Genomic DNA, 56,083 nt, shown 5'->3' with positions numbered 1-56,083 from the left:
GGCGACGGCCAAGTGGCGGCGCGCTGGCTCGGGCGACACGGCGTACCGGTGCACACCGGCCACGACGCGCCCGAGCGCCCCGCCCTCGTCATCGACGCACTACTGGGCCTGGGCCTGAACCGCGAGCCGGCCGCCGCCATTCGGGCCACCATGGCGGCCATACAGGCCTGCGGCGCACCCATCCTCGCCGTCGACCTGCCCAGCGGCCTGCTCGCCGACACCGGCCAGCCCGCCGGCGGGCTGGCCCTGCGCGCCGACCACACGCTGACGCTGCTGACACTCAAGCCCGGCCTCTTCACCGGCGAGGGACGCGCGCATGCCGGGCGGATCTGGTTCGACGACCTGGGCGTCGCAGCCGACGAGCCGCCAAGCGCCTACTTGCTGGGGCGCACCGACGCGCCCGCGCGCAGCCCGACCAGCCACAAGGGCAGCCATGGCCAGGTGCTGGTCGTCGGCGGCGCGCCGGGCATGCAGGGCGCCGCCCGACTGGCGGCGCGCGCGGCCCTGGCCAGCGGGGCCGGCCGCGTCTACGTGGACCTGCTGGGCCAGCCGGCCGGCGAGCCCGCAGACCCCGGCCGACCCGAGCTGATGCGTGGCGCGCTGGCCGAACTGCCGCAGGCCGTGGGCGTCATCGGCTGCGGTGCCGGACCCGGCATTGCGGGCGCGCTGCCCGCAATGCTGCAGCAGATGCCGCACATCGTCATCGACGCAGACGCGCTGAACGCCCTTGCCGCGGACACGGCCCTGCAGGCGCTGCTGCGCGCCCGGCCGCCGGGCACGACGCTGCTGACGCCGCACCCCCTCGAGGCCGCGCGGCTGCTGGGTCGCGACACCACCAGCCTGCAGCAGGACCGCCTGGCCGCGGCGCAGCAGCTGGCCGCGCGCTTCGCCTGCAGCGTCGTGCTCAAGGGCTCGGGCAGCGTCGTCGCCTCGCCCGGCGAACGGCCGGCCATCTGCGCCAGCGGCGGCCCGGCGCTGGCCACGGCCGGTAGCGGCGACGTGCTGGCCGGCTGGCTAGGCGGGCTGTGGGCCCGGCAGCCGGCCTCCAGCGCCCATGCCATCGCCTGCGCCGGCGTGGACGCGCACGGCCGCGCAGGCGAGGCGGATCACGTGCTGCGAGCGGGTGACCTCATAGCTCGCCTGGCCGCGCCACGCTGAGGCCGCGACTCAGCGGCGCTTGCGCGGCGCCGCCTTGGCGGCCGTCTTCTTGGACGCCTTGCCTGCCGCCCGCTTGGCGGCCTGCTGGGCCGCCTTGACGGGGTGCTGCGCCGCGACGACGGCCTTGCGGCTCTTCTTCACGTCGCGGTCGGTCTGGCGCACCTCCTCCAGGGCCTCGACGGCCGTCTGCGGCGCGCGCTTCTTGGCCGGCGCCTTGGCGGCCACCTTGCCAGCGGTGCGGCCGGACGGGCCGCGCGGCTGGCGGGCCTCCCCGTCGTCGCGCACGAGGCGGAAGTCGATGCGGCGGCCGTCCAGGTCCACACGGCTGACCTGCACCTGCACCCGCGCGCCAGTGGCATAGCGGATGCCGGTGCGCTCGCCGCGCAACTCCTGGCGCACCTCGTCGAAGCGGAAGTACTCGCCGCCCAGCTCGGTGATGTGCACCAGCCCCTCGACGTAGAGCTCGTCGAGCTGCACGAAGAGGCCGAAGCTGGTGACGGCCGACACCGTACCCGCGAACACCTCGCCCAGGCGGTCACGCATGTAGCGGCACTTCAGCCAGGCCTCGACGTCGCGGCTGGCCTCGTCGGCGCGGCGCTCGTTGGCGCTGCAGTGCGCGCCGACGACCTCCCAGCGCTCGGCCTCGTTGCGGGCCTCGGCGGGGTCGGGTGGCGCTGCACGACCAGGACGCTTGGGCGCCTGCGGCACCATCATCTTGGCCGCATCCAGCGTGTAGCGCTTGCCGGCAAGCAGCGCCTTGATGACGCGGTGCACCAACAGATCGGGATAGCGCCGGATGGGGCTGGTGAAATGCGTGTACGCCGGATAGGCCAGGCCGAAGTGGCCCGAGTTGGTGCCGGTATAGATGGCCTGCTGCATGGATCGCAGCAACATGGTGTGGATCTGCTGGGCGTCGGGGCGGTCCTTGGTGGCCTCGGCGAGCTGCTGGAACTCGCGCGGCGTCGGGTCGTCGGAGATGCCCACGCCGATACCCAACGAGCGCAGATAGGCCTGCAGAGTCTGCCGCTTCTCGGGTGTCGGCCCTTCATGCACCCGATAGAGCGAGGGGTGCTTGGCGCCCTGGATGAAGTCCGCCGAACAGGTGTTGGCGGCCAGCATGGCCTCCTCGATCAGCCGGTGCGCCTCATTGCGGGTTCGCGGGACGATCTTCTCGATGCGACCGTTGTCGTCGCAGACGATCTGCGTCTCCGTCGTCTCGAAGTCGATGGCGCCGCGGCGATGACGCTCGGCCAGAAGCGCACGGTAGACCTCGTGAAGGTGCAGCAGATGCGGCACCTGCTCGCTGCGCTTGGCGGCCTCGGGGCCATGGGTGTTGGCGAGGATGGCCGCCACCTCGGTGTAGGTGAAGCGCGCATGCGAGCAGATCACCGCCGGGTAGAACTGGTAGGCCATGACCGTGCCGTCGGTGGACACGAGCATGTCGCACACCATGCTGAGCCGATCCTCGTACGGATTCAGCGAGCACAGGCCGTTGGACAGCTTCTCCGGCAGCATCGGGATGACGCGGCGCGGGAAATAGACAGAGGTGGCACGCTCGTAGGCATCTGCGTCAAGCGGCTCGCCAGGCTTCACATAGTGCGACACGTCGGCAATGGCCACCAGCAGCCGCCAGCCCTCGAAGGCCTTCTTGCCGCGGCCCTGCTTGAAGGGCTCGCAGTAGACGGCGTCGTCGAAGTCGCGCGCGTCCTCGCCGTCGATGGTGACCAGCGGCACGTCGCGCAGGTCGATGCGCTGCTTCAGGTCGGCGGCGCGCAGCTTCTCGGGCAGCTTGGCCGACTGCGCCAGCGTTTCCGGACTGAAGCGATGCGGGACGTCGTACTTGCGCACGGCGATCTCGATCTCCATGCCGGGGTCGTCGATCTCGCCCAGCACCTCGACGACGCGCCCCACCGGCTGCGAGTACAGCGACGGCGGCTCGGTCAGCTCGACGGCCACCACCTGACCTGCAGTCGCGTTGGCGATGCCGTTCTTGGGGATGAGGATGTCCTGGCCCATGCGCCGGTCCTCGGGTGCGACGAGCCAGACGCCGGACTCAAGCAGCAATCGGCCGATCAGGGGCCGCTTTTTGCGCTCGAGGATTTCCAGCACCCGGCCTTCGGGGCGTCCGCGCTTGTCGAAGCGGACGACGCGCACGCGCAGGCGGTCGCCATGCATGACGGCGTGCATCTCCTGCGACGACAGGTAGACGTCGGCCGAGCCGTCGTCAGGAATCAGGAAGCCATGGCCGTCCCGATGGCCTTGCAGCGTGCCCTCGACCTCGCCGAGCAGGCCTGCGCCGTCGCTGGCTGGGGAAATGTTTGCGTTCTTCAATTTTTTGATGATATAGTCTTTGTTTTCCTGAAGCGGCTCAGGACTTCGCGAGAAGTTTTGAGCACCTTGCCCAGGTGGCGGAATTGGTAGACGCACTAGTTTCAGGTACTAGCGGGTAACTCCGTGGAGGTTCGAGTCCTCTCCTGGGCACCAAAACAAAAGAAAAAGGCCGGCGCATCGCGCTGGCCTTTTTTGTTTTGGCACTCAAGAAGCAATGTCCGGTGGACATCGCGGGAGGACGGGAAAGGCTTGGAGCCAAGCCCCAAGCCGGGGTCGCGGGACGCGACCGAGTCCCCGCCGACGCACCTCGATGGGCACTTCGGCGAGTCGTGGCACAAACCGAGCTCTCGATCCGCGCCACAAGCCCACCCTTCAAACGACGAACTTCTTCGCCAACGCCTCCGGCCCCATGCCGTCGTACTCCTCGAACGGCTGATGGATCCACGGCGAGGTTTCCAGCATCTCGCAGTAGTAGTCCGGCGTGTAGGCCGACACCTTCTTGGTCCAGATGACGGCCGAGCGCAGCTCGGTGATGGCCGGCATGCCGCGCAGGCGCTCCACGACAGCCCTCAGCGTCACGCCGGAGTCGGCCAGATCGTCCACCAGCAGCACGCGGCCGGCCAGTTCGCCCTTGGGCATGGTGATGTACTTGGCCATGTCCAGGCGGCCCTGGATGGTGCCGGCCTCGGCGCGGTAGGAGCTGGTGGACATGATGCCCAGCGGCTTGTCGAACACACGAGACAGCACGTCGCCCGGGCGCATGCCACCACGGGCCAGGCAGAGGATCTGGTCGAACTGCCAGCCCGAGGCGTGCACCTTGAGCGCCAGGCGCTCGGTCAGCAGGTGGTACTCGTCCCAGGACACGTAGAGGTGTTTGCCGTCGTCGGTCAGCATATTGGGGTGTCTCCGTGATGAGAGGTTGGTTTAGGCGGAATAGGGATGGCGCAGCACGATGGTGTGCTCGCGGTCGGGACCGGTGGAGACCATGTCGATGGGGGCGCCGATGACTTCCTCAACGCGCTTCAGGTAGCTGCGCGCGTTGGACGGCAGCGCGTCCCAGGACGTGGCACCGAAGGTGGTCTCGGTCCAACCCGGGAAGGTCTCGTAGACGGGCGTGCAGGCCTCGATCTCGTCGGCGTCCAGCGGCAGGATGTCCAGCGTCCTGCCGTTCAGCTCGTAGCCCACGCACATCTTGATCTCGGCCAGGCCATCCAGCACGTCCAGCTTGGTCAGGCACAGGCCCGTGATGCCGTTGATGATGATGGAGCGCTTCAGCGCTGCGGCATCCAGCCAGCCGCAGCGGCGCGCGCGGCCGGTCACGGTACCGCGCTCCTGACCCACGGTGGACAGGTGATATCCGACGGTGTCGGGCTTCTCCCAGTCCAGCTCGGTCGGGAACGGACCCGAGCCAACGCGGGTGGTGTAGGCCTTGGTGATGCCGAGCATGTAGTGCAGCAGCTGCGGGCCCACGCCGGCGCCGGCGGCGGCATTGCCGGCGACGCAGTTGCTGGAGGTCACGAAGGGATAGGTGCCGTGGTCGATGTCCAGCAGCGTGCCCTGGGCGCCCTCGAACAGGATGTTCTGGCCGGCCAGGTGGGCCTTGTGGATCATGTAGCCGACATCGGCCAGCATGGGCTTGATCTGGTCGGCCATCTTCATGGCCTGCTCGAAGATGGGCTCGAAGGCCAGCTCCTCACCCTTCAGATACCCCTTGAGCACGAAGTTGTGCAGCTCCAGCAGCTCGCGCAGCTTCTTGGCGAAGCGCTCGGGATGCTTCAGGTCCTGGGCACGCAGCGCGCGGCGGGCCACCTTGTCTTCATACGCCGGGCCTATGCCCTTGCCGGTGGTGCCGATCTTGCCGCTGCCACTGCTCTCACGCAGGGCCTCGCGCGCCTTGTCCACAGCGACATGGAAGGGCAGGATCAGCGGGCAGGACTCGCTGATGAACAGGCGCGAACGCACCTCGACGCCGGCGGCCTCCAGACGCTCGATCTCGGACAGCAGATGGGTCGGGTCCAGCACGACGCCGTTGCCGATGAAGCAGGGCACGCCGTCGCGCATGATGCCGCTGGGAATGAGCTGCAGCGCCGTCTTCACGCCCTTGATGACCAGCGTGTGGCCGGCATTGTGGCCACCCTGGAAACGTGCCACGCCATGGGCATGGTCCGTCATCCAGTCCACGACCTTGCCCTTGCCCTCGTCACCCCACTGAGTGCCGACGACGACCACATTGCGTCCACGCGCGGTTTGGCTTTGCATTTGGTTTGCCTGCTTTTGGAGAAGAGTTTGCGGGAGCCGCTCAGAGCGAGCGGACTTCCCAGCCCGCGTGACCGCGAACCAGTTCGCGGTCACAGTCGAATTCATCGGCCTCGGCCTCGTGGCCCGGCAGCACGCATACCACCGTCTCGCCCTGCTCGCGCAGTTCGCGCACCGCCTGGCGCAGCGAGGCATCTTCGCCCCAGGGCGCGCGGATGGCGGCGCGCAACGGCGTCGGCGCCACCAGGCCCACCAGCGTCTTCAGGTCCAGGCTGAAGCCCACGGCCGGGCGGCGACGGCCGAAAACCGCCCCCACCTCGTCGTAGCGGCCACCACGCAGCACCGCGTCGGAGCAGCCCTCGGCATAGGCCGCGAAGCGGATGCCGGTGTAGTAGGCGTAGCCCTGCAGGTCGGCCAGGTCGAAGCCCAGGCCAACCTCGGGATGGACCGCGGCGAGTTGCCCGGCCAGCCAGGCCAGGTCGGCCAACGCGGCCTTCACGAGCGGGTGACCGGGGAGGCGGCGCGCCGCCTCGTCCAGCACCTCGCGGCCGCCAAACAGGCTGGGCAGCGCCAGCAGCGCGTCGCGCGTGGCAGCGGGCATGCCTGACGTCAGCTCGGCCAGCACCGCCATGTCCTTGGCGGCCAGCGCCGCCGTCAGCGCGGCCAGCGCCTCGGGCGCCAGCGGAGCGCCGTCCAGCACCCCCTGCAGCAGCCGTGCGTCGCCCAGGTCCAGCATGACCTTCTGCAGACCGGCGCGGCGCAGCGCGTCCAGCGCCAGGTCCTGCGCCTCGAGGTCAGCCTCCAGGCCTGCATGGCCGTAGATCTCGACGCCGAACTGCAGTGGCTCGCGGCTGGTGTTCAGGCCGTCGGGCCGCGTGTGCGCGACGGGGCCGCAGTAGCACAGACGGGTGACGCCCTGGCGGTTCAGCAGGTGGGCGTCGATGCGCGCAACCTGCGGCGTCGTGTCGGCGCGCAAGCCCAAGCTACGACCGGAGAGCTGGTCGACGAGCTTGAAGAGCTTGATCTCGGAACCCGAACCGGTGCCGGACAGCAGCGAGTCGAGGTGCTCCAGCAGAGGCGGGATGACCAGCTCGCAGCCATAGCCGCGGGCCATGTCGAGCAGCTCTCTACGCAGCTCTTCGATGCGGCGCGCCTGCGAGGGCAGGACATCGGCGATGTGCTCGGGCAGCAGCCAAGCAGAGGACATGGGCGCAGGCTAGGCGGTTAAAAACGGCATTGTACCGGTGCCCTCCCCGGCTCGCGACCCGCCAGCGTTCAGATCAGCGCAACCAGAGCAGTCCGAGCAGGCCCATCAGGATGCTGGCCAGCCCGATGAAGCGGATCTGGCCATCGCTCATCGCGAGGATGCGGCTGAAGACCTCGCGCCAGCGCGCCGGGCTGATCAGGGGCATCAACCCCTCGATGACCATCACCAGCGCCAGCGCAGTCAGCAGCTCGTTCACTTGTGCGCGGGCGCGGCGGACGCGGAACCGGAGCCCCGCATGGCCTTGAAGAAGTCGCTGCTGGGGTCGACGACCATCACGTCGCTCTTCTTGGCGAAGCTGGCGCGGTAGGCCTCCAGCGAGCGGTAGAACTGGGCGAACTGCGCGTCGCGACCGAAGGCCTCGGCATAGAGCGCCGACGCCTTGGCATCGCCCTCGCCCTTGATCTTCTGCGCGTCGCGATAGGCCTCGGCGACGATGATCTCGCGCTGGCGGTCGGCATCAGCCTTGATCTTCTCGCCCTCGGCAATGCCGGTGGAGCGCGCCTCGGCGGCCACGCGCTTGCGCTCGGAGTCCATGCGGCGGTAGACGGACTCGGTGATGCTGGAGGCGAAGTCCACGCGCTTGATCCGCACGTCCACGACCTCGATGCCGAACTGCTTGGCCTCGTCGGCCAGGCGCTTGCGCACGTCCTGCATGACCTTCTCGCGCTCGGTCGCCAGCACGGCGATGACGGTGCGCTTGGTCACCTCCTCGTTGAATGCGGCCTGCACGACCGGCGCGAGGCGGTTCTCGACATTGCGCATGTCGATGCCGCTGTTGCGGATGAACTGGCGCGGCTCGGTGATGCGCCACTTGATGAGCCAGTCGATGACCAGGCTCTTCTTCTCGGCCGTGAAGATGGGGCGGGACTCGGGGCTGTCCAGCGTCTGCACGCGGCGGTCCAGCATGACCACGTTCTGCAGCGGCGGCGGCAGCTTGAACTTCAGGCCCGGCTCGGTGATGACTTCCTTGATCTCGCCCAGCGCGTAGACGGCGGCGAACTGGCGCTGGTCGACGATGAAGAGCGTCGACGACAGCAGCATCAGGGCGACGAGGGCGCCGGCGAGGATGGCGGCAATACGGTTCATTCGGTGGTCCTCGATCAGCGGCCGTCGCGGCTGCGCAGGTTGTCGCGGCTGCGCAGGTCGTTGTTGGAGTTCGGCAGCGTCTGCGGGTCGGGCAAGGCGCTGGAGGGCTGCGGCTGCGACACCGACACCGTGCCCGAGTTGCCCTGCTGCAGCAGCTTGTCCAGCGGCAGGTAGAGCAGGTTGGAGCCGGACTTGCTGTCCACCATGACCTTGCTGACGTTACTGTAGACCTGCTGCATCGTGTCGATGTAGATGCGGTCGCGCGTGACCTGCGGCGCCTTCTGGTACTCGGTCAGCACGCTCTTGAAGCGCTGCGCGTCGCCCTCGGCCGTCGCGATGACGCGGGCCTTGTAGCCCTCGGCCTGCTCTCGCAGCTTGGCCGCATCGCCCTGGGCGCGCGGGATCACGTCGTTGGCGTAGGCCTGGGCCTCGTTCTTGGTCTGCTCGCGGTTCTGCCCTGCCTTGAAGGCATCCTCGAACGCCGCCTGCACCTGCTCGGGCGGCTGCACGCTCTGCACGTTGACGTTCTTGATCTGGATGCCGGCCTTGAGGCGGTCCAGCTGGGCCTGGATGGACTTGACCAGGTCGGCCGCGATCGCGTCGCGCTGCTCGTAAAGCACCGAGTCCATGGCGCTCTTGCCGACGATCTCGCGCACGGCCGACTCGGCAGCCAGCAGCACGGCCTGCTCGGGGTCGCGGTTCTCGAACAGGAAGTCCTTCAGGTCGCGAATGGTGAACTGCACCGTGAAGCGGATGTCGACGATGTTCTCGTCCTGCGTCAGCATGGACGAGTCGCGCAGGCCAGTGGCCGCGACGACCGAGCTGCGACCCACCTCAACCTGGCGCAGCTGCGAGACCGGCTGCACCTCATGCGCCTGGAACGGATAGGGCAGGCGCCACTGGAAGCCCGCCTCCACCGTCTTGCTGTACTTGCCGAAGGACGTGATGACGCCCTGCTGGCCTTCCTGCACGATGAAGAAGCCGCTGGCCAGCCAGCCCAGCAGCACCACGCCCGCAATCAGACCGATGCCGACGCCGGCGCCCTTCATGTCGGGCGTGCCGCCCGATCCGTTGGGGCTGGCGGGGCCGCCGGGCTTGCCGCCGAACATGCCCGAGAGCTTGCGGTTGAAGTCGCGCCAAAGCTCGTCGAGGTCGGGCGGACCGTCGTTGCGGCCGTTGTTCAGCAACCGGCCTGCGGCTCGCGCGACCGGGGTCAGCAGACGCCGGGCCCAGGGGCTGGGGGGCGGGGTGTGGGAAGTGCTGCTCATGCCTGGGGGAGTCTTAGGAGGAAGGCTCGGGATCCGACGGGTCAGCGTCGAAACGTGGGTCCCGCTCGTCGGGAATCAAGGGCTGGGCCTGCATTGCCGTCGCGATCAGCCGGCGCAGCTCGCCCAGGCCGCCGCCGTCCAGGGCGCTGACGAAGACGCGCGGTGTGGGCTCGGTACTGCCGTTGGCGCGCAGCATGGCGTCGACGGTCTCGCGCGGGCGCTGGTCGTCAGGCAGAAGGTCCTGCTTGTTGTAGACCAGGATCTGCGGCACGTCCGCCGCGCCGATCTCGGCCAGCACGCGCTCGACCTCGGCCATCTGCTCGTCCAGCACCGGACTGGCGGCGTCCACGACATGCAGCAGCAGGTCGGCGTCGGCCGCCTCCTGCAGCGTCGCGCGGAAGGCCTCGACCAGCTTGTGCGGCAGGTCGCGGATGAAGCCCACGGTGTCGGACAGCGACACGCTGGCCGCCGCCTGCTCCAGGTAGAGCGAGCGCGTCGTCGTGTCCAGCGTCGCGAACAGCTGGTTGGCGGCATAGGCGCGCGCCTTGGTCAGCGCGTTGAAAAGCGTGCTCTTGCCGGCGTTTGTGTAGCCGACCAGGGAGACCTTGAAGACGCCGTTGCGCGAGCGCGCCTTGCGCTGCGTGCCGCGCTGGCGCTGCACGCGCTTCAGGCGTTCCTTGGTCTGCTTGATGCGCTCGTCGATCATGCGGCGGTCCAGCTCGATCTGGGCCTCACCAGGGCCGCCGCGCATGCCAATGCCGCCGCTCTGGCGCTCCAGGTGGCTCCAGCGCCGCACCAGGCGCGTGGCCAGGTATTGCAGGCGCGCCAGTTCCACCTGCAGCTTGCCCTCATGGCTCTGCGCGCGGGCCGCGAAGATCTCGAGGATCAGCGCCGTGCGGTCGGCCACCGGCACGCCCAGCACGCGCTCCAGGTTGCGCTGCTGGGCCGGCGAGATGGCCTGGTCGAACAGCACGGTATGGGCCTGATGGGCCTGCACCAGCAGCTTGATCTCGTCGGCCTTGCCGGAACCGACGAACAGGGCCGCGTCGGGCGCGGGGCGGCGCGCGATGACCTTGGCGACAGGCATGTCGCCGGCGGATTCGGCCAGCAGGGCCAGTTCGTCAAGGCTTTCGTCGAAGCCCTGGGCTACGCGGTGGCGGCCGAAATCGACCCCCACAAGAATGGCACGCGCCGCCTCGGAGGGCGGCGTCGCGTCGTTGGTGGCGGTCGAGGACAAGGGCTGGGGATCAGGCGTCCGCGGGTGCGTCGCCAGCGTGGAAGTTGACCGCACGACCCGGCACGACGGTGGAGATCGCGTGCTTGTAGACCATCTGCGTCACGGTGTTGCGCAGCAGGACGACGTACTGGTCGAAGGATTCGATATGGCCCTGAAGCTTGATGCCGTTGACGAGGTAGATCGAGACCGGCACATGCTCTTTGCGGAGCAGGTTCAAAAAGGGGTCCTGCAAAAGTTGGCCTTTGTTGCTCATCGGTATGCTCCGAGTTATCGGGAGAAGGGACTACGGGTTGGACCTTAACACAGGGTTTTGCCTCACCCGGCGGTCACCCTAGGTCTTTTCGGTAAATGGATTCTTGGACGAGCGCAACTCGATCTTCAGCGGCGTCCCGACCAGCTTGTAATGGGCGCGGATGCGGCCTTCCAGATAGCGCTTGTAGACCTCGGTGACGCCCTCCAGCGCATTGCCGTGGATGACGACGATGGGCGGGTTCTGGCCACCCTGGTGGGCGTAGCGCATCTTGGGGCGGGACACGCCCGAGCGCTTGGGCTGCTGATGCTCCACGGCCTCCTGGATGAGGCGGGTCAGCACCGGCGTCGTCATCTTGCGGTAGGCCGAGGCATAGGCATCGGCCATCGCGTTCCACAGCGCCGCGAGGCCCTGGCGCTTTAGCGCCGAGATGTTGTGCATGGGCGCGAACTTCAGGAAGGCCAGGCGCTGCTCGATCTGGCGCTTCAGCGTCTCGCGCTGGTAGCTGTCGACGGCATCCCACTTGTTGCAGGCCAGCACGACGGCACGGCCGCTGTCCAGGATGTAGCCGGCGATGTGGGCGTCCTGGTCCGTCACGCCCTGGGTGGCATCCAGCAGCAACAGCACGACATGGGCGTCGGCAATCGCCTGCAGCGTCTTCACGACCGAGAACTTCTCGATGGCCTCGAACACCTTGCCCTTGCGGCGCAAGCCGGCGGTGTCGATGAGCTTGAACTTCTGGCCGTTGCGCTCGAAGTCCACCGCGATGGCGTCGCGCGTGGTGCCCGGCATGTCGAAGGCGACGAGCCGCTCCTCGCCCAGCCAGGTGTTGATCAGCGTGCTCTTGCCAACGTTGGGGCGGCCGGCGACGGCCAGACGGATCACGCCGTCCTGCTGCGGGCCGGCGCCGAATTCCTCGCTGGTGTCCTCGAAGGGCTCCAGCACGGCGTCCAGCAGGCTGCGTATGCCCTGGCCATGGGCCGACGAGATCGGGTGCGGCTCGCCCATGCCCAGCTCGTGGAACTCGGCCAGCAGCGGCGAGTCGCTCATGCCCTCGGCCTTGTTGACGGCCAGGTGCACGCGCTTGTTGACGCTGCGCAGATAGCGGGCGATGTCGCTGTCGTGTGCCGAAAGACCCAGGCGGATGTCGACGACGAAGATGACCGCGTCGGCCTCCGCGACGGCCTGCTTGGTCTGCTTGGCCATCTCCTTGACGATGCCGGTGCTGCTGTCGGGCTCGAAGCCGCCGGTATCGATGCAGATGAACTCACGGTCGCCCAGACGCCCGTCGCCGTAGTGGCGGTCGCGCGTCAGGCCGGCGAAGTCGGCCACGATGGCGTCGCGCGACTTGGTCAGGCGGTTGAACAGCGTCGACTTGCCCACGTTGGGGCGGCCGACGAGGGCAATGACGGGTTTCATTCGGCCTTGATCGCGAACAGACCGCCGCTCTTGGTGGCGACCAGCGCCGTGTCGCCCAGCAGCGCGATCGAGACGACAGCCGAGCCGTCGGTGGCCAGGCGCGAACGGGTCTTGCCGGTATCTCGATCCAGCAGGTGGACCTGCCCCTCAAAGTCACCGACCAGCACCTGCTTGGCCGACAGCACGGGCACCGAGAGCTTGCGCAGCTGGAACTGATCGGCCGACCAAGCCAGGTCGCCATTGGCCAGCTTCCAGGCCGACAGGCGGTCCGACGCATCGCCGGCGACGACGACCTGATCGTCCGCGCCAATGCCGTTGGCACCGCCGACGACACGGTTCCACAGCGCGCTGCCGCGCTCTGCATTGACACAGCCGACCGAGGACTGGAAGGCGCGGGCGCAGACCAGCTCGCCCTGGCGCACTGCGGGGCCCACGACGTCAGCCAGGCGCTCGACCTCGTTGGTGCCGCGCGGCGTGGCCACGCCGGCCTCCCAACGCAGGCTGCCCTTGAGCGGATCGACGCCCGCCAGACGCGGGCCCTGACCGACGACCAGCGTGTCCTTGTAGGCCAGCAGCACGCCAGCCTTGGCCAGCGTCAGCGGCTCGCCAGGGCGCTTGAGTTCCCAGATCTTGCGGCCGTCCAGCGCGTCGAAGGCCAGCACCTGACGGTCCAGCGTCAGCGCAAAGACGCGCTCGCCGGCCACGAGCGGCGCGGCGACGACGGGCGTCGGCAGAGCCTTCTTCCAGACGACGCGGCCGGCATCCAGCACGACCAGCTCGTTGTCGCGGTTGACGACGGCTGCGAAGCGGCCGTCGCTGCCGATGCCGGCCAGCAGCTTGCCGCCCGCGTCGCCGCGCCACAGCTCGCGGCCGTCGGCGGCCGACAGCGCGCGCACGCTGCCGTCGCTGCTGGCGACGACGAAGCGGTCACCCGGCGTCGCGATGCTGAGCGGGAAGTTGATGTTGTCGCCCTTGGCGCTCCAGACGATGCGGCCGGACTCCGGACCCGACAGGACCTCCAGCGCAGCCGGCTTGCTCTTCTCGTTGCCGAACCAGGAGTTCCACGTCGAGCTGATCGTGGAGCAGCCTGCCAGCGAAGTCGCCAGCAGCGAAATCAGGGCGGCGCGCTTCATTGCGGGGCTCCGGTGGTGTCGACGACGGTCGGCACGCCCAGCGTCGCCAGCTTGGCCTCGACGATGCGGCGATAGTCCTGGGTCTTGTCCAGCGCGGCCAGGGCCTTCTGGTACTCGGCCTTGGCGACATCGCGCTTGTCCTGCAGCAGAGCCAGGTCACCTCGGCGGTCGGCGGCGAGACCGGCAAATTCGGCAGACTTGATTGCGTCCAGAGTCTTGGCAGCCTCATCGAAGGCCTTGGCATCGAGCTGCAGACCGGCCAGGCGCAGGCGGGCGACATCGCGGTAGGGGCCGCCATCGGCGCCATGCTCGGCCACCCAGGTCAGGCTCTGCTTGGCGTCGTCGGTCTTGTCCTTCTCCAGCTGCAGCTTGGCGACCTGCAGACTGGCCTGCGTGGCGTAGGCGGTACTGCCGAAGCGAGCCTTCAGGTCACCCGCCACGCCGACGGCCTTGTCCAGGTCCTGAGCGGCGAACGCGTGGTCGAAGGCGTCGTACATCGCGGCGGCCTGGGCGGCCTGGTCGCGCTGGTACCAGTTCCAGCCCTGCCAGGCGGCGAAAGCAGCCAGAGCCGCCGTGACCAGCCAGGTGATGAGGTTGCCCCAGCGCTTCCAGAACGCCTTGAGCTGTTCGAGTTGTTCTTGTTCTTCGAGGTCGAGATGCGATGCCATGAGAGGAATACAGCGAGTGCGGGCAGGGCCCGGGATTATGCGGTGCGCAATTCGGCCGCCCAGGCAGCCACGTCGGCGAGTGCGCGGGTCACTTGTTCGGCGCCGTCGCGCAGGGGCTTCACGGCCACCTCGCCGCGCGCCAGCTCGTCGGCGCCGAACACCAGCGCGAAGCGCGCGCCGGAGCCGTCGGCCTTCTTGAACTGCGACTTGAATGAGCCGCCGCCCGCATGCATCTGCACGCCGACGCCGGCTGCGCGCAGTGCCTCCAGCGTGGGCAGGATGCGCGGCAGCTCGGCCGGCTCGGGCACGACGGCGTAGACGTCCGGCGCCGCGGCGGGCGACTGCAGGTTCAACGTCTCCAGCAGCAGCAGCAGCCGTTCCAGGCCCATGCCGAAGCCCACAGCCGGCGTGGCCTTGCCGCCCAGCTGCTCGACGAGGCCGTCATACCGGCCGCCGGCGCAGACGGTGCCTTGCGCGCCGAGCTTGTCGGTGACCCACTCGAAGACGGTGAGGTTGTAGTAGTCCAGCCCGCGCACCAGGCGCGGGTTGATGCGGTAGGTCAGGCCCACCGCATCCAGTAGCGCACGCACGCCGTTGAAGTGGGCCAACGACGCCTCGCCGAGGAAGTCCAGCAGCTTGGGCGCCCCCTCGGCCATGGCCTGCATGGCGGGGTTCTTGGTGTCCAGCACGCGCAGCGGGTTGGCGTACATGCGGCGCTGGGCTTCCTCGTCCAGCACGTCGCGGTGCTGCTCGAGATAGGCGATCAGCGCCTCGCGGTGGGCGCGGCGCTCGTCAGGCTGGCCCAGGCAGTTGATCTCCAGCGTGACGTCCTCGCCCTCCTTCAGGCCCAGCTCGCGCCACAGCGTGCGGGCCAGCAGGATGACCTCCGCGTCCACGTCCGGGCCGGCGAAGCCCAGCGCCTCGATGCCCATCTGGTGGAACTGGCGGTAGCGCCCCTTCTGCGGCTTCTCGCGACGGAACATCGGCCCGACGTAGTAGAGCCGGCGCGGACTGTCGCGCAGGTAGCTGTGCTCGATCATGGCGCGCACGACACCGGCCGTACCTTCGGGGCGCAGCGCCAGGTGCTCCGCCTGGCCATGCTTGTCGGCGCGGTCCTCGAAGGCATACATCTCCTTCTCGACGATGTCGGTCACCTCGCCGATGCCGCGCACGAACAGCGCCGTGGGCTCGACGATGGGCACGCGCACATTGCAGTAGCCGTAGCGCTGCAGCACGCTGCGCATCGTGGCTTCGAGCGACTCCCAGCGCGCCGACTCGGGCGGCAGGATGTCGTTCATGCCCTTCACCGCCTGCAGCGGCTGGACTTTCTTGGTCTCGCTCATGGATGCAATCAGGCCGCGGCCTTGGCGCCGAAGCGCTTCTCGATGTAGTTCTCGACCAGCGCGTGGAACTCGCTGGCAATGTTGTCGCCGCGAAGCGTCAGCGCCTTCTCGCCGTCGATGAAGACGGGCGCCGCCGGCGCCTCGCCGGTACCGGGCAGGCTGATGCCGATGTCGGCATGCTTGCTCTCCCCGGGGCCGTTGACGATGCAACCCATGACGGCCACCTTCATCTCCTCGACGCCGGGGTACTTGTTGCGCCACACCGGCATCTGCAGGCGCAGGAAGTCGTCGATCTGCTTGGCCAGCTCCTGGAAGGTCGTGCTGGTCGTGCGGCCGCAGCCCGGGCAGGCGGTCACGCTGGGGTTGAAGTGGCGCAGTCCCAGCGCCTGCAGGATCTCCAGCGCGACCACCACCTCCTGCGTGCGCGACTCGCCAGGCTGGGGCGTGAGGCTGACGCGTATGGTGTCGCCGATGCCCTCCTGCGCCAGGATGCCAAGAGCGACGCTGGACGCCACCGTACCCTTGGTGCCCATGCCGGCCTCGGTCAGGCCCAGGTGCAGCGCGTAGTCGCAGCGACGAGCCAGCTCGCGGTAGACCGAAATCAGGTCCTGCACGCCGCTGACCTTGCAACTGATGATGATGTTGTCGGGGTTGAGCCCCAGCTCGCGGGCATAGGTGGCCGAGGTCAGCGCCGACTCGACCAGTGCCTGGTACATGACCGGCTTGGCGTCCCATGGCTGCGCACGCTTCGCGTTCTCGTCCATGAACTGGGCCAGCAGCTCCTGGTCAAGGCTGCCCCAGTTGACGCCGATGCGCACGACCTTGTCGTACTTCATCGCGGCTTCGATCATCTGGGCAAACTGCCTGTCCTTCTTCTCGCCCTTGCCGACGTTGCCGGGGTTGATGCGGTACTTGGACAGGGCCTGGGCCATGGCCGGATAGTCGGTCAGCAGGCGGTGGCCGTTGTAGTGGAAGTCGCCCACCAGCGGGACGTCGACGCCCATGCGGTCCAGCTGCTCGCGGATGTAGGGCACCTGCTCGGCGGCCTCGGGCGTGTTGACGGTGATACGCACCAGCTCCGAGCCGGCGATGGCCAGCTCCTTGATCTGGATGGCCGTGCCGATGGCGTCCACCGTGTCGGTGTTGGTCATGGACTGCACGCGCACCGGCGCGTCACCGCCGATGGTGACGACGCGGCCGCCCCAGACCACGCGGGCCTGACGGCTCCTGCGCGCCGCGGGGACGGCCTCGGGAATGATGTGTTCGCTCATCAATTCAACTCCAGACGGGCGACGTTGTCCTTGCCGCGCGCGCCCAGGTCGACGGCGGCTCCGCGCCACTCGATACGGGTGCCGCTCACATTGCCGACGCGCACCTTGTAGGGTGCAGCGCCGCTGTATTCCTGCTGCTCGCCCTCGCGCAACACGCGCGACAGCAGCGTCTGGCCCTGAGCGTCGACCACCTCGACCCAGGTCACGGCAGTGGCGGTGACGCGCAGCGCGCCGCCCGGCGCCACGGCGACGGCCGTCTTCTCGGGCGCGGGTGCAGTCGCCGACGCAGCCGCGGGCGGCGGTGCAACCTCGCGCACCTGCAGCGGCGCCGAAGCCACCGGCATGGGCGCCGGAGCAGGCGCCGAGGCCTGCGAGAAGGCCGGCGTGCTGGACGCCGCCAGGAACTCCACCGGGGCGCTGGCTACCGCCACGACGCCGGACGCGGGGAAGGCCGGCATGCTGGCGACGGACTCACGCTCGCCCACCCAGCCGGCCGGCACCCAGTACACAGCGGCCGCGGCCACCAGGATCAGCAGCGCGCCCCAGACGACGGGCCGGCCAAGCAGGGCCCGTACGCCACCGTCGATGGGGCTGCCGGCGCCACGTTCGCGGAAAGGCTGATTGAGACCCGGCCGCACGTCGAAACCCTGCTCGTTGGTGCGCGGCAGCAGGGCCAGCACGGGCGCCGGGTCGACCTTGAGCGCGCGGCACATGGCCGTGGCCAGCGCGCGGGCGAAGGTGGCGTCTGGCAGCAGGTCGTGGCGGTCAGCCTCCAGTGCCTCGAGCTTGGCCTGCGGTACCTTGAGCATGACGGCCAGTGCCGCGATGTGCAGGCCGCGCTGCTGGCGCGCATTCCTCAGCCAGGCACCGGCGGTGGCTGCGGAGCTGGCGCGTCCCTCGGAATTGGGTTCCATCGTCTTGTCGTTCTTGTCGTGTGCCGCGAACGGCTTATTCGTCGTAGCGGCCGGCGTCCAGGAACTGGGTTTCGGGCGCTTGCGGGTATTTGCGGCGCAGCTGCAGCGCGAGGTCGTCGACCATGGCGACGTCGCCCAGCTTGCGCTCGATGCGCAGCTGCAGCCACAGGCTCTGCGCGTTCAGCTGCTCCGGCTGGGCGTTGACGCGCTTCACGTAGAAGCGCGCGCGCTCCAGCTCGCGGTTGCGGAACAGCACCTCGGACAGATTGACCGCGATGGCCGGGCTGCCCGGATCGAGCTCGAAGGCGCGCGACAACGTCTTCTCGGCCACCAGCATGCGGCCGGCGCGGGCCTCGCACACTCCCTTGGCCAGCAGCGTGCGTGCCGGGGCGCGATAGGTGGACTGGGCCAGCGCCTGATCGAACAGGGAGTCGGCCGTGGGCCAGCGCTGCTGCTGGCACATGAACCAGCCATAGTTGTGCAGCGTGTCGGGGTCGTTGGGATAGGTGACCAGTGCGCGGCGGAAGGCTTCCTCGGCCAGCGCCGGTTCTCCCATGGCGGCGTAGACCAGACCGCGCAGGTTCACCGCCTCGCGCATGTCGGGCTTGGCCTGCAGCGCGAGCTTGAGTTCGTCCAACGCCGTCGTGAACTGGCCGCGCGAGAAATAGCCCTGGGCCAGCTCCAGCCGGATGCCGGCGCGGCGGTCGGCGTCGGTCTGGTCGGAGTCTGTCTTGATCTCGCGGTCGGCGGCTGGCCCGGTGCCAGCGCAGGCGGCGAGCAAGGCGGCGGTCAGAATGATCAGCAGTCGCATCATCGAATCCTCGGCGTTGGAACGTCAGCTGGATTTGGCCACCGTCACCGGTGCTCTGACCATGCGGATATGCGCGCGGGTGCGGTCCTGCACCTCGCCGGCGAGCTGGCCGCAGGCGGCGTCGATGTCATCGCCACGCGTCTTGCGCACGGTCGTCACGATGCCGGCCTGGATCAACACTTCGGCAAAAGCCTGCACGCGCGCATTCGTGCTGCGCACCAGGCCCGAGGCCGGGAAGGGATTGAAGGGGATCAGGTTGATCTTGCAACTGACCCGGTTCTTCAGCAGGCGCACCAGCTCCTGCGCCTGCTCGGGCGAGTCGTTCACCTCCTGCAGCATGCAGTACTCGAAGGTGATGAAGTCGCGCGGGGCCTTCTCGAGGTAGCGGTTGCAGGCGTCCAGCAGCTCGGCGATGGGGTATTTCTTGTTCAGCGGCACGAGCTGGTCGCGCAGCGGATCGACGGGCGCATGCAGGCTGACGGCCAGTGCGACCGGGCAGTCATCGCGCAGGCGGTCGATCATGGGCACGACGCCCGAGGTCGACACCGTGACGCGGCGGCGGCTCAGGCCGTAGCCATGGTCGTCCAGCATGGTCTTGAGCGCCGGCACAAGCTGGTCGTAGTTCTGCAGCGGCTCGCCCATGCCCATCATCACCACGTTGGAGATGACGCGCTCGTTCGTGTTCTGGCGCTGGCGCAGGCTGTGCTCGGCAAACCAGAGCTGGGCCGTGATCTCGGCCGTCGTCAGGTTGCGGCTGAAGCCCTGGTGGCCCGTGGAGCAGAAACGGCAGCCCACGGCGCAGCCAGCCTGGCTGGAGATGCACAGCGTGCCGCGGTCGTCCTCGGGGATGAAGACGGCTTCCACGGCATTGCCGGCACCGACGTCGAACAGCCACTTGATGGTGCCGTCCGTCGAGACATGCTCGGAGATGATGTCCAGGCCGCGGATGATGGCCCGGCCGCTGAGCTTCTCGCGCAGCGACTTGGCGAGGTCGGACATCTGTTCGAAGTCCGACGCACCCTTTTGGTGGATCCAGCGGAACAGCTGGGTCGCACGAAATTTCTTTTCGCCCAGTTGCTCGCAGTAGGCGGCCAGGCCTGGCAGATCGAAACCGAGCAGGTTGACCGCGTCCATACGAACTTCCTGGGCCGGGGTCACCGACCCCGTTGGGGGGATTTACCGGCCGGCGTAGACGTTCATGCCGGGGAAGAAGAACGCCACTTCGACGGCGGCCGTTTCGGCGGCGTCGGAGCCGTGCACGGCGTTGGCGTCGATGCTGTCGGCGAAGTCGGCGCGGATGGTGCCCTTCTCAGCCTTCTTCGGATCGGTCGCGCCCATGAGGTCACGGTTCTTCAGGATGGCGCCTTCGCCCTGCAGGGCCTGGATCATCACCGGGCCGGAGATCATGAAGTTGACCAGGTCGTTGAAGAACGGGCGGGCCTTGTGGACGGCGTAGAACGCTTCAGCTTCGACGCGCGACAGGTGCACCATCTTGGCGGCCACGACCTTCAGGCCGGCGGCTTCGAAGCGGGCGTAGATCTGGCCGATGACGTTCTTCGCCACGGCATCGGGCTTGATGATGGACAGGGTGGTTTCGATCGCCATGGGATTCTCCTGAGGGGGCGTATTGGACAAAGCCTGTCATTGTAGCGGGCAGGGATGACCCTAGCGGGTACGCCTGCCCGGACCGTGTTAGCGGTGGCGGCCGCCGAAACCGCCACCCGAACGGCCACCGCCGCCGCCCTTGCCGCCTCGCCCACCGCCGCCACCGCCGCGGCGCAGGAAGGCGTCACCGCCGATATAGCCGACCGAGGTCTGCATCGGATCGGGCTCGCGCTGGCCGCCGCCACCCTTGTTGCCGCCCTTGCCCGGCCGGTTGCCACCTTGCTGGCCACTGCCGCCGGCGCCGAAGCCCTGCGGGATTCCGCGCTTGCCGCCCGTCGCGTGGCGACGGTCGAAGGTCTGCTCCAGCGGGTTGATGTGATGCGGGATGAAGTCGTCGTCCTCATCGTCGTCGTCACGACGCTGGGCGCGCTCCTCGCGCGGGGGACGCTGCTGCTGCGCCTCGGGCGGACGGCTCGGGCGCGGGCCGACGCCGCTGTGGCGGTCGTCGGAACGGCGCTTGTTGCGGTCCTTCTTGTTGCCCTGCCCCTGTTGCTGAGGCTGTCCCTGCTGCTGCCCCTGCTGCTGGCTCTGCCCCTGGCCGCTGCCGGTGTGGCCGGCCAGGCGGCGGATGACGCGCACGTCGTCGTCACCCAGCTCCACCCAGACGCCGCGCTTGAGGCCGCGCGGCAGAACGACGGTGCCGTAGCGGATGCGGATCAGCCGGCTGACGACCATGCCAACCGCCTCGAAGAGCTTGCGCACCTCGCGGTTGCGGCCTTCGGTGATGACGACGCGATACCAGCGGTTGGCACCCTCGCCGCCGCCGTCCTCGATGCTCTTGAACGAGGCCGTCTGGCCGTCGACGCCGACGCCTTCGAGCAGCTTGGCGCGCTGTTCGTCGCTCAGCGAGCCCAGCACGCGCGCGGCGTACTCGCGCTCCACGCCGAAGCGCGGGTGCATCAGCTGGTTGGCCAGTTCGCCGGAGTTGGTGAACAGCAGCAGGCCCTCGGTGTTGATGTCCAGGCGGCCGACGGACTGCCACTTCTGGCCCTGCACGCGCGGCAGCGTGCGGAACACGGTCGGGCGGCCCTCGGGATCGTTGAAGGTCGAGACCTCGCCGGTGGGCTTGTGGTAAGCCAGGATGCGCGGGTTGGGCGGCGAGATGCGCACGCGCACCGGCTTGCCGTTGACGCGCACCTGGTCGCCAAAGGAGATGCGCTGGCCCACATGGGCCACCTCGCCATTGACCTCGATCTTGCCGTCGGCGATCCACTCCTCGATGTCGCGGCGTGAGCCTATGCCGGCCTGGGCCAGGACCTTCTGCAGCTTGGGTGCATCGGCATCCGGCGCCAGCACGCGCTTGGCCTCGCCCTCGCCCTCCCCGGCAGCCTCCTCGGCCTCAGGGGCCGCGTCCGGTGCGGCGGCGAGCACGGGCGGCTCGGCATCCGGCGCCTCGGACTCGGCATCCAGACTGCCCGACAACACGTCGGCGAAGCGCGCCCCCGCGGCCTCGACCAGCTCAGGCGCCAGCCCCTGGCCCGGCAGTTCGCTGCCACCGGCCGCCTGCACGGCGGACTGGCGCTCGGCGCGCTCCTTGCGGTTGCGCCGGCGATTGCGGCTGCGGCCGCCGCGCTCGCCATCGTCACCCTCCTCGTCCTCGGCCTCGCCACCACCTTGCTCAGCCGCCGGTGCCTCGTCACCCAGCGTGAACAGGGGCTCCGGCTCGCCCACGGGCGCCGGTGCCGCGACGGCTTCCACCACGGCCTCCTCGGCCGGCGCGACCACCGAGACCGCCGCGGCCGTCTTGCGCGGCGCGCGCTTGCGGGCCGGCGTGGGAGCCTCCTCCGCAGCTGCGGCCTCGGGCACGGTGCCTGCCTCTTCGGCCACCGCCTCGGCCTTGCGGCGCGTGCGCTTCACCGGCACGGCGGCTTCGGCCGCTGCCGCCTCGGGCGCGGCATCGCCCGTGGCCTTGGCCGTCGTGCGGCGGCGCTTGGGCGCGGCGGGCGCCTCGGCGTCAGCGGCGGGAGGCAGGGGATTGTCTTGATCAGCGTCGTTCATGCGGATTCGGGCTGGGGTTGCGGGGGCAGATCTTGGGGGTCGGGATTGGGGAGTGCGGGCGTGCCGTCGTCGCCAAACAGGCTCGGCGACGGCGCGGGCGCCTCGGCCGGCGGCTCCGCTTCGGCGGGCACTGCTGCGGGCGTGGCCTCTTCGGCGGCCTCCAGCAGTTGGCCCTGCAAGGCCTCGAAGGCCGGCGGCGCACCGCCGACCTCCAGGGCCGGCAGTTGCTCCAGGCTGGCCAGGCCCAGGTCGTCAAGGAAGGCCTTGGTCGTCGCGTACAGCGCCGGACGGCCGGGCGTCTCGCGATGGCCTATGGCCTCGATCCAGCCGCGATCCTCCAACTGCTTGACGATCTGGCTGGCGACGACGACACCGCGGATGTCCTCGATGTCGCCTCGCGTAACCGGTTGGCGGTAGGCAATGATGGCCAGCGTCTCAAGCACCGCGCGCGAATAGCGCGGCGGTTTCTCGGGGTGCAGCCGATCGAGGTAGTCGCGCAACTCGGGGCGGCTCTGGAAGCGCCAGCCCGAGGCCAGCGCCACCAGCTCCACGCCCTTGCCTTCCCAGTCGCGGGACAGCTCGTCGAGCAGACCGCGCAGCGTATCAGCGCCAAGCTCGTCGGCGAACAGGCTGCGCAACTCGCGCAGCGTCAGCGGCTGCGAGGCACAGATCAGCGCGGTCTCGAGGACGCGCTTGGCATCCTGACTATTCATGAACTCAACTTCGCACCCTCAATGGGCAGAGCTCTGGCGTTGTGACCCCGGTCTGGGCGCTCATCAGGCGCTCGCCAGAGGGCTGGGGCGGGTCCGGCACCGGCCTTCATGGACCAGGTGCGCAGCGATGGGTTGGCGTCTTCCGGGTGGACTGCGATCCCGCGACGGGCAGCCGTTCCCGCATCATCTGCTGACACCGGGCACGGCGCTCAGACGCGCCAACTGAACCGCATTGTAGCCCCGTCAGCCCGGCAGCTCGCCAGCGCCTATCCGGCCCCAGGCGGCGGCCATGTCGGCGGGCAGTGGCGCGGTCAGCGACAAGGCCTCGCCCGTGACCGGATGCGCGAAGCCCAGGCGCGCCGCATGCAGGGCCTGACGCGCCATGCCCAGGGCCGGTGCACCGCCGTACAGGACGTCCGCCAGCAAGGGGTGGCCACTGTGCATCAGATGCACGCGGATCTGGTGCGTGCGGCCCGTGTGCAGCACGCAGTGCACGGCGCTGACCGCCCGCCCCTGCACGTCACCGACGCCCAGCGGAAAGACGTCGGTGCGCGCCGGCTTGCCCAGGTTGGCGGGTGCGACGGCCATCTTCACGCGCGACACCGGGTCGCGCCGCAGGGCCACCGCCACGCTGAAGCCCTCCTCGACGCGCCCCCAGGCCAGTCCCAGGTACTCGCGGTGCACCTCGCGCGCGGCGATCTGGCGTGTCAGCGCAGTGACGGCCTCCAGCGTCTTGCCGACCACCATCAACCCGCTGGTGTCCTTGTCCAGCCGGTGCACGATGCCGGCGCGCGGCAGGCTGGCGCACGCCGGGTGGTGGGCCAGCAGGCCGTTCATCAGCGTGCCTGACCAGTTGCCCGCCGCCGGGTGCACGACCAGGCCGGCCGGCTTGTTGACGACAGCCAGGTGCTCATCCTCGTAGACGAAGTCCAGCTCCATCGCCTCGGCGCGGAAGGCGCGGCTCTCGTCGGTGGGCTGCAACTCGACCTCGATGCGCTGGCCGGCGCGCAGCTTGAGGGCCGCCTTCTGAAGCGGCCGGCCGTCCAGCGTCACGCAGCCGCGCTCGATGAGCGACTGCAGGTGGTTGCGCGAGAACTCAGGCGCCAGCCGCGTCAGCCAGCGGTCCAGCCGCTCGCCATGGCCGGCGGCATCGACGTCCGCACCGCGCCGCTCGACCTCGTCGCCACCATCGGCCTCCTGCTCGAAGTCCTCCTGACCCCCCACCCTATACTCCGCGTCCATTGTTCCCCGTGACCAGCCGGCAGCACCGCCGTCGACTCCAGACATGTTTGTTGAGAAATTCAAGGCCGGCCGCATCGTCGCCGGCGCCGTCCTGATGGCGTTCGCGCTTGGCATGAGCGGCTGCGGCTCCACGGCCAAGGAGGATCCAAACTCCCAGGCAGCGCTGGACAAATTGTATGCAGACGCCAAGGACGACCTGAACGCCGGCAGCTACGACCGCGCCATCAAGTCGCTGGAGAAGATCGAGGGCCGTGCCGCCGGCACGCCCATGGGTCAGCAGGCGACGCTGGACGTGGCCTGGGCCTACTACAAGACCAACGAGCGCGCCCAGGCGATCGCGACGCTGGATCGCTTCATCAAGCTCAACCCGTCCAGTCCGGCGATGGACTACGCCCTCTACATGAAGGGCATCGTCAACTTCAACGAGGACCTGGGCCTGTTCGGCCGCCTGGCCAACCAGGACGTGGCCGAGCGCGACCAGCAAGCCTCGCGCGAGGCCCTGCTGGCCTTCCGCCAGCTCGTCGAGCAGTTCCCCGAGTCCAAGTACTCGGCCGAGGCGACGACGCGCATCAACTTCATCACGAACACGCTGGCGGCCTACGAGATCCACGTGGCGCGCTACTACTTCAATCGCAAGGCCTATGTCGCCGCGGCCAACCGCGCACAGAGCGCCGTGGCCGAGTTCCAGCATGCACCGGGCATCGAGGAAGGCCTGTTCATCATGAGCGAGAGCTACGACAAGCTGGGCCTGACCCAGCTGCGCGACGATGCCCGCCGCGTGCTGGACAAGAATTTCCCCAGCAGCGTCTACGCCACGGGCAACTCATCCAAGCGCAAGCCCTGGTGGCAACTCTGGTGAAGCAGGGCGCCTCTCGCCCAGCCTCGCATCGCTGAACGCGATTGAGTCGGGTCACTCCCCCGAGGAGCGGCGAAGCTTGGCGGGTTGACCGCCATCAATACGGGCCTGTCAGGCCCGTTCTTCATTGAGGCGCTGCAACCACGCCAGCGCCTCGGCCTCGTTGGCCACCGCCGTCATCGGCGGCAAGGCTGCGCGCAGGCGGCGGCCGTAGTTCATGCCCGCCATGCGCGGGTCGCACACCACCAGCAGGCCACGATCGGTTTCGGTGCGGATCAGACGCCCGGCGCCCTGCTTCAGCGCGATGGCCGCTTCGGCAACGAAGTACTCCGCGAAAGCATTGCGCCCCTGGGCCTCCAGGCGCTGCACGCGCGCCTCAACGAGGGGGTCGTTGGGCGGCGGGAAGGGCAGCTTGTCGATGAGCACACATTGCAGCGCGTCGCCCGGCACGTCTATGCCCTCCCAGAAGCTGGCCGAGCCGACCAGCACCGCCTGCGGGTTGTCCACGAAGCGCTGCAGCAACACGCGCTTCGGCGCCGCGCCCTGCTGCAGCACGGCGATGGCATCGCCGCCCTCCTCGAAGCGCTCGCGCAGCGCATCGGCCACGGTCTGCAGGTTACGCAGCGTCGTCGTCAGCACGAAGGTCCGCCCGCCCAGCGCCCGCGCCAGGCGCGAGGCCAGCAGCGCGACGCTGGCCGGATGGGTGGGCTCAGCGGGCTTGGGAAAGCCGCGCGGCACATACAGGCGCGCATGGGCCGGATAGTCGAAGGGGCTTCCCACGCGAAGCACCTCGGCGTCGGTGAGGCCCGCGGGCTCGGTGAACCAGGTCAGGCCCTCGTCATCGCCTAGCGTTGCCGATGTGAACACCCAGGCCTTGGGCGGCCCTTCCAACTGCTGCTGCATCGCGTCGCGAATGTCCAGCGGTGACTCGACCAGACGCGCCCCATGGGGGCTGATGTCTATCCATCGCACGTCGCCGGGGTCGGGCGGGGCGGCAAAGGCCTTGGCCAGGTCCCGCAACTGCTGAGCGCGCTCGCACAGGCGGGCGAAATCGGGAGCGGCCTCGCGCACGGCGGTCAGCGCTTCGAGCGCCGCAGCACTCGCCGTTTCGACGCCCGCGAGTGCAAGCGCGAAACCTGGCTGATTCGCCCTCTCCTTCCAGCCCAGCTTGAGCGTTCCGCGCAGCTCGCGGCCGGCGGTGGCCAGCGGCCCGGCCGCAGCCAGGCGCAGCTCGCGCGCGGCCTTCTCAACACCGGCATGCAGGCCCTGCCAGTCGTGCACGCCGCGCGCATGGGCCAGGCCCTGGGCGAGCAGGTCGCGGGCGAAATCGATCAGCGACGCCGTGCCCAGCAGCGTGCCAAGGAACTGCACGCCGGCCTCGGCGAGCTGATGAGCCTCGTCGAAGATGGCAATCTCGACGCTGGGCAGCAGCTCGGCGACACCACTGTCGCGCAACGTCATGTCGGCGAAGAAGAGGTGGTGGTTGACTACCACGACGTCGGCCTCCATCGCCTCGCGCCGCGCCTTGACGACGTAGCAGGCCTTCCAGTCGGGGCAGTCCTGGCCCAGGCAGTTCTCGCGGCTGGAGCTGACGATGGGAATGATGGGCGAGCGTTCGTCCAGCCCGTCGATCTCGGCGAAGTCACCGGTCGCAGTCCCCAGCGCCCAGCGCTCGATGCGCGCGAGGGACAGCGCCGTGCGTCGGTCCGGGAACTCGCCGGACACGCGCGCCTCCTTCATGCGGTGCAGACACAGGTAGCTGCTGCGCCCCTTGAGCAGCGCCAGGCGCACCGGCATCTGCAACGCCTTCGTCAGGCGCGGCAGGTCGCGCAGGAAGAGCTGGTCCTGCAGGCTCTTGGTGGCGGTGCTGATCAGGGCCCGGCTGCCGGCCAGCAGCGTCGGCACGAGGTAGGCGAAGGTCTTGCCGACACCCGTGCCAGCCTCGACGACAAGTGCCTGGCGTCGCGACAGCGCACGGGCCACTGCGCGGCTCATCTGCAGCTGCGGCTCGCGCGGCCTGTAGCCCGGGTCCAGCCGCGCCAGCGGGCCGTCCACGTCGAAGGCGGCAACGACAGCCTGTTCGAGTTCGTCGGCGGCGGGTGGGGCGGGCGGGGTGGCCTGATCGAGGGCGTCGAGCCAGTCGTCGAGATCAGGCGGGTTCATCGGGCTCGCTGGCGGCCTCCAGCCGGGCCATCATGTCGCGCAAGGCCAGGCGGCGCTTCTTCAGGCGCTGCAGCGCCAGTTCGTCCAGCGGCGTCTGCTCGACGAGGCGATCGATCATCGCGTCGAGATCGGCATGCTCCATGCGCAGCTCGATGAGGCGCCGCGACACAGAGTGAAGTTGTTCATCCATCCGAGGGGTTTCTGGGGCGGGTTGCAGCGGGCCGAAAGCTCGCCGCCAAGTATAGTTTTCAGCATGCCCCCTCCCATCGCCGCCGGATTCCGACTCAACGCCGCCACCGGCACCCATCGCGGGGACCGGACCTACCAGCAGGACCAGGTGGCCGTCATCGCCCACCCGCGCGTCGCAGGCTGCATGATGGGCATCGTGGCCGACGGCATGGGCGGCAAGAGCGGCGGGCGCAAGGCGGCCGACCAGGTCGTGCTGACGGCGCGCCAGCTGTTCGAGCGCTATTCGCCCGAGGACGAATCGCCGGCTGAGCTGCTGGGCCAGATCGCGTCGGAGGCACACCTGATGATCAAGCTGACGGCCATCTCCGCCGAGGAGGAGCCGCACAGCACCATCGCCGGCTTCGTCGTCTCCAGTGACCGCTGCGCGCACTGGATCCATTCTGGCGATTCGCGCATCTACTGGTTCCGCGGCGCCCGCCTCGTGAAGCGCTCGATGGACCACTCCTATGTGCAGCGCCTCGTCGATGAGGGCCAGCTGAGTGAGGCCGAGGCCAGCTCGCATGCGCAGAGCAACCTGCTGACGGCCTGCCTGGGTACCGTGCAGGAGCCGACCTCGACCGCAGAGCGCTTCGAGGGCCTGGAGGTCGGCGACACGCTGATGTGCTGCAGCGACGGCCTGTGGCATTACTTCACCGCCCAGGAGCTGGGCAGCGTGCTCCACAGCCTGCCACCGCGCGAGGCCGCCGAGCTGCTGGTGAGCAAGGCGCGACAGCGCGCACGCGGCGGCGGCGACAACCTCTCCATCGCCATCGTCAAGCTCGAGAACCTCGACTGAATCGTCGCCTGCGGCCCGCAGGCATGACGCGCATCAGTTCGGCTGCGAAGCCGACGCCCCCGACAGCGGCAGCGGCGCCGCCAGCGGCTTGCTGCGGCTCTTCTCTCTCGCTGCGTGGGCGTCCAGGCGCTGCTGCTGACGCAGCTCGCGCTCCCGGGCCTGCTCGCGGCGCCGTGCCGCCTCCGCGTCGGCCTTCTGCTCGGCCTGCTGGCGGGCCTGCGCGGCCTGCTCGGGGCTGAGCGCGCGCAGCGGCCGCGAGGCCGGCAGCAGCGGCGCCGACGCCGCGACGATGCGCTCGTGGTGCTGCCCACCTTCCTGGGCCGCGGCCAGTTCGCGCTCGCGCACCCGCTCGACCTGGGCCTCGGCGCGCTCGCGACGCTCCTGCGCGGCCAGCTCATGTTCGCGCCGCACCAGCGGCACCAGCGCATCGTGACGGCGCTGGCGCAGGTCGTCCAGACAGGCCGCGACGCTGAAGCGCTTCTCGCACTCGGCCTGCTCGCGCGCAAACCGCTGCTCGATGGCGGCGCGCTGCGCGGCGACCTCGGCACGCGTCGCGGGCTGGACCGAGGCGGCCGTCGCGACGAGCAGCAGGACGAGTGCGGGCGGGTTCATGTCAGCGAAGTATCGACCTCGCGGCGCGCCAGGGCCAAGTACTCGGCCGAGCGCATCTCCTGCAGCCGCGACACCGTGCGCGGAAACTCGTGGGCCAGAGGCCCTTCCGTATAGAGCTGCTCAGCCGGCACCGCGGCCGAGATGATGAGCTTGACCCGGCGGTCGTAGAGCACGTCCACCAGCCAGGTGAAGCGGCGCGCCTCGCTGGCCAGGCGCACCGGCATCTCGGGAACGTCGGACAGGATGACCGTGTGGAACTGGCTGGCCAGCTCCAGATAGTCGTTCTGCGAGCGCGGGCCGCCGCACAACGTCGCGAAGTCAAACCAGACGACGCCGCCGGCTCGCCTGCGCGCATAGATCGCGCGGTGCTCGATCATGAGCTTGCGGTCCTCGTCCTGGGCCTCGGCCAGGGACTCGAAGGCCTGCGTCAGCGTCGCCTCGGTCGTGCCGTTCAGCGGCGTCAGGTAGAGGTTCATGTCCTCCAGCGTGCGGCGCCGGTAGTCCGTGCCGTTGTCGACGCTGAGCACTTCCAGGTGGGCCTTCAGCAGCTCAATGGCCGGCAGGATGCGGTCGCGGTGCAGGCCGTTGGGATAGAGCTCGTCCGGATGGAAATTGGACGTGGTGACGATGGAGACGCGGTTGCGGAACAGCGCGTCCAGCAGCCGGTGCAGGATCATCGCGTCGGTCACGTCCGCGACGTGGAACTCGTCGAAGCAGATGAGCCGGAAACGCCGCGCGATGCGCTTGCCCAGCTCCTCCAGCGGATCGGCGATGCCCTTGAGCTCCTGCAGCTCACGGTGCACCTCGCGCATGAACTCGTGGAAGTGCAGCCGCGTCTTGCGCGTCAGCGGCACGGCCTGGAAGAAGCAGTCCATCAGGAAGCTCTTGCCCCGGCCCACGCCGCCGTACATGTAGACGCCGCGCGGGATGGGCGGGCGCACCAGCAGCTTGGTCACCGCATTGCTGCGGCGGGCCTTGTAGGCGGCCCACTCGTCCTGGCAGCGCTGCAGGGCCGACACGGCGCGCAGTTGCGCCGGGTCGGCCGTGTAGCCGCGCTCGGCCAGCGTCTGCTGGTAGAGCTCGGTGACTTCGGTCACGTCAGAAGTTCAGCGTGCGCTTGTCGACGGCGAGTGCCGCTTCCTTCGTCGACTCGGACAGCGACGGGTGGGCATGGCAGATGCGCGCGATGTCCTCGGCCGAGGCCTTGAACACCATCGCCATCGTCGCCTCGGCGATCAGCTCGGAGGCCATCGGGCCGATGATGTGCACGCCCAGGATCTCGTCGGTCGTGGCGTCGGCCAGGATCTTGACGAAGCCCGAGGTGTCGCCCAGCGCGCGCGCGCGGCCGTTGGCCAGGAAGGGGAACTGGCCGGCCTTGTAGGTCTTGCCTTCGCTCTTCAGCTGTTGCTCGGTCTTGCCGACCTGGGCGATCTCGGGGCTGGTGTAGATGACCGACGGGATGATGTCAAAGTCCACATGGCCATGCTGGCCGGCGATCCGCTCGGCCACCGCGACGCCCTCTTCCTCGGCCTTGTGCGCCAGCATGGGGCCGCGCACGACGTCACCCACTGCCCAGACGTTGGGCAGGTTGGTCTTGCAGTCGGCATCGACCTCGATGGCGCCGCGGCCATCGAGCTTCAGGCCCACGGCCTCGGCGTTCAGGCCGATGGTGTTGGGCACACGGCCGATGGAGACGATGAGCCTCTCGCATTCCAGCTGCTGCTCGCCGCCCTTGGCGTCGGTGTAGTGGACGACGACGCCCTTCTTGCCCGTCTTGACCTCGCCGATCTTGACGCCCAGCTCGACGGCCAGGCCCTGCTTCTTGAACAGCTTGGCGGCCTCCTTGGCGACCGACTCGTCGACCGTCGGCAGGAAGGTCGGCATGGCTTCCAGCACGACGACCTCGGCGCCCAGGCGGCGCCACACCGAGCCCAGCTCCAGGCCGATGACGCCCGAGCCGATGACGCCCAGCTTCTTGGGCGTGGCGGGGATGCGCAGCGCGCCGTCGTTGGACAGCACGAGGTCTTCGTCGAAGGGCAGGCCCGGCAGCGCGCGGGCGTTGGAGCCGGTCGCGACGATGACGTGCTTGGCGGTGATGGTCTCGTCGCCCGCCTTCAGCTCGTAGCCACCGTCCTTGGCGGCCACGAAGCTGCCGCGGCCGTGGAAGAAGCTGACCTTGTTCTTCTTGAACAGGTAGAGGATGCCGTCGTTGTTCTGCTTCACGACGCTGTCCTTGCGGCCCAGCATCTTGGCGACGTCGATGCCGACGTCGCCGGTGCTGATGCCGTGGTCGGCGAAGTGCAGCCTGGCGTGCTCGAAGTGCTCGCTGGACTGCAGCAGCGCCTTGGACGGGATGCAGCCGACGTTGGTGCAGGTGCCGCCCGGAGCGGGGCCGCCCTTGTCGTTCTTCCACTCGTCGATGCAGGCGGTGTTGAAGCCCAGCTGGGCCGCGCGGATGGCGGCCACGTAGCCGCCGGGGCCGCCGCCGATGACGACGACGTCGAATTGCTTGGTGCTCATGCTGATCTATCCTTTGATTTAGATGTCGAACAGCAGACGAGCGGGATCCTCGAGGGCTTCCTTCATCGTGACCAGGCCGAGCACGGCTTCACGGCCGTCGATGATGCGGTGGTCATACGACATGGCGAGGTAGTTGATGGGGCGCACCACGATCTGGCCGTTCTCGACGACGGCGCGATCCTTGGTCGCGTGCACGCCCAGGATGGCCGACTGCGGCGGGTTGATGATGGGCGTGGACAGCATGGAGCCGAAGACGCCGCCGTTGGAGATGGAGAAGGTGCCGCCCGACAGGTCGTCCAGCGACAGCTTGCCTTCCTTGGCCTTCTGGCCGAACTCGGCGATCTTCTTCTCGATGTCGGCAAAACTCATCTGGTCGACGTTGCGCAGCACCGGCACGACCAGGCCGCGCGGCGAGCCGACGGCGATGCCGATGTCGAAGTAGCCGTGGTAGACGATGTCATTGCCATCCACCGACGCGTTCAGCACCGGGTACTTCTTCAGCGCGGCAACGGCGGCCTTCACGAAGAAGCTCATGAAGCCCAGCTTGACGCCGTGCTCCTTCTCGAACTTCTCCTGGAACTTCTTGCGCATCTCCATGACCGGGGCCATGTTGACTTCGTTGAAGGTGGTCAGGATGGCGTTGGTGGCTTGCGACTGCAGCAGGCGCTCGGCGATGCGGGCGCGCAGGCGGGTCATGGGCACGCGCTGCTCGGGACGGTCACCCAGGTTCTGCTGCACCGGCGCTGCCACGGCGGGCAGCGGCTTGGCAACGGCGGGCGTGGCGGGCACGACCAGCGGCGCGGTGGCCGGCTTGGCCGAGGCGGCGAGCGCATCGCCCTTGGTCACTCGGCCGTCCTTGCCGGAGCCGGCCACGTCGGTCGCGCTCAGGCCCTTCTCGGCCAGGATCTTGGCGGCGGCGGGCATGGCCACGTCACCCTTGTTGGCAGCGGCAGCGGGGGCCGCGGCAGGTGCTGCGGCCGGAGCGGCAGCGGCGGGCGCGGCGGCGGCGGCGGCCTTGCCTTCGGTGTCGATCTTCGCCAGCAGCTCCTGGCTGACGACGGTGCTGCCGTCGGCCTTGACGATTTCGCTCAGCACGCCAGCGGCGGGCGCCGGCACTTCCAGCACGACCTTGTCGGTCTCGATCTCGACGAGGGTCTCGTCGATGGCGACGGCTTCGCCGGGCTTCTTCTTCCAGGTCAGCAGCGTGCCCTCGGAAACGGATTCGGAAAACTGGGGAACTTGGACGTCAACGATGGCCATGGTGTGAGGCTCCGTGTTCTTTATTCGGTGTGATGTGGTGCAGGCGCGAGCGAAAGCAGCGCCTCGGTGGGCGCTGCGCTTGCGGTCTTACTTGGTGAGGATGAAGCCCTTGAGCTTGGCGAAGGCCTGATCCAGCAAGGCCTTCTGCTGCTCCTGGTGCAGGTGGGCGTAGCCACAGGCAGGACTGGCGCTGGCCGGACGGCCGGCGTAGCCGAGCTTCTGGCCGTCGAGCATGTTCTCGTGCACGTAGTGCTGCACGAAGAACCAGGCGCCCTGGTTCTGCGGCTCGTCCTGGCACCAGACGATGTCGGTCGCGTTGGGGTACTTCTTCAGCTCGGCCGCGAAGGCCTTGTGCGGGAAGGGGTAGAGCTGCTCGACGCGGACGATGGCCGTGTCGTGCGCCTTCTTCTCCTCGCGCTTGCGCACCAGGTCGTAATAGACCTTGCCCGAGCAGACGATGACGCGCTTGACCTTGTCGGCCACGATGGCCTCGTCGTGCTCGCCGATGACGGTCTTGAACTCGCCCTTGGTGAAGTCGGCCAGCGGGGACGTGGCGTCCTTCGCGCGCAGCAGGCTCTTCGGGGTCATGATGACCAGCGGCTTGCGGAACATGCGCAGCATCTGGCGGCGCAGCACGTGGAAGATCTGCGCGGCGTTGGTGGGCTGCACGATCTGCATGTTGTTGTCCGCGGCCAGCTGCATGAAGCGCTCCAGGCGCGCCGAGCTGTGCTCGGGGCCCTGGCCCTCGTAGCCATGCGGCAGCATCATCGTCAGGCCGTTGGAGCGACCCCACTTCACTTCGCCGGAGGCGATGAACTGGTCGATGACGACCTGGGCGCCGTTGACGAAGTCGCCGAACTGCGCCTCCCAGATGGTCAGCGTGTGCGGTTCGGCGGCGGCGTAGCCGTACTCGAAGCCCAGCACCGCCTCTTCCGACAGGATGGAGTCGATGACGACGAAGGGCGCCTGCCCCTCGCCGACGTTCTGCAGCGGCACGTAGGCACCTTCGTCCCAGTTCGTGCGGTTCTGGTCGTGCAGCACGGCGTGGCGGTGCGTGAAGGTGCCGCGGCCGGCGTCCTCACCCGACAGGCGCACCGGGTAGCCCGAGGCCACCAGCGACGCGAACGCCATGTGCTCGCCCATGCCCCAGTCCACATTGATCTCGCCGCGGCCCATCGCGGCGCGGTCGGCGTAGAGCTTGCTGACGAGGTTGTGCGCGGCGAAGTCCTTGGGCAGCGTCGTGATCTTCTCGGCTAGACGCTTCCATTCGGCGCCGGGGATGGCGGTGTCGCAGCTGTCCGTCCACTTCTTGCCCAGGAAGGGCGACCAGTCGGTGGCGAACTTGCTCTTGAAGTTGGTCAGCACCGGGTCCACCGTGTGGCGGCCCTCGTCCATCGCCGCGCGATAGGCCTTGACCATCTCGTCGGCGCCTTCGGCGGTCAGCACGTTCTGCGCGACCAGCTTGTCGGCATAGACCTTGCGCGTGCCGGGGTGGGCTGCGATCTTCTTGTACATCAGCGGCTGGGTCAGAGCCGGCGTGTCCTGCTCGTTGTGGCCCAGCTTGCGGAAGCAGACGATGTCCAGCACCACGTCCTTCTTGAACTCGGCGCGGTAGTCCATGCACAGCTCCATGGCCCACACGACGGCCTCGGGGTCGTCGCCGTTCACGTGCAGCACCGGCGCCTCGATCATCTTGACGACGTCGGAGCAGTACCAGGTGGAACGCAGGTCGCGCGGGTCGCTGGTGGTGAAGCCGATCTGGTTGTTGATGACGATGTGCACCGTGCCGCCCGTGCGGTAGCCGCGGGTCTGGGCCATCGCCAGCGTTTCCTGCACGACGCCTTGGCCGCCGAAGGCCGCGTCGCCGTGCACCAGCACCGGCAGCACCTGGGCGCCGTCCTTGTCGCCACGGCGGTCCTGGCGGGCACGCACGCTGCCCTCCACCACCGGGTTGACGATTTCCAGGTGGGACGGGTTGAAGGCCAGCGACAGGTGGACCGGGCCGCCCTGCGTGGAGACGTCGGAGCTGAAGCCCTGGTGGTACTTCACGTCACCGGCCGGCAGGTCCTCGGCGGCCTTGTGCTCGAACTCGGCGAACAGGTCCGCCGGCATCTTGCCCAGCGTGTTGACCAGCACATTCAGGCGGCCACGGTGGGCCATGCCGATGACGATTTCCTGCACGCCGCGCTCGCCGCCGTGCTGGATCAGCTCGTCCATCGCGGCGATGAAGCTCTCGCCGCCTTCCAGCGAGAAGCGCTTCTGGCCCACGTACTTGGTGTGCAGATAGCGCTCCAGGCCCTCGGCGGCCGTCAGCCGCTCCAGGATGTGCTTCTTCTTCTCGGCTCCGAAGCTGGGCTTGCCGCGCGCCTTCTCCAGGCGCTCCTGCCACCAGCGCTTCTCGCCAGGGTCCGAGCCGTGCATGAACTCGGAACCGATGCTGCCGCAATACGTCTCGCGCAGGGCCTGCACGATCTGGCGCAGCGTCATGGTCTCGCCGCCGAAATAGCTGTTCACGGCGCTGAACGAGATGTCCATGTCGGACTCGGTCAGGTCATAGAACGCGGGGTCGAGTTCGGGGATCTTGGGGCGCTCGGCGCGCTTGAGGGGGTCCAGCTCCGCCCAGCGGTTGCCCAGGAAGCGGTAGGCCGCGATCAGCGACTGGACGTGGACCTGCTTGCGGGCAACGGCCAGGTCGGCGCTGCTCGCCTTGTTGGCGAAGGCGTTGGCCTTGGCGCGTTGAGCGAAAGATTCGATGACCGGCGCATGGGCCACGTCGCGGGCCTCGCTGCCGTCGACGGCGGGGACATGCTGCAACGCATCGAAGTAGGTGCGCCAGTTGTCCGGGACGGAGCCGGGGTTGTCGAGGTAAGCCTCGTACATCTCCTCCACATACGGCGCGTTTCCGCCGAACAGGTAGGAGTTGGACCTGTATTGCTGCATCATCTTTCGCTCACCTCATGCCCCGGTTTCCAGGGAGTTGGCTGGTTGAAGAACCTTCCGCGACACGGCTCGACCGATTGGCGGATTGCGACCCACCTCGCTGTTGCCAGCAAAGGGACGGGAAGGACCGGGAACCTCTTCCGCTGCTCGCAAAGCCTGCCGCCCACGCGGGTGCGGACTTTCCGAGTAACAGACCGGTTCCATCTCGGGGCCGAACTCTAGCACCAAGGGTTTGCCCGACAAGCTTTGATGGGCGTCAGAAAGTTGACGGATAAGTAAACTCCATATCCGCGCCAGCCCCGCCATTGAATGGCTGCGCACAGGCTTGACCACACGCGTTGGCAGGCCCAAGGGACATTCAGGAGATCCCATGCAAGTCCAGGTCGTCGACTACCGCGCGCCCGATGCGGCCGAGAAGTTCACCCGTTCCCTGCACGAAACCGGCTTCGGCGTGCTGACCAACCACCCCATCCGCCAGTCGCTGGTCGAGAAGATCTACGCCGACTGGCTGGCCTTCTTCAACAGTGAGGCCAAGCATGGCTTCGCGTTCTCGAAGGAGACCCAGGACGGTTATTTCTCGACCGAGATCTCTGAGACGGCGAAGGGCTTCAAGCAGAAGGACATCAAGGAGTACTTCCACATCTACCCCTGGGGCCGCATCCCCGAGCAGTTGAAGGAAGACGCCCTCGGCTACTACCGCGAGGCCAACGCACTGGCCGAGGAACTGCTGGGCTGGGTCGAGCGCTACACGCCGCCCGAGATCGCCGCCAAGTACCGCGAGCCGCTGTCCAACATGATCACCGGCAGCAGCAAGACGCTGCTGCGCGTGCTGCGCTACCCGCCGCTGACGGGCCAGGAGCCCGAAGGCTCGCTGCGCGCCGCACCGCATGGCGACATCAACCTGCTGACCATCCTGCCCGCCGCCAACGAGCCGGGGCTGCAGGTGCTGGGCAAGGACGGCACCTGGCACGACGTGCCCTGCGACTTCGGCACGCTGACCATCAACATCGGCGACATGCTGCAGGAAGCCTCCGAGGGCTACTACCCGTCGACCCAGCACCGCGTCGTCAACCCCACCGGCGAGGGCGCCCGGAAGAGCCGCGTGTCGCTGCCGCTGTTCCTGCATCCGCGCGACGACGTGGTGCTGTCGGACCGCTACACGGCAGAGAGCTACCTGAACGAACGCCTGCGCGAGCTGGGCGTCAAGACCTGAACCGGATCATCGAGATCCACCCCGACGCGCCGCCCAAACCGGCGCTCGGGGCCAACTGCAACGGCTGCGGCGTCTGCTGTCTGGCCGAGCCCTGCCCACTGGGGGCCCTGCTGAGCCGGCGCCTCAAGGGCGCCTGCGTCGCGCTGCGCTGGGACGGCGAGCGCTACGTCTGCGGCGTGCTGACGTCGCAACCCCGTGGCATCCGGGGCTGGCTGGTGCGGCGCTGGATCGCCGCCGGCGCCGGTTGCGATTGCTCACTGGAACCTGGGGGCAAGCCCTAGCCCTGCTGCCGGAGCTGGCGACTACATTTTTTGGCTTCTGCCGTACCGAGGAAGCCGCATGCCATCCGCCCTCCGACTGCTGCCCCTGCTCGCCACGCTGACGCTGTCCGCGGCCATGGCCGCCCCGCTGCGCTGGGCCGCGCAGAACGACATCCTGACGCTGGACCCCCACTCCCAGGATCACAACCCCTCCAACGTCATCGGCACCCACCTCTACGAGGGCCTGACGCGCCTGGGCCAGAACTACCGGCCCGAGCCTTCGCTGGCGACCAAGTGGACCTATGTCTCGCAGACGCAGGTGCGCTTCGACCTGCGCCGCGGCGTCAAATTCCACGACGGCTCGCCATTCACCGCGGATGACGTCGTCTTCAGCTTCGGCCGCATCACGCAGCCCCAGGGCACCAAGCAGACCTATGTGTCGGGCATCAAGGAAGTCAGGAAGATCGACGACCACACGGTCGACTTCCTGCTCGAGGCACCCACGCCCATGCTGCTGCAGAACATCATCGCCTTCCCGATCATGAGCAAGGTCTGGTCGGTGAAGAACAACGCGACCAGCACGCAGGACTACAAGGCCAAGGAAGAGAACTACGCGTCGCGCAACGCCAACGGCACCGGCCCCTACAAGCTGGTGAGCTGGCAGCCCGACCAGGCCGTGAAGATGGTGGCCAACAAGGACTGGTGGGACAGGAACGCGGGCAACATCACCGAGCTGAGCTACTTGCCGATCAAGTCTGCGCCGACCCGCGTGGCGGCCCTGCTGTCGGGCGACGTGGACATCGTCACCGATCTGCCGCCACAGGACTTCTTCAAACTCAAGGAGGCGGGCAAGGTCAAGCTGCTGGAAGGCCCCGAGATCCGCACCGTCTTCTTCGTCATGGACGAGGGCAGCGACGAGCTGCGCGAATCCAGTGTGAAGGGCAAGAACCCCTTCAAGGACAAGCGTGTGCGCGAGGCCATGAACCTGGCGCTGGACCGCGAGGCCATCAAGCGCAGCATCATGCGCGGCCTGTCGGTGCCGGCGGCGCTGATGGTGCCGCCGGGCGTCAACGGCTACGACGCGGCGCTGGACGCCCCGCTCAAGCCCGACCTCGACAAGGCTCGCCGGCTGCTGGCCGAGGCCGGCTACCCGCAGGGCTTCGAGGTGCCGCTGCACTGCCCCAACAACCGCTACGTGAACGACGAGCAGGTCTGCCAGGCCGCGGTGTCCATGTGGGCCAAAGTCGGCGTCAAGGTGCGCCTCATCGCGGCACCCTTCTCCACGCACAGCCAGACCTTCCAGCGCGGCGAGTCGCCCTTCTACATGCTGGGCTGGGGCGTCTCCACCTACGACGCGCTGTATGCGCTGCAGGCCTGGGGCCACACGCGCACCAATGGCGCCGACGGCAACTTCAACTTCGGCAAGGTCAGCGACGCCAGGCTGGACGAGCTGATCCAGAAGATCAAGTTCGAACCCGACGTGCCCACGCGCAATGCACTGATCAAGGAGGCGCTGCTGCGCATCCGCGACGAGTTCCTCTTCATCCCCATCCACCACCAGATCCGGCCCTGGGCGATGAAGCCAGGCGTGGACACGCTGCACCGCTCCAACGACTACTTCGAAGCCCGCTACACGACGATCAAATGAAGCTGCTGACGACCTTTACGGCCGCCTGGCTGCTGACCAGCGGCCTGGCCATGGCCGGCACGCTGCGCTGGGCCGCGCAGAACGACATCCAGACGCTGGACCCGCATTCGCAGAACCACTCGGCCACGTCGACGATCACGGGCTATGCCTACGAGGGCCTGACGCGCTACACCGAGAAGTTCGAGGTCGAGCCGGCGCTGGCGACGAAATGGACCTATGTCACGCCCACTCAGCTGCGCTTCGACCTGCGCCGCGGCGTGAAGTTCCACGACGGCACGCTTTTCACTGCCGACGACGTGGTCTTCAGCCTGCAGCGCATCAAGCATCCGGCCAGCAACATGGTCATCTACGCCTCCGGCATCAAGGACGTGAGGAAGATCGACGAGTTCACCGTGGACTTCCTCCTCGATGGCCCCAACCCCGTGCTGACGCGCAACCTGACCTATGTGCGCATCCTCAGCAAGGCCTGGGCGGCCAAGAACCGCTCCGAGAACCCGCAGGACTTCAAGGCCAAGGAGGACACCTACGCCTCGCGCAACGCCATGGGCACAGGGCCGTTCAGGATCGTCGGCTGGCAGCCGGACCAGAAGATCACCCTGGTGGCCAACAAGGACTGGTGGGACAGGCCCAGGGGCAACATCAGCGAGGTGATTTACCTGCCGATCAAGTCCGACGCGACGCGCGTGGCCGCCCTGCTCTCCGGCGACCTGGACCTGCTGACCGACTTGCCGCCCCAGGACGTCGCCAAGCTCAAGACCGACCCGCGCCTCAAGGTCATCGACGGTCCGGAGAACCGCACCATCTTCTTCGCGCTGGACCTCGGCAGCGACGAGATCAGGGGCTCGAGCGTGAAGGGCAGGAACCCCTTCAAGGACCGCCGCGTGCGTGAGGCCATGTCTCTGGCCATCGACCGCGAGGCCATCAAGCGCAGCCTGATGCGCGGTCTGTCGATTCCGGCAGCCCTCATGGTGGCGCCGGTGGCCTATGGCTGGTCGGCCGACCTGGACAGGGTGGCCAAGCCCGACGTCGCTCGCGCCCGGCAGCTGCTGTCGGAGGCCGGCTATGCCGACGGCTTCGACGTGCCGCTGGCCTGCCCGAACGACCGCTACGTCAACGACGAGGAGATCTGCCAGGCCGTGGTGTCCATGTGGGCCCGCATCGGCATCAAGGCCAAGCTGACGACGCACCCCATGACCCAGCATTCGGCGGCGATGCAGCGCTACGAGCTGCCGCTCTACCTGTATGGCTGGGGTGTGACGACCTTCGACGCGCAGTACACGCTGCAGGACATCGTCCACACCAAGACCAGCGGCGCCGACGGCAAGGGCAACTACTCGCGCGTCAGCGACGCAAGGGTCGACGCGCTGGTGCAGCAGATGAAGGTCGAGACCGACGTGCCCAGGCGCCTGGCGCTGATGCAGGAGGCGCTCAAGCGCACGCGCGACGAGTTACTGTTCATCCCCATCCACCACCAGGTGCGGCCCTGGGCGATGAAGGCCGGCGTGAGCCTGCCGCATTCGGCCAACGACGCGCCTCAGGCGAAGTGGGCGACGGTGAGGTGACACCGCAGCGCAGCATGCCCTGGCTGCTGCCCGTGCTTGCCTGGCTGGTGCTCGGCACTGCCATCGCGGCGGCACTGCTCCTCGTCAACGGCGCCGCGTTCTCCGCGTGGATGTCTGCCGGCCCGCCCGACCCGTATCCGCAGGGCTGGGCACTCAGGTCCCTGAAGCAACTGGCCTGGGCCGCTTCGACGGCGCTGGGCGGATACGCCGCGTTCAGGGCCATACGGGAGATTCCCGCACTGCGCCGCACCACCTTGGCGCTGGCTGTCGCCGCTGTCGCGCTGACCATTCCTCCTTGCGCCTACGAATACCTTCAGGTGGATCGCTGCCTGGACACCGGTGGCCGCTGGAATACCTCAGGGATGCAGTGCGAACACCAGGCGCTCGCCCGATGAAGCGTCGGTCCCTGCTTGCTGCGCTCGTGCCCGTCGCCGCCTGCTCACGCCGGGACGAGCAGGGCGCAAGCTACCTTGCGGCCCTGATCGCCGCTATCCACGATTCGGGTCGCATCGTCGTCACGGAGCACTCCTTCGAACTGGACGCCTACGACATGAATCAGGGCAAGTCGCTGCTGCCGGGCACCGTGGTGTACCGGACGGTTGAGCTGAGCCCGGCACAGAAGGCCACCCTCCTTCAATCCATCGAGCGGCTGGATTCGAAGACCCAGGACGCTGTTCCGGCCTGCATCTTCGAACCGCACCACACCATCCATTTCCACACCAAGGGCAGATTGCGCAGCACGATGCGGATCTGCTTCGCCTGCAGCCAGATGCAGTGGGACGAAACGAGCGCGACGCCACCCTGGGCGCTCTATCGAGTGCTGCACGACGCCATCAAGGCCTTGGGGCTGGAGCCTGAACGAGATTGGCGCGCGCTGGCTCGTGAGCACTTGAGAAAGCTTTCGAGCCGGCCACCATCGATGTCGACGTGAACCGCGCGGCATTGGTGGCGTCGGACAATCCGGCCCATGCGCGACGTCCCGTTCCAGCCCATCCACATCACGCCGAGCGCCGAACAGCTCGCCATCCAGTTGCTGAAGACCCGCCTGCTGCTCGTGGAGGCCAACGCCGGCGCGGCGAAGACGACGACGCTGGCCCTGCGCATCGCGCAGGCGCTGCAGCGCGGCGCGCCGCCGGAAAGCGTGCTGGCCCTCACCTGCACGGCGCCGGCCGTCGCGGCGCTGAAGGAGCGGCTGGCCCACATCGGCGTGCCCAGGGCCACGGTGCAGCAGCTGCGACTGCAGAGTTTCGAGGCCTTCAGCGGGGCCGTGCTGGAGGCCGCTGAGGGCACGCAGACCCGCGTCGTCACGGCGCCCGAGCAGGTCAGGCCGTATGTGGTGCGGGCCATCGAGCGCGCCCAGTCGCTGCCGGAAGAGCGCCACCCCGAAGAGCTGATGGCCGAGGCCCAGCCGGCCGACCTGGTCGAGGGCTTGCTGAAGACCTTCGACGTGCTCAAGGGACGCATGGTGATGGAGTACCAGCCTCCCGAGGAACGCATGACGCCTGCGCTGGCCGAGGAACTGGGATTCGGCTACCTGGCGATGCGCGCCTGGGCCTGCTACGAGTTCATCCGCCGCGGCGGCCACCCGGACCGACCCGAGTTCCGCTTCCAGGGTGACGCCACCTACGACCTGGCTCGCGCGCTGATGAGCGGCGAGATCGACGCCGGCGACACGGCACTGCGGCAAGGCCTCACGCTGATCTGCGTGGATGAGATGCACGACGTCAACCGCGCCGCCTTCACGGTGCTCAAGGCCGTGCTCGCGGCCCATCCGCGCGCCGCCTTCGTTGGCGTGGGCGACCGCGATCAGGTTATCCATGCGCAGACCGGCGCCGAGGCCGGTTTCATGCACGAGCATTTCCGCGCCGAGATCGGCACGCCCGAAGTGCTGCCTCTGACGCTGAGCCATCGCTTCAGCCCGCAGCTCGCCGCCCACGTCGGCGCGCTGGCCCGCAAGCCCTACGCGGCCGACGCGGCGCTGCACACCGACATCCGGCTGGAGCGCTGCGAGTCACCCCGCGTGGCCGCCGCCTTCATCGCCCGCCAGGCACAGGCCCATCTGCAGCAGCCGGCGTCCGGCAGCCTGTGCGTGCTGCTGCGCCATGCGGCGCATTCGGTGCGCATCGAACACGAGCTGCTGCGCCTGGGCCTGCCCTATGGCGCGGTGGGATTCGCGCCCTATCTGGAGCGGCCGGAGACGCTGCTGGTGCGCGGCCTGTACGCCCACGCACAGGGCGACTACACCGGCTTCGAGGACGCCGCCCAGCGCGCCCGCCTGCTCGACGCCTGGTTGCTGTTCTCAGGCGCCCGCGTCGACAGCCTGGAGCTGCGCCACCTGGACGCCAGCGAGGCCCAGCGCGTCGCGGTGGCGCAGGCCGCGACCGACGTCGACTCGACTCGCAGCTTCATCGACGGCCATGCGCTGCGCGGCGCAAACGCCGCGGCGCGGCGGCAGCTGGAGGCCGCGATGGCGCTGCTGCGCAAGGACGACTTCGAGGCTTTCGAGGCCTCGTTCCTGACCCTGCTGGACCTGCCGAAGCTCGCCGCCCGCGTATTCGTGCGCCGCGACGAGGCCGCCCAGGTGGCAGACAACGTCCAGCAGCTTCATCAGCTGGCGGTGGACGAAGGCGCAGGCGTGGCTGGTGCGTTCCGCATGTTCTCGGCCATGGACCAGGCACGGCGGCGCCTGCGCGCCAGCGATCGCGTCGTGCTGTCCAGCATCGAGGCGACCAAGGGGCTGGAGTTCGAGCATGTCGTCCTGCCGCACCTGTCACGGGGAGAGTTCGGCGACGCATCGGCCGAGAACCGCAACCTGCTGTACGTGGCGATGACGCGCGCCAAGGTCCGCCTCACGATGACCTTCGACCCCGGCCGCCCGTCCCGATTCCTCAAGGACGCGGCGTTGCTCGATTGAGCGGGCGATGATGCGGCCCACATGAAGCCTCCCGTCATCAACTTCTCCACCCTGCAGGCGGCCGTCGAGATCGCCGCCACCCTCGCCTTTGCGCTGTCCGGCCTGCTGGCCGGCGCGCGCAAGCAGCTCGACGTCGTCGGCCTGTGCGTCGTCGCGGGCCTGTCGGCCTTCGGCGGCGGCACGCTGCGCGACGTGCTGCTGGACCGCCGACCCTTCTTCTGGGTCGAGCACGCCGACTGGCTGTGGGCCCTGATGGGGCTGTGCCTCGCAGCCATGCTGCTGATGCGCCGCCGCCATCTGGCACTGACCGAGCGCGCCATCCAATGGCCCGACGCGCTGGGCCTGGGCCTGTTCACCGCCAACGGCGCACTGGTGGCGCTTGACGCCGGCATGCCGGCCATCGTGGCCGTGCTGATGGGCGTCATCACCGCCGTGTTCGGCGGCGTGCTGCGCGACATCGTCTGCAACGAGATCCCCGCCGCCTTCCACGACCACCGCCCCTATGCGCTGTGCAGTTTCGTGGGCGGCTGGGTGCTGGTGGCCGTGGTGGCGCTCGGCTGGCCGCAATGGGCCACGATCAGCGCCGCGGCGGCGACGGCGGTGCTGCTGCGCGGCCTGGCGCTGTGGACGGGCTGGACGCTGCCGGCCTGGCGCATCAACCGGCGCTGACCGGCCGCAGGCGCCGCCTCAGTGCGAATGCACCGAGCGCAGGTGCGAGCCCGGCGCGGCGGCCGGTGCCGCGCCGTCCTGCGCCGCGGCGGCCAGGCCGTTGAGAATGCCGCAGCGCTCCACGCTCTGCGCCGCGGCGCAGCTCCGGCGCAGGTCCTTGAGCTGCGTCTCCAGCGCCCGCAGCTCCCGGATGCGCCGCGACACATGGCCGATGTGCTCGTCCAGCAGCGCGTTCACGTCGCCGCAGTCGCCGTCCGGCGCGTCCTTCACGCGCAGCAGCACGCGCACCTCGTCCAGCGACATGTCCAGGCCCCGGCAGTAGCGGATGAACTGCAGCCGCTCCAGGTGGGCAGGCTCGTAGACGCGGAAACCGCCCGCAGTGCGCCCCGGCGCCGGCAGCAGGCCCTCGCGCTCGTAGTAGCGGATGGTGTCGACGGCGGTGGCCGATGCGGCGGCGAGTTCTCCGATCTTCATGGGCCCAGTGTAGGGACTTGACTCTGGAGCTGCTCCAGGGATTCCAATGCCCCTCATGAGCTCGCACCACCACACCCACGCCGCCCATGGCCAGGGGCATGGCCACGCCCCCCACTCACACCACGAGCATGGCTGCTGCGACGGCGCCGCCATCGCGGCGCTGCCATCGCCGGCACCGGGCGGCGGCCTGCTGCTGCGCATCCCATCCATGGACTGCCCCACCGAAGAGGGCCAGATCCGCCGCGCGCTGGAGGGCTTCGCCGCCGTGCGCCGCCTGCACTTCGATCTGCCCGCCCGCGCGCTGACGGTGGACGCGCCGCCATCTGCCTGGGACGCGGTCACGGCGGCGATCGCCAAGGCGGGCTTCAAGACCGAGACGCTGTCCACGCCGCCCGCGGCCGAGGACACGGCCAGGGCCCGGCGCGGCGAGCTCCTGCGCCTGCTGGCGGCCCTGGGGGTGGCGGCGGGTGCCGAGCTGCTGCACTTCCTCGCCCCCGAGGGGCTGCCCTGGCAGGCCGCCGGCATGGCCGTCGCCGCCGTGGCGATCGCGCTGTCGGGCCTGGCGGTATTCGGCAAGGGACTGTCGTCGCTGGCCCGCGGCCAGCTCAACATCAATGCGCTGATGTCGGTCGCCGTCATCGGCGCCTTCGTCATCGGCCAATGGCCCGAGGCCGCCATGGTGATGGCGCTGTACTCGCTGGCGGAGCTGATCGAGGCTCGTTCGGTGGAACGCGCGCGCAACGCCATCACCGGGCTGCTTGCGCTCTCGCCCGAGCAGGCCGAGGTGCGCCAGCCCGACGGCCGCTGGGCCCGCGTGGCGGCCAAGACCGTGACTGTGGGCGCCATCGTGCGCGTGAAGCCGGGCGAGCGCTTCGCGCTGGACGGCCGGGTGACCGCCGGCCAGGGCGCCGTGGACCAGTCGCCCGTCACCGGCGAGAGCATTCCGGTCGACAAGGCGCCGGGCGACACGGTCTTCGCAGGCACCATCAACCAGAGCGGCGCGCTGGAGTTCGAGGTCACGCGGCCGGCCAGCGACACGGTACTGGCCGGCATCATCCACGCCGTCGAGGCGGCGCAGGGCCAGCGCGCCCCGACGCAGCGCCTCGTCGACCGCTTCGCTGCCGTCTACACGCCCGCCGTCTTCGTGCTGGCGCTGGCCGTCGCCATCGGCACGCCGCTGCTGCTGGGCTGGCCCTGGCTCACCGGCATCTACAAGGCGCTGGTGCTGCTCGTCATCGCCTGCCCCTGCGCGCTGGTGATCTCCACGCCGGTCACGGTCGTCAGCGGGCTGGCGGCGGCCGCGCGGCAGGGCATCCTCATCAAGGGCGGCGTGCATCTGGAGCAGGCTCGCAGGCTCAAGGTGCTGGCGCTGGACAAGACCGGCACACTGACCGAGGGCCGCCCCCGCCTCGTCGCGCAGCGCGTGCTGGCCACGGGCCTGGACGAGGCTCGGGTGCTGCAGCTGGCACACAGCCTCGCGGCTCGCTCGGACCACCCCGTCTCGCAAGCCATCGCAGCCGGACTGCCGGCCGACACACTGCCGGTGGAGGACTTCGGCGCCGACCTGGGCCGCGGCGTGCACGGCCGCATCGACGGCCAGGACCTGGTGCTGGGCAACCACCGCTGGATCCACGAGCGCGGCCAATGCTCGCCCGAGCTGGAGGCGCTGATGCAGACGCACGAGGCGCAGGGCCGCACCGTGTCGCTGCTGGCCGGCGTGGGCCGCGTGCTGGCTCTCTTCGCGGTGGCCGACACCACGCGCGCCACCAGCCGCGAGGCCGTGGCCCAGCTGCAGGCGCTGGGCGTGCACCCCGTGATGCTGACCGGCGACAACCCGTCCACCGCCCAAGCCATGGCCCGGCAGGTGGGCATTGCGGACGTGCAGGCCGAGCTGCTGCCGCAGGGCAAGCAGCAGGCCGTCACCGCATGGCGTGCGCGCGGCCCGGTGGGCATGGTGGGCGACGGCGTCAACGACGCGCCCAGCCTGGCCGCGGCCGCCGTGGGCTTCTCCATGGGCGCGGCAGGCACCGACACGGCCAAGGAGGCGGCCGACGTGCTCATCATGAACGACGACCTGCGCAAGCTGCCGCAGACCATCCGCCTGTCCCAGCGCACCTACGCCGTGCTTTGGCAGAACATCGTGCTGGCCCTGGGGCTGAAGGCGGTGTTCTTCGCACTGGCCGTGTTCGGCAGCGCGACCATGTGGATGGCCGTGTTCGCCGACATGGGGGCCAGCCTGCTGGTGGTGTTCAACGGGCTGAGGCTGCTGCGCGACGCAAGGCGTTGAGCAGCCGATCGGGGCTGGCGGCATTTCCCGCCTCGCACCGTCGATTGGTCGCAAGCCGGTCGTCCGACCGACTGGGTCGCCGCACAGTCCGGGGCATCGCAACCCACGGAGTGCCCGCCATGACCCAGTCCCTGCCCCTCTGGCCCTTCGCCATCCTCGCCGCCCTCCTGGTGCTGGGCTATCGCCAGTCCCGCGAGCGCGTGGTACAGCCCGGCACGCTCGCCAAGGTGGCGCTGGCCATGCTGGCCCTGTCCCTGTACGGCGTCACCGCCGCCTTCGGCGCCCACCTGGTCCCGGTGCTGGCCTGGGCGGCCGGCTTCGCCACTGCGGCTTTCGTGGCCGGCCCCGTCTTCGCTCCGCAGGGCCTGGCCCGCGAGGGCAGCGCCGTACGCGTGCCCGGCAGCTGGCTGCCGCTCGGGCTGATGGTGAGCATCTTCGCGGCCAGGTTCGTGCTGGGCTATGCCACCGGCGTGGACGCGCACATGGTCCACGAGGCCTGGTTCATCGCCGTGGCAAGCGCCGTCTTCGGGCTCCTCAGCGGGGCCTTCGCCGCGCGGGCCACGGCCGTGCACCGCTTCATGCGCAGCGCCTGAGCCTGGTCGGCACGAAAGGCAACGGCCGCCCGCAGGCGGCCGTTGCGCATTCCGGGCGAGGCCTTCAGCTCACAGCGCCAGACGCGCCCGCGCCGCCGCGTACTCGCGCTTCAGCCGCCCGACCAGCTCCGCCGCCGGCACCACCTGCTTGACCGCGCCTATGCCCTGGCCGCTGCCCCAGATGTCCTTCCAGGCCTTGGCCGCACCGCCGCCGAAGTCCATCTTGCTGGGGTCGCTTTCCGGCAGGTTCTCGGGGTCCAGGCCCGCAGCCACGACCGAGCCGCGCAAGTAGTTGCCGTGCACGCCTGTGAAGAGGTTGCTGTAGACGATGTCGTCGCTGTTGCTGGCCACGATCATCTGCTTGTAGGCGTCACTGGCGCGCGCCTCTTCGGTGGCGATGAAGGCCGAGCCGATATAGGCCAGGTCCGCGCCCATGGCCTGGGCGGCCAGGATGGCGTCGCCCGTCCCCATGGATCCCGACAGCGCCAGCGGGCCGTCGAACCACTCGCGGATCTCATGGATGAGCGCGAAGGGACTCTTCACGCCGGCATGCCCGCCCGCGCCGGCCGCCACCGCGATGAGGCCATCGGCGCCCTTCTCGATCGCCTTCTTCGCGAACTTGTTGTTGATGATGTCGTGCAGCACGATGCCGCCCCAGCCATGCACGGCCTGGTTCACGTCCTCGCGCGCGCCCAGGCTCGTGATGATGATGGGCACCTTGTACTTGGCGCAGACCTGCATGTCGTGCTCAAGCCGCTCGTTGCTCTTGTGCACGATCTGGTTGATGGCGAACGGCGCAGCGGGCCGGTCCGGGTTGGCGCGGTTGTAGGCGGCCAGCGTCTCGGTGATCTCGGCCAGCCATTCGTCCAGCAGTTCGGCCGGTCTAGCGTTCAGCGCCGGCATGGCGCCGACGACGCCGGCCTTGCACTGCTCGATGACGAGCCTGGGGTTGCTGATGATGAACAGCGGCGAGCCGATGACCGGCAGCGGCAGGTTCTTCAGGATCGTGGGCAAAGCCAAGTGCTGTCTCCTCTCAGAAACTTTCGAGTGCGAGTTCGGTCACGCTGTCGGCGCCATCGACAATGGCGGCACGCAGCGCACCCGTGCGCGGCAGGATGTGCTCGGCGTAGAAGCGCGCGGTCGTGATCTTGGCAGCCATGAACGCCTTGTCAGTCGCCAACGCGTCTTCCGCGGCCATCAACGCGCGCGCCAGTTGCCAGCCGGCGACGAGGTTGCCGGCCAGCATCAGGTAGGGCACGGAACCGGCATAGGCGGCGTTGGCGTTGGCCTTGCCCTGGGCCGCGATGAAGTCCACCGCGGCGAGGAAGTCCGCGCGCGATGCGCGCAGCGCCTTCAGCATGGCCTTTGCGGCAGCACTGTCGCGCTTGGCGAGTTCGCCTTCCGTCGCCTCGATCTGGCCGGCGATGCCGCGCGCAAGCCGGCCGCCGTCGCGCGTGGTCTTGCGGCCCACCAGGTCGTTGGCCTGGATGGCCGTCGTGCCTTCGTAGATGGTCAGGATCTTGGCGTCCCGGTAGTACTGCGCCGCGCCGGTCTCCTCGATGAAGCCCATGCCGCCATGAACTTGCACGCCCAGGCTCGTGACCTCCTGGCTCATCTCGGTGCTGTAGCCCTTCACCAGCGGCACCATGAAGTCGTAGAAGGCCTGGTTCTGCTGACGCGCCTCGGCGTCGGGGTGGTGGTGGGCCGCGTCCAAGGCGGCCGCCGCGGTGCTTGCCATCGCGCGGCAGCCCTCGGTCAGCGAGCGCATCGTCATCAGCATGCGGCGCACGTCGGGGTGGTGGATGATGGACGCAGGGCCGGCCACCGAGCCGTCCACCGGGCGGGACTGCACGCGCTCCTTCGCATAGGCCGCGGCCTTCTGGTAGGCACGGTCGGCGACGGCGATCCCCTGCAGGCCCACGCCGTAGCGGGCCGCGTTCATCATGATGAACATGTACTCCAGGCCGCGGTTCTCCTGGCCGATCAGCTGGCCGACGGCGCCGCCATGGTCGCCGAACTGCAGCACGGCCGTCGGGCTGGCCTTGATGCCCATCTTGTGCTCGATGGACACGCAATGCGCGTCGTTGCGCGCGCCCAGCGAGCCGTCGGCGTTGACGAGGAACTTGGGCACCAGGAACAGGCTGATGCCCTTCACGCCCTCCGGCGCACCGGCCACGCGGGCCAGCACGAGGTGGACGATGTTCTCGGCCATGTCGTGTTCGCCGTAGGTGATGAAGATCTTGGTGCCGAAGATCTTGTAGGTGCCGTCGGGCTGCGGCTCGGCGCGCGTGCGCACCAGCGCCAGGTCGGAGCCGGCCTGCGGCTCGGTCAGGTTCATCGTGCCGGTCCACGAACCGTCCAGCAGCCTGGGGATGAAGGTGGCACGCTGCTCGTCGCTGCCAGCCGTCAGCAGTGCCTCGACGGCGCCGTCAGTCAGCAGCGGGCACAGCGCGAAGCTCATGTTGGCCGACTGCAGCATCTCGTTGCAGGCTGCGGCGATGGTCTTGGGCGCGCCCTGGCCGCCGAACTCTGTGGGGTGCACCAGACCCTGCCACCCGCCCTCGGCATAGGCACGGAAGGCCTGCTTGAAGCCGGGCGTCGTCGTGACGACGCCGTCCTTCCAGCTCGACGGGTTCTTGTCGCCCTCGAAGTTCAGCGGCGCGATGACGTCCTGCGTCAGCTTGGCGCACTCCTCCAGCACGGCACCGGCGGTGTCCAGGCCGAAGTCGGCGAAGGCAGGAACTTGGCGGGTCAGCGTCTCCAGCCCGGCGAGGTGCTGGATGTTGAAGAGCATGTCCTTGACGGGGGCTTGGTAACTCATTTGTTCCTCCAGGCGGAGACAAAAAGGGCGCCGCGACGTCGACTGTCGGGGCGCCCGCTGGGATGGTCCGGCGCGGTTTACAGCGCGTTGACGAGCTCGGGCACGGCCGTGAACAGGTCCGCTTCCAGGCCGTAGTCGGCCACCGAGAAGATGGGCGCCTCGGGGTCCTTGTTGATCGCGACAATGACCTTGGAGTCCTTCATGCCGGCCAGGTGCTGGATGGCGCCAGAGATGCCGCAGGCCACGTAGAGCTGGGGCGCGACGATCTTGCCGGTCTGGCCGACCTGCCAGTCGTTGGGCGCGTAGCCCGCATCGACCGCCGCACGCGAGGCGCCCAGCGCAGCACCCAGCTTGTCGGCCAGCGGCGTCAGCACTTCCATGAACTTGTCGTTGGAGCCCAGCGCACGGCCGCCCGAGACGATGATCTTGGCAGCCGTCAGCTCGGGGCGGTCGCTCTTCGTCACCTCGCGGCCCACAAAGCTGCTCTTGCCACTGTCTGCGGCCGCGGCGGCGCTCTCCACGGCGGCCGAGCCACCGGTGGCTGCAGCCGGGTCGAAGCCGGTCGTGCGCACGGTGATGACCTTGACCGCATCGCCGCTCTGCACCGTGGCAATGGCGTTGCCGGCGTAGATCGGACGCTCGAAGGTGTCGGCGCTGACGACCTTGGTGATGTCGCTGACCTGTGCCACGTCCAGCAGCGCGGCGACGCGCGGCGCGACGTTCTTGCCGGCGGCGGTGGCGGGGAAGAGGATGTGGCTGTAGCCCGGGGCCAGCGCGATCACCTGCGCGGCGACGTTCTCGGCCAGGCCTTCGGCCAGGGCCGCGGAGTCCGCGTGCAGGACCTTGGCGACGCCGGCGATCTGGCCGGCGGCCGCGGCGGCCGCGGCGGCGTTGTGGCCAGCCACCAGCACATGCACCTCCGCCCCCAGCGCGGCGGCGGCGGTGACGGTGTTCAGGGTGGCGGACTTCAGGGTGCCGTGGTCGTGTTCGGCAATGACGAGTGCGGTCATCTCAATTTCTCCAGGATTCGGTTAGATGACCTTGGCTTCGGTCTTCAGCTTCGTCACCAACGTGGCGACATCCGGCACCTTCACGCCGGCGCCGCGCTTGGGCGGCTCGCTGACCTTCAGCGTCTTGATGCGCGGCGTCACGTCCACGCCCAGCTCGGCCGGCTTGACGACGTCCAGCTGCTTCTTCTTGGCCTTCATGATGTTTGGCAGCGTCACGTAGCGCGGCTCGTTCAGGCGCAGGTCCGTCGTCACGACCGCCGGCAGCGTCAGCGCCACCGTCTCCAGGCCGCCGTCCACTTCACGCGTCACGTTGACCTTGTCGCCGGCCACTTCCACCTTGGAGGCGAAGGTGCCCTGCGGCAGGCCCGTGAGGGCCGCCAGCATCTGGCCGGTCTGGTTGCAATCGTCATCGATGGCCTGCTTGCCCAGGATCACCAGGCCGGGGCCTTCCTTGTCCACCAGCGCCTTCAGCAGCTTGGCCACGGCCAGGGGCTGCAGCTCGGCGTCGGTCTCCACCAGGATGGCGCGGTCCGCGCCTATGGCCATGGCGGTGCGCAGCGTCTCCTGGCATTGCGTGACGCCGCAGGACACCGCGATCACCTCGGTCACCGCCCCCTTCTCCTTCAGGCGCACGGCCTCTTCGACGGCAATCTCGTCGAAGGGGTTCATCGACATCTTCACGTTGGCGATGTCGACACCCGTGCCGTCGCTCTTCACGCGCACCTTGACGTTGTAGTCGACCACGCGTTTGACAGGGACCAAGACCTTCATCGAAAACTCCAGCTCGAATTGACGTAAACGTTAATTTGATTCTACGGGCCGCTACCGGCGGAGCCACGCACAAAAAAGCACGATCGTTCGATTCTAGCCAGGAGCCGGTCCGCAGCGGACGAAGTCTTCTGGAGAGGTCTCTCGAATGACGACGCTAGACTGTCCGAGCCCATGCAGACCGACTCCTCTCCACGCCGCGACATCGGCGTCTTCGACTCCGGCGTCGGCGGCTTCACGGTGCTGCGCGAGCTGCGCGCCCTGCTGCCAACCGCACGCCTGCGCTACCTGGCCGATGCCGCCTACGCCCCCTATGGCAGCCGCAGTCCCGAGGAGATCCGCGCGCGCAGTCTCGCGATCACCGAGCACCTGATCGAGCAGGGCGCGGGCCTCATCGTCATCGCCTGCAACACGGCGACGGCGCACGCCATCGACGCCTTGCGCGAGCGCTGGCCGGCCCTGCCCTTTGTCGGCACGGAGCCCGGCATCAAGCCCGCGGTCGCGGCATCGCGCAATGGCCGCATCGGGCTGCTGGCCACGCCAGCTACCGCCTCCAGCGACCGGCTGCGCGCGCTGATAGCCCGCCACGCGGGCAGCCACGAGGTGGTGGTCCAGGGCTGCCCGGGCATCGTCGACCATATTGAGGCCGGCGACATCGACAGCACCGAGCTGCGTGCGCTGGTCGAGCACCACTGCGCGCCGCTGCGCACGGCCGGCGTCGACACGGCCCTGCTGGGCTGCACGCATTACCCGCTGATCGAACCGCTGTGGCGGGCCGCCCTCGGCGCCGACGTGAAGCTGCTGCACATAGAGACCGCCGTGGCGCGGCGCGCGGCCGAGCTGTGGACGCCCATGCCGGGCCAGCCCGGCCTGGACATCGAAACCAGCGGCGATCCCGCCGCACTGCGCGCATGGATCGCCCGGGTGCTGGGCTGGGGCGAACTTGACGTCCGGGCGCACCGCACCCGCAAGGAGCCCGCATGAACATCGGGGAAGCCGCCGCCGCCTCGGGCGTGTCTGCCAAGATGATGCGCCACTACGAGAGCGTGGCGCTGCTGCCGCCGGCCGGCCGGACCGAATCCGGCTACCGGCAGTACACCGACAAGGACATCCACACGCTGCGCTTCATCCGCCGTGCGCGCGACCTGGGTTTCTCCATCGACGAGATACGCGGCCTGCTGAGCCTCTGGCAGGACCGCGGGCGCTCCAGCCGCCAGGTCAAGGCACTGGCGCTGGTACATCTGGAAGACCTGCAGGCCAAGATCGAGGAGATCCAGGCCATGAAGACGACCCTGGAGCATCTGGTGCACTGCTGTCACGGCGACGAACGCCCGGACTGCCCGATCCTGGAAGGGTTGGAGTCCGGTGCGCTACCGGCCACACCTCGGGTACGCAAACCCCGTGGTCGAGAAGGCCATCGCTGAAGACGACGGCGGTCGGTTACATGGTGCCCCGGGCCGGACTCGAACCGGCATGCCGCGATGAAGCGGCGACGGATTTTCTTACCCCTACGGCTTTCGCCGCCGCGCTGCCGCGTTTGGAGTCTGGAATGCGCCTTGACCCTAGCGCTGTCGCCAGCCGCCTTAGGTCCCCGCCGTCCACTCTCTACACCTTCCTCGCTGGCGAGGCTTGGCTCGGCGTTACCTCGGCCACAGGCCAGGGGATTCGCCGACTTTGACGGGATTCACGCCGGCCGTTTCCGCGCCGGGTGCTCAAATTTCATCAAGTCCGCTGTGTCTACCGATTTCACCACCGGGGCACGGGGGCAGTTTAAGCGATGGGCCCGGCAAAAAGAAAACGGGAGATCCGATCAAATCGGATCTCCCGTGAAGCCTGGAGCGGGATAAGAGGCTCGAACTCTCGACCTATACCTTGGCAAGGTATCGCTCTACCAACTGAGCTAATCCCGCATCGGACGATGCCTTGCGGCACGCCGTGGCGTTAACACTGGAGCGGGTAACGAGGCTCGAACTCGTGACCTCAACCTTGGCAAGGTTGCGCTCTACCAACTGAGCTACACCCGCATGAGTGCTTTTTGGAGGCGCGATCCGGAGTCGAACCGGACTAACCGGATTTGCAATCCGGGGCATAACCGCTTTGCTATCGCGCCGCCGTAAACCCAATCAAAGCCGTTGGTGCGGCCTTGACGAAAAAGGGAAGCCGGGGCTTCCCTTCGAAATACATGGAGCGGGATAAGAGGCTCGAACTCTCGACCTATACCTTGGCAAGGTATCGCTCTACCAACTGAGCTAATCCCGCTTTGTTCCGCCGTCTCGACAACTCTTCAGCTGTCTGTCTAGCGAAGCTGGCATTGTAATCCATTTTTTGGTCGGATGACAAGCCAGTCGCACATTCAATGCGGCACGGCCGCACTTTTGGCCGCGCCGTCCTCCGGCTTGGCCGCGGCGACGGCGACTTCCTCGTCGGGCAGCGGCGTCGGCACGGCTTCCAGCGCGACTTCCAGCACGCGCTCGATCCAGCGCACCGGCACGATCTCAAGCTGGTTCTTCACGTTCTCCGGAATGTCCTGCAGGTCCTTGACGTTCTCTTCCGGGATCATGACGGTCTTGATGCCGCCGCGGTGGGCCGCGAGCAGCTTCTCCTTCAGGCCGCCGATCGCAGTGACTTCACCGCGCAGCGTGATCTCGCCGGTCATCGCGACGTCGGCCCGCACCGGAATGCCAGTCAGCGCAGACACGAAGGCCGTCGTCATCGCGGCGCCGGCGCTGGGGCCATCCTTGGGCGTGGCGCCGTCGGGCAAGTGCACGTGCATGTCGCGCTTCTCGAAGACCTCGTCCTTGATGCCCAGGCGGCGGGCCCGCGAGCGCACCACGGTACGTGCGGCCTCGACGGACTCCTTCATCACGTCGCCCAGCGAACCGGTGCGGATGATGTTGCCCTTGCCGGGCATCGCGGTGGCTTCGATGGTCAGCAGGTCGCCGCCCACCTCGGTCCATGCCAGGCCCACGACCTGACCGACCTGGTTCTTCTTCTCGGCACGGCCGAAGTCGTACTTGCGCACGCCCAGGAAGTCGTGGAGGTTGTCCTCCGTCACGACGACCTTGCCTTCATACGCCTTCAGCTGGATGCCCTTGACCACCTTGCGGCAGATCTTGGACATCTCGCGCTCGAGTGAACGCACGCCGGCTTCCCGCGTGTAGTAGCGGATCACACCACGGATGGCGGATTCGGTGACATCCAGCTCCTCGTCCGCCACGCCGTTGTTCTTGCGCTGCTTGGGCAGCAGATAGGTCTGGGCGATGTTGACCTTCTCGTCCTCGGTATAGCCCGACAGGCGGATGACTTCCATGCGGTCCAGCAGGGCCGGCGGGATGTTCATCGAGTTGGACGTGGCGACGAACATCACGTCGGACAGGTCGAAGTCGACCTCGACGTAATGGTCGCCGAAGGTGTGGTTCTGCTCGGGGTCCAGCACCTCCAGCAGCGCCGACGACGGGTCGCCGCGGAAGTCCATGCCCAGCTTGTCGATCTCGTCGAGCAGGAACAGCGGATTGCGCACACCCACCTTGGACAGCGACTGCAGCACCTTGCCCGGCATGGAGCCGATGTAGGTGCGGCGGTGGCCGCGGATCTCGGCCTCGTCGCGCACGCCGCCCAGCGCCATGCGGATGAACTTGCGGCCGGTGGCGCGGGCCACGCTCTGGCCCAGCGAAGTCTTGCCGACGCCCGGAGGGCCCACCAGGCACAGGATGGGCGCCTTGACCTTGTCGACGCGCTGCTGCACCGCGAGGTACTCGAGGATGCGGTCCTTGACCTTCTCGAGGCCGTAATGGTCCTCGTTCAGCACGTCCTCGGCGTTCTTGAGGTCGTGCTTGATCTTGGTCTTCTTGCTCCAGGGCAGGTTGACCAGTGTGTCGATGTAGTTGCGCACCACCGTCGCCTCGGCGGACATGGGCGACATCAGCTTGAGCTTCTTCAGCTCGGCGTCGGCCTTCTTACGCGCCTCCTTGGGCATGCGGGCCGCGAGGATCTTCTTCTCGAGCTCCTCCATGTCGGCGCCGTCCTCGCCGTCGCCCAACTCCTTCTGGATGGCCTTGACCTGCTCGTTCAGGTAGTACTCGCGCTGGCTCTTCTCCATCTGGCGCTTGACGCGGCCACGGATGCGCTTTTCGACCTGCAGGATGTCGACCTCGTGCTCCAGCAGGTCGAGCAGCTTTTCCAGCCGCTTGGCCACATCGGCAAGGTCCAGCACGGCCTGCTTGGCGTCGAGCTTGAGCGGCAGGTGGGCGGCGATGGTGTCACCCAGACGACCCGGGTCGTCGATGCCGCCGATGGAGGTGAGGATCTCGGGCGGGATCTTCTTGTTGAGCTTGACGTACTGGTCGAACTGCTGCGTCACGGCGCGGCGCAGGGCCTCGACCTCGGGCGCATGCTCGGTCTCGGGCGGGATGGGTGTGACCTCGGCAACGAAGTGCTCGCCCGGCTCGGTGATGGTGCT

Annotated in this window: 48 protein-coding genes and 5 tRNA genes (2 of these 53 running past the window's edge); 15 read left to right on the top strand and 38 right to left on the bottom strand. The window is 68.5% G+C overall.

Annotated elements, in window-relative coordinates:
* Window positions 1-1,158 carry the 3' portion of an NAD(P)H-hydrate dehydratase gene (locus JOY88_RS00805; protein WP_293499489.1) on the top strand. It extends 195 nt beyond the left edge of the window, so only the last 1,158 of its 1,353 coding nucleotides appear in the window; the start codon falls outside the window, past its left edge; its stop codon occupies window positions 1,156-1,158.
* Between the two features lie 9 nt (window positions 1,159-1,167).
* Here JOY88_RS00805 and rnr read toward each other — a convergent pair whose 3' ends face one another.
* On the bottom strand, window positions 1,168-3,489 hold the full coding sequence (gene rnr, locus JOY88_RS00800) for a ribonuclease R (RefSeq protein ID WP_293499487.1): 2,322 nt from the start codon (window positions 3,487-3,489) through the stop codon (window positions 1,168-1,170).
* A 68-nt stretch (window positions 3,490-3,557) separates the two neighbouring features.
* Here rnr and JOY88_RS00795 point away from each other — a divergent pair.
* Window positions 3,558-3,642 (top strand) — tRNA-Leu (locus JOY88_RS00795).
* 219 nt (window positions 3,643-3,861) lie between these two features.
* Here the strand turns inward: JOY88_RS00795 and JOY88_RS00790 are convergent.
* The 20 genes from JOY88_RS00790 to JOY88_RS00695 all read right to left on the bottom strand — a co-directional run bounded on the left by JOY88_RS00790 (window position 3,862) and on the right by JOY88_RS00695 (window position 24,030).
* A complete protein-coding gene (locus tag JOY88_RS00790; protein WP_293499485.1) occupies window positions 3,862-4,383 on the bottom strand; it encodes a phosphoribosyltransferase in 522 nt (173 codons plus the stop codon).
* 30 nt (window positions 4,384-4,413) lie between these two features.
* A complete protein-coding gene (locus tag JOY88_RS00785; RefSeq protein ID WP_293499483.1) occupies window positions 4,414-5,748 on the bottom strand; it encodes an adenylosuccinate synthase in 1,335 nt (444 codons plus the stop codon).
* A 40-nt stretch (window positions 5,749-5,788) separates the two neighbouring features.
* Complete coding sequence (locus JOY88_RS00780; RefSeq protein WP_293499481.1) at window positions 5,789-6,952, bottom strand: ATP phosphoribosyltransferase regulatory subunit; 1,164 nt, start codon at window positions 6,950-6,952, stop codon at window positions 5,789-5,791.
* A gap of 73 nt (window positions 6,953-7,025) precedes the next feature.
* Window positions 7,026-7,208, bottom strand: coding sequence for a DUF2065 domain-containing protein (locus JOY88_RS00775; protein WP_293499479.1), 183 nt, complete (start codon window positions 7,206-7,208; stop codon window positions 7,026-7,028).
* Window positions 7,205-8,098, bottom strand: coding sequence for a protease modulator HflC (gene hflC / locus JOY88_RS00770; RefSeq protein WP_293499477.1), 894 nt, complete (start codon window positions 8,096-8,098; stop codon window positions 7,205-7,207). The genes JOY88_RS00775 and hflC overlap by 4 nt, the downstream gene beginning before the upstream one ends.
* 14 nt (window positions 8,099-8,112) lie before the next feature.
* Window positions 8,113-9,366: an FtsH protease activity modulator HflK gene (gene hflK, locus JOY88_RS00765; protein ID WP_293499475.1), complete on the bottom strand. Its 1,254-nt coding sequence runs from the start codon at window positions 9,364-9,366 to the stop codon at window positions 8,113-8,115.
* 13 nt (window positions 9,367-9,379) lie between these two features.
* Window positions 9,380-10,603, bottom strand: a complete 1,224-nt coding sequence (hflX, locus tag JOY88_RS00760; RefSeq protein ID WP_293499473.1) for a GTPase HflX — start codon at window positions 10,601-10,603, stop codon at window positions 9,380-9,382.
* A gap of 10 nt (window positions 10,604-10,613) precedes the next feature.
* Window positions 10,614-10,856, bottom strand: a complete 243-nt coding sequence (hfq, locus tag JOY88_RS00755) for an RNA chaperone Hfq (protein ID WP_056198163.1) — start codon at window positions 10,854-10,856, stop codon at window positions 10,614-10,616.
* A 78-nt stretch (window positions 10,857-10,934) separates the two neighbouring features.
* Complete coding sequence (der, locus tag JOY88_RS00750) at window positions 10,935-12,272, bottom strand: ribosome biogenesis GTPase Der (protein WP_293499458.1); 1,338 nt, start codon at window positions 12,270-12,272, stop codon at window positions 10,935-10,937.
* On the bottom strand, window positions 12,269-13,405 hold the full coding sequence (gene bamB, locus JOY88_RS00745; protein WP_293499456.1) for an outer membrane protein assembly factor BamB: 1,137 nt from the start codon (window positions 13,403-13,405) through the stop codon (window positions 12,269-12,271). The genes der and bamB overlap by 4 nt, the downstream gene beginning before the upstream one ends.
* Window positions 13,402-14,073 (bottom strand): tetratricopeptide repeat protein, encoded by a 672-nt coding sequence (locus JOY88_RS00740; RefSeq protein ID WP_293499454.1) that lies wholly within the window; start codon window positions 14,071-14,073, stop codon window positions 13,402-13,404. Before JOY88_RS00740 ends, bamB begins: the two co-directional genes overlap by 4 nt.
* Window positions 14,074-14,108: 35 nt before the next feature.
* On the bottom strand, window positions 14,109-15,416 hold the full coding sequence (gene hisS / locus JOY88_RS00735; RefSeq protein ID WP_293499452.1) for a histidine--tRNA ligase: 1,308 nt from the start codon (window positions 15,414-15,416) through the stop codon (window positions 14,109-14,111).
* Window positions 15,417-15,424: 8 nt separating this feature from the next.
* Window positions 15,425-16,687 (bottom strand): flavodoxin-dependent (E)-4-hydroxy-3-methylbut-2-enyl-diphosphate synthase, encoded by a 1,263-nt coding sequence (ispG, locus tag JOY88_RS00730; protein ID WP_293499450.1) that lies wholly within the window; start codon window positions 16,685-16,687, stop codon window positions 15,425-15,427.
* Complete coding sequence (locus JOY88_RS00725; RefSeq protein ID WP_293499448.1) at window positions 16,687-17,601, bottom strand: helix-turn-helix domain-containing protein; 915 nt, start codon at window positions 17,599-17,601, stop codon at window positions 16,687-16,689. The genes ispG and JOY88_RS00725 overlap by 1 nt, the downstream gene beginning before the upstream one ends.
* 34 nt (window positions 17,602-17,635) lie before the next feature.
* A complete protein-coding gene (gene pilW, locus JOY88_RS00720; RefSeq protein ID WP_293499446.1) occupies window positions 17,636-18,412 on the bottom strand; it encodes a type IV pilus biogenesis/stability protein PilW in 777 nt (258 codons plus the stop codon).
* Window positions 18,413-18,436: 24 nt separating this feature from the next.
* Window positions 18,437-19,546 (bottom strand): dual-specificity RNA methyltransferase RlmN, encoded by a 1,110-nt coding sequence (gene rlmN / locus JOY88_RS00715; RefSeq protein WP_293499444.1) that lies wholly within the window; start codon window positions 19,544-19,546, stop codon window positions 18,437-18,439.
* Window positions 19,547-19,588: 42 nt separating this feature from the next.
* Window positions 19,589-20,017 carry a nucleoside-diphosphate kinase gene (ndk, locus tag JOY88_RS00710; RefSeq protein ID WP_293499442.1) on the bottom strand — a complete coding sequence of 143 codons (429 nt, stop codon included), beginning with the start codon at window positions 20,015-20,017 and terminating at the stop codon, window positions 19,589-19,591.
* An 87-nt stretch (window positions 20,018-20,104) separates the two neighbouring features.
* A complete protein-coding gene (locus JOY88_RS00705; protein ID WP_293499440.1) occupies window positions 20,105-22,075 on the bottom strand; it encodes a pseudouridine synthase in 1,971 nt (656 codons plus the stop codon).
* On the bottom strand, window positions 22,072-22,788 hold the full coding sequence (scpB, locus tag JOY88_RS00700; protein WP_293499438.1) for an SMC-Scp complex subunit ScpB: 717 nt from the start codon (window positions 22,786-22,788) through the stop codon (window positions 22,072-22,074). The genes JOY88_RS00705 and scpB overlap by 4 nt, the downstream gene beginning before the upstream one ends.
* 243 nt (window positions 22,789-23,031) lie before the next feature.
* Window positions 23,032-24,030: an RluA family pseudouridine synthase gene (locus JOY88_RS00695; protein WP_524539171.1), complete on the bottom strand. Its 999-nt coding sequence runs from the start codon at window positions 24,028-24,030 to the stop codon at window positions 23,032-23,034.
* A 43-nt stretch (window positions 24,031-24,073) separates the two neighbouring features.
* Here JOY88_RS00695 and bamD point away from each other — a divergent pair, with 43 nt between their 5' ends.
* Window positions 24,074-24,889, top strand: a complete 816-nt coding sequence (bamD, locus tag JOY88_RS00690) for an outer membrane protein assembly factor BamD (protein ID WP_293499434.1) — start codon at window positions 24,074-24,076, stop codon at window positions 24,887-24,889.
* Window positions 24,890-24,997: 108 nt separating this feature from the next.
* Here bamD and yoaA read toward each other — a convergent pair whose 3' ends face one another.
* Both yoaA and JOY88_RS00680 read right to left on the bottom strand, forming a co-directional pair.
* Window positions 24,998-27,049: a DNA repair helicase YoaA gene (yoaA, locus tag JOY88_RS00685; RefSeq protein ID WP_293499432.1), complete on the bottom strand. Its 2,052-nt coding sequence runs from the start codon at window positions 27,047-27,049 to the stop codon at window positions 24,998-25,000.
* Window positions 27,036-27,239, bottom strand: a complete 204-nt coding sequence (locus tag JOY88_RS00680; RefSeq protein ID WP_293499431.1) for a YdcH family protein — start codon at window positions 27,237-27,239, stop codon at window positions 27,036-27,038. Before JOY88_RS00680 ends, yoaA begins: the two co-directional genes overlap by 14 nt.
* A 63-nt stretch (window positions 27,240-27,302) precedes the next feature.
* Between JOY88_RS00680 and JOY88_RS00675 the strand changes: the two genes are divergently transcribed.
* Complete coding sequence (locus JOY88_RS00675; protein WP_293499430.1) at window positions 27,303-28,073, top strand: PP2C family protein-serine/threonine phosphatase; 771 nt, start codon at window positions 27,303-27,305, stop codon at window positions 28,071-28,073.
* Between the two features lie 33 nt (window positions 28,074-28,106).
* Here JOY88_RS00675 and JOY88_RS00670 read toward each other — a convergent pair whose 3' ends face one another.
* The 5 genes from JOY88_RS00670 to JOY88_RS00650 form a co-directional block, all read right to left on the bottom strand.
* Window positions 28,107-28,685, bottom strand: a complete 579-nt coding sequence (locus tag JOY88_RS00670; RefSeq protein WP_293499428.1) for a hypothetical protein — start codon at window positions 28,683-28,685, stop codon at window positions 28,107-28,109.
* Entirely contained in the window at window positions 28,682-29,782 is a 1,101-nt protein-coding gene (gene zapE, locus JOY88_RS00665) for a cell division protein ZapE (protein WP_293499426.1), read from the bottom strand. Before zapE ends, JOY88_RS00670 begins: the two co-directional genes overlap by 4 nt.
* A gap of 1 nt (window position 29,783) precedes the next feature.
* Complete coding sequence (gene lpdA, locus JOY88_RS00660) at window positions 29,784-31,205, bottom strand: dihydrolipoyl dehydrogenase (protein ID WP_293499424.1); 1,422 nt, start codon at window positions 31,203-31,205, stop codon at window positions 29,784-29,786.
* Window positions 31,206-31,223: 18 nt separating this feature from the next.
* Complete coding sequence (gene odhB / locus JOY88_RS00655) at window positions 31,224-32,465, bottom strand: 2-oxoglutarate dehydrogenase complex dihydrolipoyllysine-residue succinyltransferase (protein ID WP_293499422.1); 1,242 nt, start codon at window positions 32,463-32,465, stop codon at window positions 31,224-31,226.
* 87 nt (window positions 32,466-32,552) lie between these two features.
* Window positions 32,553-35,408 carry a 2-oxoglutarate dehydrogenase E1 component gene (locus JOY88_RS00650; RefSeq protein WP_293499420.1) on the bottom strand — a complete coding sequence of 952 codons (2,856 nt, stop codon included), beginning with the start codon at window positions 35,406-35,408 and terminating at the stop codon, window positions 32,553-32,555.
* Between the two features lie 367 nt (window positions 35,409-35,775).
* Between JOY88_RS00650 and JOY88_RS00645 the strand changes: the two genes are divergently transcribed.
* From JOY88_RS00645 to JOY88_RS00610, 7 genes are all read left to right on the top strand, one after another.
* On the top strand, window positions 35,776-36,618 hold the full coding sequence (locus tag JOY88_RS00645) for an isopenicillin N synthase family dioxygenase (RefSeq protein ID WP_293499418.1): 843 nt from the start codon (window positions 35,776-35,778) through the stop codon (window positions 36,616-36,618).
* 339 nt (window positions 36,619-36,957) lie between these two features.
* Complete coding sequence (locus tag JOY88_RS00635) at window positions 36,958-38,526, top strand: ABC transporter substrate-binding protein (RefSeq protein WP_293499416.1); 1,569 nt, start codon at window positions 36,958-36,960, stop codon at window positions 38,524-38,526.
* Complete coding sequence (locus JOY88_RS00630) at window positions 38,523-40,088, top strand: ABC transporter substrate-binding protein (protein WP_293499414.1); 1,566 nt, start codon at window positions 38,523-38,525, stop codon at window positions 40,086-40,088. Before JOY88_RS00635 ends, JOY88_RS00630 begins: the two co-directional genes overlap by 4 nt.
* A 14-nt stretch (window positions 40,089-40,102) precedes the next feature.
* Window positions 40,103-40,483: a hypothetical protein gene (locus JOY88_RS00625; RefSeq protein ID WP_293499412.1), complete on the top strand. Its 381-nt coding sequence runs from the start codon at window positions 40,103-40,105 to the stop codon at window positions 40,481-40,483.
* The gene (locus JOY88_RS00620; RefSeq protein ID WP_293499410.1) at window positions 40,480-41,019 is read left to right on the top strand and encodes a hypothetical protein; all 540 of its coding nucleotides are present in this window, start codon (window positions 40,480-40,482) and stop codon (window positions 41,017-41,019) included. Before JOY88_RS00625 ends, JOY88_RS00620 begins: the two co-directional genes overlap by 4 nt.
* A 36-nt stretch (window positions 41,020-41,055) precedes the next feature.
* On the top strand, window positions 41,056-43,002 hold the full coding sequence (locus JOY88_RS00615) for a UvrD-helicase domain-containing protein (protein ID WP_293499408.1): 1,947 nt from the start codon (window positions 41,056-41,058) through the stop codon (window positions 43,000-43,002).
* Window positions 43,003-43,023: 21 nt separating this feature from the next.
* Complete coding sequence (locus JOY88_RS00610; RefSeq protein ID WP_293499406.1) at window positions 43,024-43,671, top strand: trimeric intracellular cation channel family protein; 648 nt, start codon at window positions 43,024-43,026, stop codon at window positions 43,669-43,671.
* An 18-nt stretch (window positions 43,672-43,689) separates the two neighbouring features.
* Here the strand turns inward: JOY88_RS00610 and cadR are convergent, their stop codons facing one another.
* Window positions 43,690-44,145, bottom strand: a complete 456-nt coding sequence (gene cadR, locus JOY88_RS00605) for a Cd(II)/Pb(II)-responsive transcriptional regulator (RefSeq protein ID WP_293499405.1) — start codon at window positions 44,143-44,145, stop codon at window positions 43,690-43,692.
* Between the two features lie 55 nt (window positions 44,146-44,200).
* Here cadR and JOY88_RS00600 point away from each other — a divergent pair, with 55 nt between their 5' ends.
* Together JOY88_RS00600 and JOY88_RS00595 are read left to right on the top strand one after the other, a co-directional pair.
* A complete protein-coding gene (locus JOY88_RS00600) occupies window positions 44,201-46,432 on the top strand; it encodes a heavy metal translocating P-type ATPase (RefSeq protein ID WP_293499403.1) in 2,232 nt (743 codons plus the stop codon).
* A 119-nt stretch (window positions 46,433-46,551) separates the two neighbouring features.
* Complete coding sequence (locus JOY88_RS00595; protein WP_293499402.1) at window positions 46,552-47,025, top strand: DUF6622 family protein; 474 nt, start codon at window positions 46,552-46,554, stop codon at window positions 47,023-47,025.
* A 69-nt stretch (window positions 47,026-47,094) separates the two neighbouring features.
* On the opposite strand, the gene JOY88_RS00590 is transcribed toward JOY88_RS00595, so the two are convergent.
* The 4 genes from JOY88_RS00590 to JOY88_RS00575 form a co-directional block, all read right to left on the bottom strand.
* A complete protein-coding gene (locus JOY88_RS00590; protein ID WP_293499401.1) occupies window positions 47,095-48,045 on the bottom strand; it encodes an NAD(P)H-dependent flavin oxidoreductase in 951 nt (316 codons plus the stop codon).
* A gap of 13 nt (window positions 48,046-48,058) precedes the next feature.
* Window positions 48,059-49,846, bottom strand: coding sequence for an acyl-CoA dehydrogenase (locus tag JOY88_RS00585; RefSeq protein WP_293499400.1), 1,788 nt, complete (start codon window positions 49,844-49,846; stop codon window positions 48,059-48,061).
* 77 nt (window positions 49,847-49,923) lie between these two features.
* Complete coding sequence (locus JOY88_RS00580; protein ID WP_293499398.1) at window positions 49,924-50,856, bottom strand: electron transfer flavoprotein subunit alpha/FixB family protein; 933 nt, start codon at window positions 50,854-50,856, stop codon at window positions 49,924-49,926.
* A gap of 21 nt (window positions 50,857-50,877) precedes the next feature.
* A complete protein-coding gene (locus tag JOY88_RS00575; protein WP_293499396.1) occupies window positions 50,878-51,627 on the bottom strand; it encodes an electron transfer flavoprotein subunit beta/FixA family protein in 750 nt (249 codons plus the stop codon).
* Window positions 51,628-51,798: 171 nt separating this feature from the next.
* Between JOY88_RS00575 and murI the strand changes: the two genes are divergently transcribed.
* The gene (gene murI / locus JOY88_RS00570) at window positions 51,799-52,608 is read left to right on the top strand and encodes a glutamate racemase (protein ID WP_293499394.1); all 810 of its coding nucleotides are present in this window, start codon (window positions 51,799-51,801) and stop codon (window positions 52,606-52,608) included.
* Window positions 52,605-53,048 (top strand): Cu(I)-responsive transcriptional regulator, encoded by a 444-nt coding sequence (cueR, locus tag JOY88_RS00565; RefSeq protein WP_293499392.1) that lies wholly within the window; start codon window positions 52,605-52,607, stop codon window positions 53,046-53,048. Before murI ends, cueR begins: the two co-directional genes overlap by 4 nt.
* A gap of 410 nt (window positions 53,049-53,458) precedes the next feature.
* On the opposite strand, the gene JOY88_RS00560 is transcribed toward cueR, so the two are convergent.
* The 5 genes from JOY88_RS00560 to lon form a co-directional block, all read right to left on the bottom strand.
* Window positions 53,459-53,534: transfer RNA gene (locus JOY88_RS00560), tRNA-Gly, on the bottom strand.
* Window positions 53,535-53,572: 38 nt separating this feature from the next.
* Window positions 53,573-53,648, bottom strand: a tRNA-Gly gene (locus JOY88_RS00555).
* A gap of 12 nt (window positions 53,649-53,660) precedes the next feature.
* Window positions 53,661-53,734: transfer RNA gene (locus tag JOY88_RS00550), tRNA-Cys, on the bottom strand.
* A 73-nt stretch (window positions 53,735-53,807) separates the two neighbouring features.
* Window positions 53,808-53,883: transfer RNA gene (locus JOY88_RS00545), tRNA-Gly, on the bottom strand.
* A 94-nt stretch (window positions 53,884-53,977) separates the two neighbouring features.
* Window positions 53,978-56,083: the 3' portion of an endopeptidase La gene (gene lon, locus JOY88_RS00540; RefSeq protein WP_293499390.1), read on the bottom strand. The gene runs 309 nt beyond the window's last position; only the last 2,106 of its 2,415 coding nucleotides appear in the window; the start codon falls outside the window, past its right edge; it ends in the stop codon at window positions 53,978-53,980.

Source organism: Roseateles sp. (genome assembly GCF_019237615.1).
Taxonomy (GTDB): domain Bacteria; phylum Pseudomonadota; class Gammaproteobacteria; order Burkholderiales; family Burkholderiaceae_C; genus Pelomonas.
Note: the sequence above shows the minus strand (reverse complement) of the source record. Positions and strands in the feature narration are given on the sequence as shown.

Excerpts from the sequence above, each read along its gene's own strand:
- lpdA (WP_293499424.1), bottom strand. The coding sequence starts at position 31,205 with ATGAGCACCAAGCAATTCGACGTCGTCGTCATCGGCGGCGGCCCCGGC.
- scpB (WP_293499438.1), bottom strand. The coding sequence starts at position 22,788 with ATGAATAGTCAGGATGCCAAGCGCGTCCTCGAGACCGCGCTGATCTGT.
- JOY88_RS00670 (WP_293499428.1), bottom strand. The coding sequence starts at position 28,685 with ATGAACCCGCCCGCACTCGTCCTGCTGCTCGTCGCGACGGCCGCCTCG.
- JOY88_RS00680 (WP_293499431.1), bottom strand. The coding sequence starts at position 27,239 with ATGGATGAACAACTTCACTCTGTGTCGCGGCGCCTCATCGAGCTGCGC.
- hflK (WP_293499475.1), bottom strand. The coding sequence starts at position 9,366 with ATGAGCAGCACTTCCCACACCCCGCCCCCCAGCCCCTGGGCCCGGCGT.
- JOY88_RS00790 (WP_293499485.1), bottom strand. The coding sequence starts at position 4,383 with ATGCTGACCGACGACGGCAAACACCTCTACGTGTCCTGGGACGAGTAC.
- bamB (WP_293499456.1), bottom strand. The coding sequence starts at position 13,405 with ATGAAGCGCGCCGCCCTGATTTCGCTGCTGGCGACTTCGCTGGCAGGC.
- yoaA (WP_293499432.1), bottom strand. The coding sequence starts at position 27,049 with ATGAACCCGCCTGATCTCGACGACTGGCTCGACGCCCTCGATCAGGCC.
- JOY88_RS00585 (WP_293499400.1), bottom strand. The coding sequence starts at position 49,846 with ATGAGTTACCAAGCCCCCGTCAAGGACATGCTCTTCAACATCCAGCAC.
- JOY88_RS00625 (WP_293499412.1), top strand. The coding sequence starts at position 40,103 with ATGCCCTGGCTGCTGCCCGTGCTTGCCTGGCTGGTGCTCGGCACTGCC.
- JOY88_RS00595 (WP_293499402.1), top strand. The coding sequence starts at position 46,552 with ATGACCCAGTCCCTGCCCCTCTGGCCCTTCGCCATCCTCGCCGCCCTC.
- JOY88_RS00645 (WP_293499418.1), top strand. The coding sequence starts at position 35,776 with ATGCAAGTCCAGGTCGTCGACTACCGCGCGCCCGATGCGGCCGAGAAG.
- JOY88_RS00780 (WP_293499481.1), bottom strand. The coding sequence starts at position 6,952 with ATGTCCTCTGCTTGGCTGCTGCCCGAGCACATCGCCGATGTCCTGCCC.
- JOY88_RS00675 (WP_293499430.1), top strand. The coding sequence starts at position 27,303 with ATGCCCCCTCCCATCGCCGCCGGATTCCGACTCAACGCCGCCACCGGC.
- hisS (WP_293499452.1), bottom strand. The coding sequence starts at position 15,416 with ATGAGCGAGACCAAGAAAGTCCAGCCGCTGCAGGCGGTGAAGGGCATG.
- pilW (WP_293499446.1), bottom strand. The coding sequence starts at position 18,412 with ATGCGACTGCTGATCATTCTGACCGCCGCCTTGCTCGCCGCCTGCGCT.
- JOY88_RS00785 (WP_293499483.1), bottom strand. The coding sequence starts at position 5,748 with ATGCAAAGCCAAACCGCGCGTGGACGCAATGTGGTCGTCGTCGGCACT.
- rlmN (WP_293499444.1), bottom strand. The coding sequence starts at position 19,546 with ATGGACGCGGTCAACCTGCTCGGTTTCGATCTGCCAGGCCTGGCCGCC.
- JOY88_RS00725 (WP_293499448.1), bottom strand. The coding sequence starts at position 17,601 with ATGGAACCCAATTCCGAGGGACGCGCCAGCTCCGCAGCCACCGCCGGT.
- JOY88_RS00650 (WP_293499420.1), bottom strand. The coding sequence starts at position 35,408 with ATGATGCAGCAATACAGGTCCAACTCCTACCTGTTCGGCGGAAACGCG.
- JOY88_RS00740 (WP_293499454.1), bottom strand. The coding sequence starts at position 14,073 with ATGGCATCGCATCTCGACCTCGAAGAACAAGAACAACTCGAACAGCTC.
- JOY88_RS00610 (WP_293499406.1), top strand. The coding sequence starts at position 43,024 with ATGAAGCCTCCCGTCATCAACTTCTCCACCCTGCAGGCGGCCGTCGAG.
- ndk (WP_293499442.1), bottom strand. The coding sequence starts at position 20,017 with ATGGCGATCGAAACCACCCTGTCCATCATCAAGCCCGATGCCGTGGCG.
- JOY88_RS00705 (WP_293499440.1), bottom strand. The coding sequence starts at position 22,075 with ATGAACGACGCTGATCAAGACAATCCCCTGCCTCCCGCCGCTGACGCC.
- hfq (WP_056198163.1), bottom strand. The coding sequence starts at position 10,856 with ATGAGCAACAAAGGCCAACTTTTGCAGGACCCCTTTTTGAACCTGCTC.
- JOY88_RS00580 (WP_293499398.1), bottom strand. The coding sequence starts at position 50,856 with ATGACCGCACTCGTCATTGCCGAACACGACCACGGCACCCTGAAGTCC.
- JOY88_RS00600 (WP_293499403.1), top strand. The coding sequence starts at position 44,201 with ATGAGCTCGCACCACCACACCCACGCCGCCCATGGCCAGGGGCATGGC.
- JOY88_RS00630 (WP_293499414.1), top strand. The coding sequence starts at position 38,523 with ATGAAGCTGCTGACGACCTTTACGGCCGCCTGGCTGCTGACCAGCGGC.
- bamD (WP_293499434.1), top strand. The coding sequence starts at position 24,074 with ATGTTTGTTGAGAAATTCAAGGCCGGCCGCATCGTCGCCGGCGCCGTC.
- JOY88_RS00635 (WP_293499416.1), top strand. The coding sequence starts at position 36,958 with ATGCCATCCGCCCTCCGACTGCTGCCCCTGCTCGCCACGCTGACGCTG.
- JOY88_RS00615 (WP_293499408.1), top strand. The coding sequence starts at position 41,056 with ATGCGCGACGTCCCGTTCCAGCCCATCCACATCACGCCGAGCGCCGAA.
- JOY88_RS00620 (WP_293499410.1), top strand. The coding sequence starts at position 40,480 with ATGAAGCGTCGGTCCCTGCTTGCTGCGCTCGTGCCCGTCGCCGCCTGC.
- murI (WP_293499394.1), top strand. The coding sequence starts at position 51,799 with ATGCAGACCGACTCCTCTCCACGCCGCGACATCGGCGTCTTCGACTCC.
- hflC (WP_293499477.1), bottom strand. The coding sequence starts at position 8,098 with ATGAACCGTATTGCCGCCATCCTCGCCGGCGCCCTCGTCGCCCTGATG.
- JOY88_RS00695 (WP_524539171.1), bottom strand. The coding sequence starts at position 24,030 with ATGGACGCGGAGTATAGGGTGGGGGGTCAGGAGGACTTCGAGCAGGAG.
- JOY88_RS00575 (WP_293499396.1), bottom strand. The coding sequence starts at position 51,627 with ATGAAGGTCTTGGTCCCTGTCAAACGCGTGGTCGACTACAACGTCAAG.
- ispG (WP_293499450.1), bottom strand. The coding sequence starts at position 16,687 with ATGAGCGAACACATCATTCCCGAGGCCGTCCCCGCGGCGCGCAGGAGC.
- odhB (WP_293499422.1), bottom strand. The coding sequence starts at position 32,465 with ATGGCCATCGTTGACGTCCAAGTTCCCCAGTTTTCCGAATCCGTTTCC.
- der (WP_293499458.1), bottom strand. The coding sequence starts at position 12,272 with ATGAAACCCGTCATTGCCCTCGTCGGCCGCCCCAACGTGGGCAAGTCG.
- cueR (WP_293499392.1), top strand. The coding sequence starts at position 52,605 with ATGAACATCGGGGAAGCCGCCGCCGCCTCGGGCGTGTCTGCCAAGATG.
- cadR (WP_293499405.1), bottom strand. The coding sequence starts at position 44,145 with ATGAAGATCGGAGAACTCGCCGCCGCATCGGCCACCGCCGTCGACACC.